General features: G+C 72.2%; 50 protein-coding genes and 1 riboswitch. Of the genes, 37 read left to right on the top strand and 13 right to left on the bottom strand.

All coding sequences use genetic code 11. The annotated features are described in order from the left end of the window. Positions 1-26 precede the first annotated feature (26 nt). Positions 27-530 carry a DUF485 domain-containing protein gene (locus tag ABT154_RS20365; RefSeq protein ID WP_502969547.1) on the top strand — a complete coding sequence of 168 codons (504 nt, stop codon included), beginning with the start codon at positions 27-29 and terminating at the stop codon, positions 528-530. Further along, positions 527-2,119, top strand: a complete 1,593-nt coding sequence (locus ABT154_RS20360) for a monocarboxylic acid transporter (protein ID WP_351858232.1) — start codon at positions 527-529, stop codon at positions 2,117-2,119. Before ABT154_RS20365 ends, ABT154_RS20360 begins: the two co-directional genes overlap by 4 nt. A gap of 38 nt (positions 2,120-2,157) precedes the next feature. On the opposite strand, the gene ABT154_RS20355 is transcribed toward ABT154_RS20360, so the two are convergent. Both ABT154_RS20355 and ABT154_RS20350 read right to left on the bottom strand, forming a co-directional pair. Beyond that, entirely contained in the window at positions 2,158-2,850 is a 693-nt protein-coding gene (locus ABT154_RS20355; RefSeq protein WP_351858231.1) for a DUF7342 family protein, read from the bottom strand. Continuing rightward, on the bottom strand, positions 2,847-4,562 hold the full coding sequence (locus ABT154_RS20350) for a sensor histidine kinase (RefSeq protein WP_351858230.1): 1,716 nt from the start codon (positions 4,560-4,562) through the stop codon (positions 2,847-2,849). The genes ABT154_RS20355 and ABT154_RS20350 overlap by 4 nt, the downstream gene beginning before the upstream one ends. A 277-nt stretch (positions 4,563-4,839) precedes the next feature. On the opposite strand from ABT154_RS20350, the gene ABT154_RS20345 reads away from it, so the two are divergent. Further along, on the top strand, positions 4,840-5,892 hold the full coding sequence (locus ABT154_RS20345) for a CobW family GTP-binding protein (RefSeq protein ID WP_351858229.1): 1,053 nt from the start codon (positions 4,840-4,842) through the stop codon (positions 5,890-5,892). 31 nt (positions 5,893-5,923) lie between these two features. On the opposite strand, the gene ABT154_RS20340 is transcribed toward ABT154_RS20345, so the two are convergent. Beyond that, the gene (locus tag ABT154_RS20340) at positions 5,924-8,383 is read right to left on the bottom strand and encodes a DNA gyrase/topoisomerase IV subunit A (protein ID WP_351858228.1); all 2,460 of its coding nucleotides are present in this window, start codon (positions 8,381-8,383) and stop codon (positions 5,924-5,926) included. Between the two features lie 182 nt (positions 8,384-8,565). On the opposite strand from ABT154_RS20340, the gene ABT154_RS20335 reads away from it, so the two are divergent. The 4 genes from ABT154_RS20335 (at position 8,566) to ABT154_RS20320 (ending at position 13,324) form a co-directional block, all read left to right on the top strand. Then, on the top strand, positions 8,566-9,918 hold the full coding sequence (locus ABT154_RS20335; protein ID WP_351858227.1) for a M16 family metallopeptidase: 1,353 nt from the start codon (positions 8,566-8,568) through the stop codon (positions 9,916-9,918). 26 nt (positions 9,919-9,944) lie between these two features. Continuing rightward, positions 9,945-11,312 carry a M16 family metallopeptidase gene (locus ABT154_RS20330; protein ID WP_351858324.1) on the top strand — a complete coding sequence of 456 codons (1,368 nt, stop codon included), beginning with the start codon at positions 9,945-9,947 and terminating at the stop codon, positions 11,310-11,312. 200 nt (positions 11,313-11,512) lie between these two features. Then, a riboswitch (cyclic di-AMP (ydaO/yuaA leader) is annotated at positions 11,513-11,678 on the top strand. Positions 11,679-11,690: 12 nt separating this feature from the next. Beyond that, a complete protein-coding gene (locus ABT154_RS20325; protein WP_351858226.1) occupies positions 11,691-12,461 on the top strand; it encodes a M23 family metallopeptidase in 771 nt (256 codons plus the stop codon). Positions 12,462-12,640: 179 nt separating this feature from the next. Continuing rightward, on the top strand, positions 12,641-13,324 hold the full coding sequence (locus ABT154_RS20320) for a GntR family transcriptional regulator (protein ID WP_351858225.1): 684 nt from the start codon (positions 12,641-12,643) through the stop codon (positions 13,322-13,324). A gap of 220 nt (positions 13,325-13,544) precedes the next feature. On the opposite strand, the gene ABT154_RS20315 is transcribed toward ABT154_RS20320, so the two are convergent. After that, on the bottom strand, positions 13,545-13,826 hold the full coding sequence (locus ABT154_RS20315) for an HPr family phosphocarrier protein (protein ID WP_024754966.1): 282 nt from the start codon (positions 13,824-13,826) through the stop codon (positions 13,545-13,547). 265 nt (positions 13,827-14,091) lie between these two features. On the opposite strand from ABT154_RS20315, the gene ABT154_RS20310 reads away from it, so the two are divergent. The 6 genes from ABT154_RS20310 (at position 14,092) to ABT154_RS20285 (ending at position 22,065) form a co-directional block, all read left to right on the top strand. Continuing rightward, complete coding sequence (locus ABT154_RS20310) at positions 14,092-17,190, top strand: bifunctional acetate--CoA ligase family protein/GNAT family N-acetyltransferase (RefSeq protein ID WP_351858224.1); 3,099 nt, start codon at positions 14,092-14,094, stop codon at positions 17,188-17,190. A gap of 238 nt (positions 17,191-17,428) precedes the next feature. Further along, complete coding sequence (locus ABT154_RS20305) at positions 17,429-18,025, top strand: DUF5998 family protein (protein ID WP_351858223.1); 597 nt, start codon at positions 17,429-17,431, stop codon at positions 18,023-18,025. Then, positions 18,025-19,230 (top strand): alkaline phosphatase family protein, encoded by a 1,206-nt coding sequence (locus ABT154_RS20300; protein WP_351858222.1) that lies wholly within the window; start codon positions 18,025-18,027, stop codon positions 19,228-19,230. Before ABT154_RS20305 ends, ABT154_RS20300 begins: the two co-directional genes overlap by 1 nt. Positions 19,231-19,286: 56 nt before the next feature. After that, positions 19,287-19,934, top strand: coding sequence for a thymidine kinase (locus ABT154_RS20295; RefSeq protein ID WP_351858221.1), 648 nt, complete (start codon positions 19,287-19,289; stop codon positions 19,932-19,934). A gap of 57 nt (positions 19,935-19,991) precedes the next feature. Then, positions 19,992-20,780 (top strand): MFS transporter, encoded by a 789-nt coding sequence (locus ABT154_RS20290; protein WP_351858220.1) that lies wholly within the window; start codon positions 19,992-19,994, stop codon positions 20,778-20,780. Positions 20,781-20,913: 133 nt separating this feature from the next. Beyond that, positions 20,914-22,065, top strand: a complete 1,152-nt coding sequence (locus ABT154_RS20285; RefSeq protein ID WP_351858219.1) for a hypothetical protein — start codon at positions 20,914-20,916, stop codon at positions 22,063-22,065. A 49-nt stretch (positions 22,066-22,114) separates the two neighbouring features. Here ABT154_RS20285 and ABT154_RS20280 read toward each other — a convergent pair whose 3' ends face one another. Beyond that, positions 22,115-22,804, bottom strand: a complete 690-nt coding sequence (locus tag ABT154_RS20280) for a TetR/AcrR family transcriptional regulator (RefSeq protein ID WP_351858218.1) — start codon at positions 22,802-22,804, stop codon at positions 22,115-22,117. A gap of 148 nt (positions 22,805-22,952) precedes the next feature. On the opposite strand from ABT154_RS20280, the gene ABT154_RS20275 reads away from it, so the two are divergent. The 4 genes from ABT154_RS20275 (at position 22,953) to ABT154_RS20260 (ending at position 28,982) form a co-directional block, all read left to right on the top strand. Then, on the top strand, positions 22,953-23,570 hold the full coding sequence (locus ABT154_RS20275) for an isochorismatase family protein (protein WP_351858217.1): 618 nt from the start codon (positions 22,953-22,955) through the stop codon (positions 23,568-23,570). A gap of 160 nt (positions 23,571-23,730) precedes the next feature. Continuing rightward, positions 23,731-26,364, top strand: coding sequence for a YfhO family protein (locus ABT154_RS20270; RefSeq protein WP_351858216.1), 2,634 nt, complete (start codon positions 23,731-23,733; stop codon positions 26,362-26,364). Between the two features lie 176 nt (positions 26,365-26,540). Beyond that, a complete protein-coding gene (locus ABT154_RS20265; protein WP_351858215.1) occupies positions 26,541-27,506 on the top strand; it encodes a glycosyltransferase family 2 protein in 966 nt (321 codons plus the stop codon). A gap of 3 nt (positions 27,507-27,509) precedes the next feature. Beyond that, on the top strand, positions 27,510-28,982 hold the full coding sequence (locus tag ABT154_RS20260; RefSeq protein WP_351858214.1) for a polysialyltransferase family glycosyltransferase: 1,473 nt from the start codon (positions 27,510-27,512) through the stop codon (positions 28,980-28,982). A 110-nt stretch (positions 28,983-29,092) separates the two neighbouring features. Here ABT154_RS20260 and ABT154_RS20255 read toward each other — a convergent pair whose 3' ends face one another. After that, positions 29,093-29,866, bottom strand: coding sequence for a VOC family protein (locus tag ABT154_RS20255; RefSeq protein ID WP_351858213.1), 774 nt, complete (start codon positions 29,864-29,866; stop codon positions 29,093-29,095). Between the two features lie 172 nt (positions 29,867-30,038). On the opposite strand from ABT154_RS20255, the gene ABT154_RS20250 reads away from it, so the two are divergent. After that, positions 30,039-30,866: a sulfurtransferase gene (locus ABT154_RS20250; RefSeq protein ID WP_351858212.1), complete on the top strand. Its 828-nt coding sequence runs from the start codon at positions 30,039-30,041 to the stop codon at positions 30,864-30,866. A gap of 83 nt (positions 30,867-30,949) precedes the next feature. Here ABT154_RS20250 and sepH read toward each other — a convergent pair whose 3' ends face one another. Further along, the gene (sepH, locus tag ABT154_RS20245) at positions 30,950-31,987 is read right to left on the bottom strand and encodes a septation protein SepH (protein ID WP_351858211.1); all 1,038 of its coding nucleotides are present in this window, start codon (positions 31,985-31,987) and stop codon (positions 30,950-30,952) included. A gap of 465 nt (positions 31,988-32,452) precedes the next feature. Between sepH and ABT154_RS20240 the strand changes: the two genes are divergently transcribed. After that, complete coding sequence (locus tag ABT154_RS20240) at positions 32,453-33,400, top strand: hypothetical protein (RefSeq protein ID WP_351858210.1); 948 nt, start codon at positions 32,453-32,455, stop codon at positions 33,398-33,400. Between the two features lie 13 nt (positions 33,401-33,413). Here the strand turns inward: ABT154_RS20240 and ABT154_RS20235 are convergent, their stop codons facing one another. Both ABT154_RS20235 and ABT154_RS20230 read right to left on the bottom strand, forming a co-directional pair. After that, on the bottom strand, positions 33,414-34,754 hold the full coding sequence (locus ABT154_RS20235; protein ID WP_351858209.1) for a D-arabinono-1,4-lactone oxidase: 1,341 nt from the start codon (positions 34,752-34,754) through the stop codon (positions 33,414-33,416). Beyond that, entirely contained in the window at positions 34,693-35,955 is a 1,263-nt protein-coding gene (locus tag ABT154_RS20230; protein WP_351858208.1) for an MFS transporter, read from the bottom strand. The genes ABT154_RS20235 and ABT154_RS20230 overlap by 62 nt, the downstream gene beginning before the upstream one ends. A gap of 186 nt (positions 35,956-36,141) precedes the next feature. On the opposite strand from ABT154_RS20230, the gene ABT154_RS20225 reads away from it, so the two are divergent. Beyond that, positions 36,142-37,269 carry a ferrochelatase gene (locus ABT154_RS20225; protein ID WP_351858207.1) on the top strand — a complete coding sequence of 376 codons (1,128 nt, stop codon included), beginning with the start codon at positions 36,142-36,144 and terminating at the stop codon, positions 37,267-37,269. 9 nt (positions 37,270-37,278) lie between these two features. Continuing rightward, positions 37,279-38,124: an inositol monophosphatase family protein gene (locus ABT154_RS20220; protein WP_351858206.1), complete on the top strand. Its 846-nt coding sequence runs from the start codon at positions 37,279-37,281 to the stop codon at positions 38,122-38,124. A gap of 97 nt (positions 38,125-38,221) precedes the next feature. Here ABT154_RS20220 and ABT154_RS20215 read toward each other — a convergent pair whose 3' ends face one another. After that, on the bottom strand, positions 38,222-38,395 hold the full coding sequence (locus tag ABT154_RS20215; RefSeq protein ID WP_317872773.1) for a hypothetical protein: 174 nt from the start codon (positions 38,393-38,395) through the stop codon (positions 38,222-38,224). A gap of 375 nt (positions 38,396-38,770) precedes the next feature. On the opposite strand from ABT154_RS20215, the gene ABT154_RS20210 reads away from it, so the two are divergent. The 4 genes from ABT154_RS20210 (at position 38,771) to ABT154_RS20195 (ending at position 42,433) form a co-directional block, all read left to right on the top strand. Beyond that, positions 38,771-39,424, top strand: a complete 654-nt coding sequence (locus ABT154_RS20210) for a response regulator transcription factor (protein WP_030146958.1) — start codon at positions 38,771-38,773, stop codon at positions 39,422-39,424. 4 nt (positions 39,425-39,428) lie between these two features. Beyond that, positions 39,429-40,667, top strand: coding sequence for a sensor histidine kinase (locus ABT154_RS20205; RefSeq protein WP_351858205.1), 1,239 nt, complete (start codon positions 39,429-39,431; stop codon positions 40,665-40,667). A 395-nt stretch (positions 40,668-41,062) separates the two neighbouring features. After that, positions 41,063-41,359: a DUF4193 domain-containing protein gene (locus tag ABT154_RS20200; protein WP_003955561.1), complete on the top strand. Its 297-nt coding sequence runs from the start codon at positions 41,063-41,065 to the stop codon at positions 41,357-41,359. A 12-nt stretch (positions 41,360-41,371) separates the two neighbouring features. Next, entirely contained in the window at positions 41,372-42,433 is a 1,062-nt protein-coding gene (locus ABT154_RS20195) for a hypothetical protein (RefSeq protein ID WP_351858204.1), read from the top strand. Positions 42,434-42,487: 54 nt separating this feature from the next. Here the strand turns inward: ABT154_RS20195 and ABT154_RS20190 are convergent, their stop codons facing one another. Next, the gene (locus ABT154_RS20190; protein WP_351858203.1) at positions 42,488-42,991 is read right to left on the bottom strand and encodes a DUF3093 domain-containing protein; all 504 of its coding nucleotides are present in this window, start codon (positions 42,989-42,991) and stop codon (positions 42,488-42,490) included. A 58-nt stretch (positions 42,992-43,049) separates the two neighbouring features. On the opposite strand from ABT154_RS20190, the gene ABT154_RS20185 reads away from it, so the two are divergent. The 8 genes from ABT154_RS20185 to ABT154_RS20150 all read left to right on the top strand — a co-directional run bounded on the left by ABT154_RS20185 (position 43,050) and on the right by ABT154_RS20150 (position 50,651). Further along, positions 43,050-43,634: a PaaI family thioesterase gene (locus tag ABT154_RS20185; protein WP_351858202.1), complete on the top strand. Its 585-nt coding sequence runs from the start codon at positions 43,050-43,052 to the stop codon at positions 43,632-43,634. Then, positions 43,634-44,146 carry a dUTP diphosphatase gene (gene dut, locus ABT154_RS20180; protein WP_351858201.1) on the top strand — a complete coding sequence of 171 codons (513 nt, stop codon included), beginning with the start codon at positions 43,634-43,636 and terminating at the stop codon, positions 44,144-44,146. Before ABT154_RS20185 ends, dut begins: the two co-directional genes overlap by 1 nt. Before the next feature lies 1 nt (position 44,147). After that, entirely contained in the window at positions 44,148-44,909 is a 762-nt protein-coding gene (locus ABT154_RS20175) for a DUF3710 domain-containing protein (protein WP_351858200.1), read from the top strand. 246 nt (positions 44,910-45,155) lie between these two features. After that, positions 45,156-45,824: an ABC transporter ATP-binding protein gene (locus ABT154_RS20170; RefSeq protein WP_502969551.1), complete on the top strand. Its 669-nt coding sequence runs from the start codon at positions 45,156-45,158 to the stop codon at positions 45,822-45,824. Positions 45,825-45,930: 106 nt separating this feature from the next. Further along, positions 45,931-48,477: a DUF4118 domain-containing protein gene (locus tag ABT154_RS20165; protein WP_351858198.1), complete on the top strand. Its 2,547-nt coding sequence runs from the start codon at positions 45,931-45,933 to the stop codon at positions 48,475-48,477. A 279-nt stretch (positions 48,478-48,756) separates the two neighbouring features. Continuing rightward, positions 48,757-49,443 carry a response regulator gene (locus tag ABT154_RS20160; protein WP_056557590.1) on the top strand — a complete coding sequence of 229 codons (687 nt, stop codon included), beginning with the start codon at positions 48,757-48,759 and terminating at the stop codon, positions 49,441-49,443. A 56-nt stretch (positions 49,444-49,499) separates the two neighbouring features. Continuing rightward, positions 49,500-49,898, top strand: coding sequence for an OB-fold nucleic acid binding domain-containing protein (locus tag ABT154_RS20155; protein ID WP_351858197.1), 399 nt, complete (start codon positions 49,500-49,502; stop codon positions 49,896-49,898). Between the two features lie 3 nt (positions 49,899-49,901). Continuing rightward, complete coding sequence (locus tag ABT154_RS20150; RefSeq protein ID WP_351858196.1) at positions 49,902-50,651, top strand: DUF3159 domain-containing protein; 750 nt, start codon at positions 49,902-49,904, stop codon at positions 50,649-50,651. 73 nt (positions 50,652-50,724) lie between these two features. Here ABT154_RS20150 and ABT154_RS20145 read toward each other — a convergent pair whose 3' ends face one another. Both ABT154_RS20145 and ABT154_RS20140 read right to left on the bottom strand, forming a co-directional pair. Further along, on the bottom strand, positions 50,725-51,402 hold the full coding sequence (locus ABT154_RS20145) for a potassium channel family protein (protein WP_317872764.1): 678 nt from the start codon (positions 51,400-51,402) through the stop codon (positions 50,725-50,727). After that, the gene (locus ABT154_RS20140) at positions 51,402-52,070 is read right to left on the bottom strand and encodes a potassium channel family protein (protein ID WP_030321520.1); all 669 of its coding nucleotides are present in this window, start codon (positions 52,068-52,070) and stop codon (positions 51,402-51,404) included. Before ABT154_RS20140 ends, ABT154_RS20145 begins: the two co-directional genes overlap by 1 nt. A 234-nt stretch (positions 52,071-52,304) precedes the next feature. Here ABT154_RS20140 and ABT154_RS20135 point away from each other — a divergent pair, with 234 nt between their 5' ends. The 4 genes from ABT154_RS20135 to ABT154_RS20120 all read left to right on the top strand — a co-directional run. Then, complete coding sequence (locus ABT154_RS20135; protein WP_351858195.1) at positions 52,305-54,356, top strand: APC family permease; 2,052 nt, start codon at positions 52,305-52,307, stop codon at positions 54,354-54,356. Positions 54,357-54,415: 59 nt separating this feature from the next. Next, a complete protein-coding gene (locus ABT154_RS20130; protein ID WP_351858194.1) occupies positions 54,416-55,744 on the top strand; it encodes a class I SAM-dependent RNA methyltransferase in 1,329 nt (442 codons plus the stop codon). 396 nt (positions 55,745-56,140) lie between these two features. Beyond that, positions 56,141-56,434 carry a hypothetical protein gene (locus ABT154_RS20125; RefSeq protein ID WP_351858193.1) on the top strand — a complete coding sequence of 98 codons (294 nt, stop codon included), beginning with the start codon at positions 56,141-56,143 and terminating at the stop codon, positions 56,432-56,434. Between the two features lie 176 nt (positions 56,435-56,610). After that, positions 56,611-57,004 (top strand): helix-turn-helix domain-containing protein (locus ABT154_RS20120; protein ID WP_502969546.1); only part of this gene is annotated, 394 nt, incomplete at its 3' end.

The raw sequence follows: 57,004 nt of genomic DNA, 5'->3' as shown, positions 1-57,004 counted from the left end.
GGTTCGCTGACAAGGAGAGTTGGTCGGTGGAGCAGGTGGACAAGCAGGAGGGGCTCGACGCCTCGGCGATGCGGGTCGACGACCCCTGGTACGACGCGACGGCCTCCGGCTGGGAGGACGGGCAGGATCCGGGGGTGCCCGGCGAGGTCGGTCCGGGCGGCCCGGGGCGGCCGGACGCGGTGCCGCGGCAGCGGGTCCACAGCGCGGCGGAGATCTATCTGGAGGTGCAGCGAAGCCCGGCCTTCCAGGAAGTGCGGGGCCGCTACCGCAGGTTCGTCTTCCCGGCCACCCTCGCGTTCCTGCTCTGGTACCTCGCCTATGTGGTGGCGGCGACCGCCGCGCCGGGCCTTATGGCCCGGCCGGTGGCCGGGGCGGTGAACCTGGCGATGATCGCCGGGCTGGGGCAGTTCCTCAGCACCTTCCTGCTGACCTGGGCCTATGCGCGGCACGCGCGGCTGCGCAGGGATCGGGCGGCGCTGGAGCTGCGCTGGGACACGCAGGAGATGACCCGAGGGGTGGTGCAGCCGTGACCCGGGACCATCAGACGCTGGCGCTCCTCCTGTTCAGCGTCTTCATCGCTGTCACGCTGGGGATCACCACCTGGGTGAGTCGCAGCAGGCATGGTTCGGCGGAGGAGTTCTATGCGGGGGGCAGGCTGTTCTCCCCCCTGGAGAACGGTTTCGCCATCGCCGGCGACTACATGTCCGCGGCCTCGTTCCTGGGGATCTCCGGGCTGATCGCGCTCTACGGCTACGACGGCATGCTGTACTCCGTCGGATTCCTGGTCGCGTGGCTGGTCGTGCTGTTGCTGGTGGCCGAACTGGTCCGCAACTGCGGGCGGTTCACCCTGGCGGACGTGGTGGCCGCGCGGATGGCCGAGCGCCCGGTGAGGATCGCCGCGGGGACGTCCTCGGTGGCCGTCTCCGTGCTGTACCTGGTGGCGCAGATGGTGGGCGCCGGAAGCCTGGTCGCGCTGCTGCTCGGCGGCACCAGCGAGGCGGCCCGCTCCTGGACGGTGGTCGGAGTCGGCGCGCTGATGGTGATCTACGTGTCGCTCGGCGGCATGCGGGCCACCACCTGGATCCAGATCGTCAAGGCGGTCCTGCTCATGGCGGGCACGATCGCGCTGACCGTCCTCGTCCTGCTCCGCTTCCACGGTGACGTGAACAACCTGCTGTCCACCGCGGCCGAACGCAGCGGTCATGGAAGGGGCTTCCTCGCGCCGGGACTCCGGTACGGCGGGGACTGGACGGCCCGGCTCGACTTCATCAGCCTGGGGCTCGCCCTGGTCCTGGGAACGGCCGGCCTTCCGCACATCCTGTCGCGCTTCTACACCGTGCCGACCGCGCGGGCCGCGCGTCGGTCGGTCGTCTGGTCCATCGGGCTCATCGGGAGCTTCTACCTGATGACCATCGTGCTCGGCTTCGGCGCGGCGGCCCTGATCGGCCCCGAGGAGGTCCGCGCGTCCAACGCGTCCGGGAACACGGCCGTTCCGCTGCTCGCCCTCGACCTTGGTGGCGGTGCGGGTTCCACCGGTGGCACGGTGCTCTTCGCGGTCGTGGCGGCCGTGGCGTTCGCCACGATCCTCGCCGTGGTCGCGGGGATCACGCTCGCCTCTTCGGCCTCCGTCGCCCATGACCTCTACACCTCGCTGCGCCGCCCGCACGCGAAGCAGTACAGCGAGGTGACCGTGGCACGGATCGCGGCGGCGGGGATCGGCGCGGCCGCCATCGGACTCGGGCTGCTCGCCCGCGACCTCAACGTGGCCTTCCTCGTCGGTCTGGCCTTCGCCGTGGCGGCCTCCGCCAATCTGCCGGTGCTGCTCTACTCGCTGTTCTGGCGGAAGTTCACGACCCGGGGCGCGGTCTGGGCGGTGTACGGCGGTCTGATCCCCGCGGTGCTGCTGGTGCTGGTCTCGCCGGTCGTCTCCGGCAGTCCCGAAGCCCTCTTCCCGGGCGTCGACTTCCACCTCTTCCCGCTCCAGAACCCGGGGGTGGTCTCCATTCCGCTCGGGTTCCTCGCGGGCTGGATCGGGACGGTCATGTCGACGGAGCCGCCGGACGAGGCACGGCATGCCGAGACCGAGGTGAGGGCGCTGACCGGGGCGGGAGCCGTCTGACGGACCCGGGCCCCCGTCCGGGTCCCGGGTGGAGTTCCTCAGCCGGTGGGGGGTGGGGAGGCCGCCCAGGCGTAGCGGTGTTCGGGGCGGCCGGTCTCGCCGTAGCGGAGGGAGAGGCGTACCCGGCCGGTGCGTTCGAGGAGTTTCAGATAGCGCTGGGCCGTCTGGCGGCTGACGCCCGCGCGTTCGGCGATCTCCTGCGCGGACAGCGGGCCGTCGGCGGCGAGGAGTACCTGCCGGACCAGTTCGGCCGTGGTGGGGGAGTGCCCCTTGGGGAGGTCGGGGGCGACGGAGCCGGCCGACAGGACGCCGAAGATCCGGTCCACTTCGGCCTGTTCCGCCTCGCCGCCGCTCTCCAGGGCGTGGCGGAGCTTCGCGTACGCCTCCAGCTTGGAGCGCAGTCCGGCGAAGTTGAACGGCTTGACCAGGTACTGGAGGGCGCCGTGCCGCATCGCGGCCTGCACGGTGGCCACGTCGCGGGCGGCGGTCACCATGATCACGTCGCACTGGTGACCGCGGGCGCGGAGTTCCCGTACGGCGGCGAGTCCGTTCTCGTCCGGCAGGTAGTGGTCGAGGAGGACCAGGTCCACCGGCCGCTCGGCGAGGACGGCGAGCGCCTCGGCGGTCGAGTGGGCGGTGGCGGCGACTTGGAAGCCGGGGACCTTGGCGACGTAGGCGGCGTTGATCCGGGCGACCAGTACGTCGTCGTCCACCACGAGCACGTCGATCATCGTGTCTCCTCGACGGGCCTCGGAGCCGCGAGCGGCTCGCCGAGGGGGGCCGTGACCCGCCCCGTACTCGGTTCGGTGGTCGGCTCCGGTTCGGTCAGGGCGTCCGGGAGCACCACGGTGAACTCGGCGCCGCCCTCGGGTCCGTCCGCCACCCCCGCGGCGCCGCCCCGGCGCTCGGCGAGCCGGCGCACCAGGGGGAGGCCGAGCCCCCGCTTCCCGTGTGCCGGAAGGGCCTTCGTCGACCAGCCCTCGGTGAAGATCAGTTCGCGGCGGTTCTCGGGGACACCCGGGCCGCTGTCCGTGACCCGCAGCACGACGGTACGGCCGTCGGTGCGGAAGGCGACGTCGATACGGGCACCGGGGGTGCCGGCGGCGGCATCCAGGGCGTTGTCGACGAGGTTGCCGACGACGGTGACCAGCTCGCGGGGGTCGACGAGCCGGTCCGGCAGGAGCGAGTCGGGGGTGAGCCGCAGCGAGACGCCGCGTTCGGCGGCGACGGTGGCCTTGCCGACCAGGAGTGCGGCGAGCAGCGGGTCGTGGACCTTCTCCGTCACCTGCTCGGCGGTGGCCCGGTGCACGCCGACCACCTCGGTGACGAACTCGACGGCCTCCTCGTGCATCTCCAGTTCGAGGAGACCGAGGAGGGTGTGCATCCGGTTGGCGTGTTCGTGGTCCTGGGCGCGGAGGGCGTCGATCAGGCCCCGGGTGGAGTCCAGCTCGCGCCCGAGACGTTCCAGCTCGGTGCGGTCGCGGAGGGTCGCGACGGCACCGCCGTCGTCCGTCGGCATGCGGTTGGCGATCAGCACCCGCTGCCCCTGGACGGTGAGCAGGTCCTCGCCGGTCACCCGGCCCGCCAGCACATCCGCGGTGCGACCCTGTCCGAGGAGCTCCTCGAGCGGGCGGCCCGCGGCCTCGGGGCCGAGGCCGAGCAGCCGCTGTGCCTCGTCGTTCATGAGCCGCACGGAGCCGTTGCGGTCCAGGGCCACGACCCCTTCGCGGATGCCGTGCAGCATCGCCTCGCGCTCGGTGAGCAGTGCGGAGATGTCGGAGAAGGCCAGGTCGTGGGTCTGGCGCTGGAGACGCCGGGAGATCAGGTACGCGGCCAGGGCGCCCGCGGCGAGCGCGCCGCCCGCGTAGGCGAGGAGACCGGGGATCGCGGCGAGGAGCCGGTCCCGGACGCTGTCGTACTCGATGCCGACCGAGACCGCGCCGACGATCCGCCCGTCGGCGTCGCGCAGCGGCACCTTGCCGCGCGCCGAGCGGCCCAGGGTGCCGCTGTCGATCTCCATCACCTCGTGGCCGGCGAGGACGTCGCTCGGGTCGGTGGAGACGATCCTGCCGATCTCGCGGGGATCGGTGTGTGACCAGCGGACTCCTCGGGTGTCCATGACCACGACGTACTCGGCGCCCGTGGAGGTACGGATCCGCTCGGCCTCCGTCTGCACCGGTCCGCGCGCGGACGGCGGCGTGCCGGTGAGGTCCGCGGCGAGCCGGGGCGACGCGGTGGTGCCGGCGATGGCCAGGGCCCGCCGCATGGCCTGGTCGTCGAGCTGAGCGCTCAGCGGGGCCAGGAAGAGGCCGGTCGCGAGTACGGTCACGCCGGTGGCGATGGCCAGCTGCATCAGCAGGACCTGCGAGAACACCCGCCGCGGCCAGCCGAACCGCCGACGGCGCGCGAGGGGGCGCGAGGGGCTGGTCTGTGCGGGGCTCATGCCGGAAACGGTAAGGGGCCGCGCCCCGTGACCGGAAATGGTGCGGGGCGGCCAGCGACGGAAGGGCGCCGCTCCGGCGGGTGGGGTGGAGGAGCGGCCGGTTGGGGCGGCGGCCGGGAGCGGGGCGACAAGCAGCCGCGAGCCGCGAGCCGCAAGCCCGCAAGCCGAGGAACCGGGAACCGTGAGCCGGCCGCCGTGGGCCCCGAGCCGTTCGCCCGCGTGCCTATTCTGGGGGTTTCCCACGGCCGTGGGCACGAAGGAACCGGAGGCACGTCCCTTGACCACGCAGCAGATCCCCGTCGTCGTCCTGGCCGGGTTCCTCGGGGCCGGGAAGACCACGCTCCTCAACCATCTGCTGCGCAGCGCCCGGGGCACCCGTATCGGCGTCATGGTCAACGACTTCGGCGACATCGGCATCGACGCGATGACCGTCGCCGGCCAGGTCGGCTCCACCGTCTCCCTCGGCAACGGCTGCCTGTGCTGCGCCGTCGACGCGAGCGAACTGGACGAGTACCTGGAGGTGCTCACCCGCCCGGAGTCCCGGCTCGACGTGATCGTGATCGAGGCGAGCGGGCTCGCGGAGCCGGAGGAGCTGGTCCGCATGGTGCTGGCCAGCGAGAACGAGCGGGTCGTGTACGGAGGGCTCGTCCAGGTCGTCGACGCGGCCGAATTCTCCGCCACCCGGCAGCGACATCCCGGGACCGACCGGCACCTCGCCCTCGCCGACCTCGTCGTCGTCAACAAGGCCGACCGGGTGGAAGCGGACGAGCTGCGGAGCGTACGGGAGACGGTCGCCGGGCTCGCCGGGCGGGCCGCCGTGGTCGAGGCCTCGCACGGGCGGGTCGATCCGGAGCTGCTCTTCGACCGGGTCGCACCGGAAGGGGAGATCGAGGGCCAGATGTCGATCGAGGACATCCTGTACGGCTCCGAGGACGACGGCGAGGCCCATCCGCACGCGGCCTACGAGAGCCTGTCGGTGACGGCCTCGACGCCGCTGCACCCGCGCCGTCTGATGACCTTCCTCGACTCGCGCCCCGAGGGCCTCTACCGGATCAAGGGCTTCCTCGACTTCGGCCCCGCCGACCCGGAGAACCGCTACACCGTGCACGTGGTCGGGCGTTTCCTGCGCTTCTACCCCGAGCCCTGGCCCGACGGCGAGGAACGCCTCACCCAGCTCGTCCTGATCGGCTCCGGCGTCGACGCGGCCGGACTGCGCAAGGAGCTCGCCGCCTGCGAGCTGAACGGCCCGCAGGACGACCCCGACGAACACGGCATGTGGGGCGTCCTGCGGTATGTGCGGCGGACGGAGGAGGAGCCGGAGGCGTCCTGACGCCCCGACTCCCCTCCGACTCCGGTCCGGGCTAGCTCGCCGGGCCCGCCACCACGTCGACCGGCTGCGACAGCGGCGTACCCGAACCGTCGCGGCGCGGGTCCACGTCCGGGAGGGACACCGGGGTGCCGGTCTTCTGGGCGGCGCGGGCCGGGGTGGTGCCCGCCCAGGCCATGATCAGCACGTCCTCGCCCTTCAGGAAGCGCTGGCAGCGGACACCGCCGGTGGCACGCCCCTTGCGCGGGTACTGGTCGAAGGGCGTCAGCTTCGCCGACGTGGCCGCCGAGGAGTCCAGGGTTCCCGTGGAGCCCGCGACGGTGAAGACGACGGCGTCCGCCGCCGGGTCGACCGCCGAGAACGAGAGCACATCGGCGCCGGCCGTCAGCTTGACGCCCGCCATGCCGCCCGCCGGCCGGCCCTGGGGCCGTACCTGCGAGGCCGGGTAGCGGAGCAGTTGGGCGTCGGAGGTGATGAAGACCAGGTCCTCCTCGCCCGTCCGCAGCTCGGTCGCGCCGACGATCCGGTCACCCTCCTTGAGGGTGATGACCTCCAGTTCGTCCTTGTTCGCCGGGTAGTCCGGGACCACCCGCTTCACCACGCCCTGGAGCGTGCCGAGGGCGAGCCCCGGCGACGACTCGTCGAGCGTCGTGAGACAGATCACCGTCTCGTCCGTCTCCAGCGACAGGAACTCGGAGAGCGGCGCGCCGCCCGCCAGGTTCGGGGCGCTCGCCGTGTCCGGTAGCTGTGGCAGGTCGATCACCGCGATCCGAAGCAGCCGGCCGGTCGAGGTCACCGCGCCGATGTCGCCGCGCTGGGTGGCGGCCACCGCCGAGAGGATCACGTCGTGCTTGACGCGGGGCGCCTCCGGGTCGACCGCGGGCAGTTCCGCCGTCGCCGTACGGGCCAGCAGTCCGGTGGAGGAGAGCAGCACCCGGCAGGGGTCGTCCGCGACCTCCAGGGAGACGGCCGCGACGGGCGCGCCCGCCGACTCCAGGAGGACCGTGCGACGGTCCGTGGCGAACTTCTTGGCGACCCCGGCCAGTTCCGCCGAGACCAGCTTGCGCAGCTCCGCGTCGGAGTCGAGGATGCCGGTCAGCTCGTCGATCTCGCCGTTGAGCCGGTCGCGCTCGCTCTCCAGTTCCATACGGTCGAACTTGGTGAGGCGGCGCAGCGGGGTGTCCAGGATGTACTGGGTCTGGATCTCGCTCAGCGAGAAGCGCTCGATCAGGCGCTCCTTGGCCTGTGCCGAGTTCTCGCTCTCCCGGATCAGCCGGATGACCTCGTCGATGTCCAGCAGCGCGACGAGCAGGCCCTCGACCAGGTGGAGCCGGTCGCTCTTCTTCGTGCGGCGGAACTCGGAGCGGCGCCTGACCACCTCGAAGCGGTGGTCGAGGTAGACCTCGAGGAGTTCCTTGAGACCGAGGGTGAGGGGCTGTCCGTCGACCAGCGCCACGTTGTTGATGCCGAAGGACTCCTCCATCGGCGTCAGCTTGTAGAGCTGTTCGAGGACCGCCTCGGGCACGAAGCCGTTCTTGATCTCGATGACCAGACGCAGGCCGTGGCTGCGGTCGGTCAGGTCCTTGACGTCCGCGATGCCCTGGAGCTTCTTGGAGCCGACCAGGTCCTTGATCTTGGAGATGACCTTCTCGGGGCCGACCGTGAAGGGCAGCTCGGTCACGACGATGCCCTTGCGGCGCGCCGTGACGGTCTCCACGCTCGTCGTGGCGCGGATCTTGAACGAGCCGCGGCCCGATTCGTAGGCGTCCTTGATGCCGGACAGGCCGACGATCCGGCCGCCGGTCGGCAGGTCGGGGCCGGGCACGAAACGCATCAGCGTCTCGAGGTCGGCGGCCGGGTGCCGGATCAGGTGGCGGGCGGCGGCGATGACCTCGCCGAGGTTGTGCGGGGGCATGTTGGTCGCCATGCCGACCGCGATCCCCGACGCGCCGTTGACCAGCAGGTTCGGGTACGCGGCGGGCAGCGCGACCGGCTCCCGCTCCTGGCCGTCGTAGTTCGGGGTGAAGTCGACCGTGTCCTCGTCGATGGACTCGGTCATGAGCAGGGCGGCCGGGGCCATCCGCGACTCGGTGTACCGCATGGCGGCCGGCGGGTCGTCGTTCCCGAGGGAACCGAAGTTCCCGTGGCCGTCGACCAGGGGCAGGCGCATGGAGAAGGGCTGCGCCATGCGGACCATCGCGTCGTAGATGGACGCGTCGCCGTGCGGGTGGAGCTTGCCCATCACCTCGCCGACGACACGGGCGCACTTGACGAAGCCGCGGTCGGGGCGCAGCCCCATCTCGCCCATCTGGTAGACGATACGGCGCTGGACGGGCTTCATGCCGTCCCGGGCGTCGGGCAGGGCACGCGAATAGATCACCGAGTACGCGTACTCGAGGAAGGAGCCCTGCATCTCGTCGACAACGTCGATGTCGAGGATTCGCTCCTCGAACGCGTCGTCCGGCGGCGGTGTCTTCGTGCTGCGGCGGGCCATCGCGGCTGCGGCTCCTTCACCAACAAGGGTTGATCTGACGCGGACCATTGTGGACCGTGCCACCGACAACGCCGACCGCGACCCGGAAGAGGGACATCTCGAACGGGCGGGAACTTCGCCAGGTGTCGGCGCGCTTGCATACAGTGGCAGGACTTTTTCACATCGCGATCGAAGGGACGTACATGCCCATGGGTCACACGGCCACGGCCGAGGCCGGCTCCGGCGGCCTGACAGCGACCGAGCACCGGTTGGCGAACGGCCTGCGCGTGGTGCTCTCGGAGGACCACCTGACCCCGGTCGCCGCGGTCTGCCTCTGGTACGACGTCGGCTCGCGCCACGAGGTCGAGGGTCGCACCGGCCTCGCCCACCTCTTCGAGCACCTGATGTTCCAGGGCTCGAAGCAGGTCCACGGGAACGGGCACTTCGAGCTGGTGCAGGGCGCCGGCGGCTCGCTCAACGGCACGACGAGCTTCGAGCGCACCAACTACTTCGAGACCATGCCCACGCACCAGCTGGAGCTCGCGCTCTGGCTGGAGGCCGACCGCATGGGCTCGCTGCTCGCCGCCCTGGACGACGAGTCCATGGAGAACCAGCGGGACGTCGTCAAGAACGAGCGCCGCCAGCGCTACGACAACGTGCCGTACGGCACGGCCTTCGAGAAGCTGACCGCCCTCGCCTACCCGGAGGGCCACCCGTACCACCACACCCCGATCGGCTCCATGGCCGACCTGGACGCGGCGACCCTGGAGGACGCGCGGAACTTCTTCCGCACGTACTACGCCCCGAACAACGCGGTGCTGTCGGTCGTCGGCGACATCGACCCGGAGCAGACCCTCGCCTGGGTCGAGAAGTACTTCGGCTCCATCCCCGGCCACGACGGCAAGCCCGCACCGCGCCCCGGCGACCTCCCCGAGGTCATCGGAGAGCAGCTGCGCGAGGTCGTCGAGGAGGAGGTCCCGGCCCGCGCGCTGATGGCCGCCTACCGGCTGCCGCACGACGGCACGCGCGAGTGCGACGCCGCCGACCTGGCCCTGACGGTCCTCGGCGGAGGCGAGTCCTCCCGTCTGCACAACCGGCTGGTCCGCCGTGACCGCACGGCCGTCGCCGCCGGCTTCGGCCTGCTGCGGCTCGCCGGGGCGCCGTCGCTCGGCTGGCTGGACGTCAAGACGTCCGGCGGCGTCGAGGTCCCGCAGATCGAGGCGGCCGTCGACGAGGAGCTGGCCCGCTTCGCCGCCGAGGGCCCCACGCCCGAGGAGATGGAGCGCGCCCAGGCGCAGTTGGAGCGCGAGTGGCTCGACCGCCTCGGCACCGTCGCGGGTCGCGCCGACGAACTGTGCCGCTTCGCCGTGCTGTTCGGTGACCCGCAGCTCGCCCTGACGGCCGTGGACCGCGTCCTGGACATCACCGCCGAGGAGGTGCAGGCCGCCGCCGCGGCCAAGCTGCGCCCCGACAACCGCGCGGTGCTGGTCTACGAGCCCCTGGCGACCGAACAGAGCGAGAGCGACAGCGACGAGGAAGAGGGGGCGGACCAGTGACCGACACTGCCGCGTCTTTGACGAGCATGGACTTCCACCCGCAGCCGGCGCCCGGTGTCGCTCGCCCCTGGGCCTTCCCGGCCCCGGACCGCGGCGCCCTGGACAACGGTCTGACGCTGCTCACCAGCCACCGTCCCGGCCAGCAGGTCGTGGCCGTGGAGATCTTCCTGCCGGCCCCGCTGGACGCCGAGCCCGCCGGGCTCGACGGCGTCGCGACCATCATGGCCCGCGCGCTCTCCGAGGGCACCGACAAGCACAGTGCCGAGGAGTTCGCGGCCGAGCTGGAGCGCTGCGGCGCCACGCTCGACGCGCACGCGGACCACCCGGGCGTACGGGTCTCCCTGGAGGTCCCGGTCTCCCGGCTGCACAAGGCGCTCGGGCTGCTCTCCGAGGCCCTGATCGCCCCGGCGTTCCTGGACACCGAGGTCGAGCGTCTGGTGCGCAACCGGCTGGACGAGATCCCGCACGAGACCGCCAACCCGGCCCGTCGCGCGGCCAAGCAGCTCTCCAAGGAGCTGTTCCCGGCCGAGTCCCGGATGTCCCGGCCGCGCCAGGGCACGGAGGAGACCGTCGAGGCGATCGACGCCGCCGCCGTCCGCGCCTTCTTCGAGGCGCACGTCCGGCCCGCGACGGCCACCGCCGTGGTCGTCGGCGACCTGACCGGCGTCGACCTGGACAAGGTCCTCGCGGAGACCCTGGGTGCCTGGACCGGCGAGCCGGCCGAGCCGCTCCCGATGCCGCCGATCACCGCGGACGACACCGGACGGGTCGTCATCGTGGACCGTCCGGGCGCCGTCCAGACCCAGTTGCTGATCGGCCGCATCGGCGCCGACCGGCACGCCCGCGTCTGGCCGGCCCAGGTGCTGGGCTCTTACTGCCTCGGTGGCACCCTCACCTCGCGACTCGACCGGGTCCTGCGCGAGGAGAAGGGCTACACCTACGGCGTGCGGGCCTTCGGGCAGGTGCTCCGCTCGGACGCCGAGGGGAACGGCGCCGCGATGCTCGCCATCAGCGGTTCCGTCGACACCCCCAACACGGGCCCGGCTCTCGACGACCTGTGGAGGGTGCTGCGCACCCTGGCAGCCGAGGGGCTCACGGACGCGGAGCGCGAGACGGCCGTGCAGAACCTGGTGGGCGTCGCGCCGCTCAAGTACGAGACGGCCGCCTCGGTCGCCGGGACGCTCGCCGACCAGGTCGAGCAGCACCTCCCGGACGACTACCAGGCGCAGTTGTACGCGCGCCTGGCCGAGACCGGCACGGTCGAGGCGACCGCGGCCGTGGTCAGCGCCTTCCCGGTGGACCGGCTCGTCACCGTCCTGGTGGGCGACGCGGCGCAGATCGCGGAGCCGGTGCGCGCGCTCGGCATCGGTGAAGTGACGGTCGTGACCGGCTGATTCCGGTCGCCGAACCGGCAACGGAGAACCCCGACGGGATAGTTCGTCGGGGTTCTCCGCTTTGTCCGTATTGACGGTAAGTCTCATCGTATGGCCTGTGGCATGTCTTACAAAAAGCGCGTCTGGTTGGTGATCGACAGGCGATCCGCATAGCGTCGGTGCGGCTGTTCGCCAGTTGCACGCGCCGCATCCGCGGCATCGGACAGTCATCGCCGAGTCCCCGTCAGGCGCGAGCCTGGGGAGCCGGGGACCCACGCGTAGTCCCTGGGGTGAATCGGGCGCCTTCGTCTCGTACGGAGGGGCTCGTAGGAGACCTTCCTGCTCCGAACCCGTCAGCTAACCCGGTAGGCGAGAAGGAAGGAAAGGACCAGCCCCTCCATGGCGTTCACCCGTGCCACCGGGAAGCATCGTGCTCCGAGCCGGACGGTGCGCCGCACGGCGGGCATCGCCGGCGTCGCGACGCTCGCCACCACCGGCGTCATCGGAACCCTCGCCTCCCCGGCGCTCGCCGCCGACACGGACAACCGCTCCGTCGAGGACACCGGCCTCACCCGGGTCATCACCGAGGACTCCCTCGCGGACCGGCTCAACGCCCAGGCCGACGCCCAGGACCGGGAGGCCTTCGAGGCCGCCGCCAAGGCGAAGGCCCAGGCCGAGGCGAAGCGCAAGGCCGAGGCCCGCGCCAAGGAGATCCGTCAGGCCAAGGAGCGCGCCGCCCGCGAGGCCGAGCGCCGTCGTCTGGCCTCCTTCCAGCTCCCCGTCGACGGCTCTTACGTGTCCACCGGCTACAAGACCGGCGGCTCGCTCTGGTCCTCCGGCAGCCACTCCGGCATCGACTTCCACGCCGCCTACGGCAGCAACGTCGTCTCCGTCGGCTCCGGCACCGTCGTCGAGGCCGGCTGGGGCGGCGCGTACGGCAACAACATCGTCATCCGGATGCACGACGGCACGTACACCCAGTACGGCCACCTGTCCTCCATCGACGTGTACGTCGGCCAGAGCGTCGAGCCCGGCCAGCACATAGGCGTCTCCGGCTCGACCGGCAACTCGACCGGCCCGCACCTCCACTTCGAGGCGCGCACGAGCCCCGACTACGGCTCGGACATCAACCCGCTGTCCTACCTGCGCGCCCGCGGCGTCAACGTCTGACACCGGCGGCACGCATCACAAAAGCCCCGGCTCGTGCTGAGCCGGGGCTTTTCGTCGGTCGAAAACCCTTCACATTCCGTGCGGCCATCGGAAATACCCACGGGCTGCAATAGAGTCGGAGGCCGGGCGCGGAAAGGCGCCGATCGAATTGTCTCGCGCGACCAAGGCGGAGGTCGGACATGCGCATTCCCGCGCACTCGGTGTGCACGGCGATCCGGGACGACATCGTCTCCGGCGTCTTCGAGCGGGGGAGCCGGCTGACCGAGGACCAGCTCGCCCGTCGGTACGGGGTCTCCCGCGTCCCGGTCCGTGAGGCGCTGCGCACCCTGGAGTCGGAGGGCTTCGTCGTCACCCGCCGCCACGCGGGCGCCCAGGTCGCCGAGCCCACCGAGCAGGAGGCGGCCGATCTGCTCGACATGCGGGCGCTGCTCGAACCGCTGGGGGCGGCGCGGGCGGCCCAGCGGCGTACGGAGGCGCATCTCAAGGTCCTCCGCGGCCTGGTCAGGCTGGGTCAGGAGCGGGCCAGGCGCGGCCAGGGCGAGGATCTGCGCTCACTCGGCGGCTGGTTCCACGAGACGCTCGCGCAGGCCTCCGGGAGCCCCGCCCTGACGGCGCTGCTGACCCAGCTGCGGCACAAGATCGCCTGGATGTACGTGGTCGAGCAGCCCGAACGGCCGGTGGAGGCCTGGGCCGAGCACGGCGCGATCGTGGACGCCGTGGCGCGCGGCGACGCCGAGCGGGCGAGGGCGCTGACGGCGCTGCACGCGGAACGCTCGCAGGCGCTGCACCGGCTCAAGAGGCCGGACCGGGGCCGTGTGAGGGTTTCGCAACATGTCGTCAACACGGCGAGTGCCCGGAATTAACGCGGGCGCCGTATACAAGGAATGGGAATTCGGCGGGGGTGTTTCGGGGTGCCCGTATTATCTCTTGCTGCCGTCCGTCCTTTTGTGCTGCCGGGGAATCGGGCGGCACGAGAGGGCGAAAGAGGGCGCGTGAAAGTCCGGCGGAAAGCGAAGGGCCGTACCTGCCGGGGTTCCGGCGGGCACGGCCCTTCGTCGTACGGGTGGGTCGGGTGGACCCGGATCAGACGGTCTCGGGGAGCTCGTCCAGGCCCTCCGCGACCAGCTTCGCCAGGCGGTCCAGCGCGACCTCGGCGCCGTCGGCCTCCGAAGCGAGGACGATCTCCTCGCCGCCCTGCGCGCCCAGACCGAGCACCGCGAGCATGGAGGCGGCGTTCACGGGCGTGCCGTCGGACTTGGCGATCGTCACCGGAACGCCGGAAGCCGTGGCGGCACGGACGAAGATGGACGCGGGGCGGGCGTGCAGGCCCTCGGCCCAGCCGACGTTGACGCGGCGCTCAGCCATGGTGTTGCCCTTCAAGTCTTAAGCGGTTGTCTAGACCAGTCTCTCACGGGATGCTCCGTGCTCACGCCGACCTCGGACCCGGATCGGACCGCCTTTCGGCCCTTGTGTGCCGCGCCCGGCGTGCTCCTACCTTGCACGGCGCACCCCCGCCGCGCGACCGATGTCGCCGCTGTGTCGCGACCGTGTCGTGACCGGTGCCGGGGCCGGTGCCGCGACCGGTGCGGTGGCCGGTGCCGTGGCCGTGTCGCGGCCTTAGGCTGACCCCATGCAGAGCGCGTCGGAGCAGTCGGAAGCGGCGGACCAGCCGGACCACAGCTACCCCGACCACTGGGAAGCGGACGTGGTGCTGCGCGACGGAGGCACCGCGCGCATCAGGCCCATCACGGCCGACGACGCCGAGCGGCTCGTCAGCTTCTACGAGCAGGTCTCGGACGAGTCGAAGTACTACCGCTTCTTCGCCCCCTACCCGCGGCTCTCCGCCAAGGACGTCCACCGCTTCACCCACCACGACTTCGTGGACCGGGTGGGCCTCGCGGCGACCGTCGGCGGCGAGTTCATCGCCACCGTGCGCTACGACCGCATCGACGACCGCGGACTGCCCGCCTCCGCCCCGGCGGACGAGGCCGAGGTCGCCTTCCTCGTCCAGGACGCCCACCAGGGGCGCGGAGTCGCCTCCGCCCTGCTCGAACACATCGCGGCCGTCGCGCGCGAGCGGGACATCCGCCGCTTCGCCGCCGAGGTGCTCCCCGCCAACACCAAGATGATCAAGGTCTTCACGGACGCGGGCTACACCCAGAAGCGCAGCTTCGAGGACGGGTCCGTACGGCTCCACCTCGACCTCGAACCCACCGACCGCTCCCTCGCCGTGCAGCGCGCCCGGGAACAGCGGGCCGAGGCGCGCTCCGTACAACGACTCCTCAACCCCGGGTCCGTGGCCGTCGTCGGCGCCGGGCGCACCCCGGGCGGCGTCGGCCGGACCGTACTCCGCAACCTCCTCGGCGCGGGATTCACCGGACGCGTGTACGCGGTCAACGCTGCGCTGGGGGAGGGCGGCGGGAGCGCAGCCGGTGCCGTGGAGTTCGACGGCGTCCCCGCGTACCCCTCCGTCGGCGCCATCGGGGAACCCGTCGACCTCGCGATCGTCGCCGTCCCCGCCGAACGGGTGCCGGAGGCCGTCGCGGACTGCGGCGAGCACGGGGTGCGCGGCCTCGTCGTCCTCTCCGCCGGATACGCCGAGAGCGGGGCCGCCGGACGCGAGCGTCAGCGTGAGCTCGTACGCCAGGCACGTTCGTACGGAATGCGGATCATCGGACCCAACGCCTTCGGGATCATCAACACCGCCGCCGACGTCCGCCTCAACGCCTCCCTCGCCCCGCAGATGCCGGCCGCCGGGCGGATCGGGCTCTTCACCCAGTCCGGCGCGATCGGCATCGCCCTCCTCGCCGGGCTCCACCGGCGGGGTGCGGGCCTCTCCTCCTTCATCTCGGCCGGCAACCGCGCGGACGTCTCCGGCAACGACTTCCTCCAGCACTGGTACGACGATCCCGGGACCGACGTCGTCCTCCTCTACCTGGAGTCCATCGGCAACCCGCGGAAGTTCACCCGCCTCGCCCGCCGTACCGCCGCCGTCAAGCCGGTCGTCGTCGTCAAGGGCGCCCGGCACAGCGGCAGCGCACCGCCCGGCCACCGCGTCCCGGTCACCCGTATCCCGCACGCCACGGTCTCCGCGCTGCTCCGCCAGGCGGGGGTCATCCGCGTCGACACCGTCACGGAGCTGGTCGACGCCGGGCTGCTCCTCGCCGCCCAGCCGCTGCCCGCCGGGCCCCGGGTCGCGATCCTCGGCAACTCCGAGTCCCTCGGCCTCCTCACGTACGACGCCTGCCTCACCGAAGGGCTGCGCCCGCTGAGGCCGCTCGACCTGACGACGGCGGCGGAGCCCGCGGACTTCCGGGACGCGCTCGCGGCGGCGCTGGCCGACGAGACCTCGGACGCGGTCGTCGTGAACGCGATCCCCTGGGTCGGGGAGAACGGCGCCACCGAGTTCGGCGACGGGGAGGTCCTCGCCGCCGCGCTCCGGGAGGCGGTCGCCTCCGCCCCGGCTCCGACGAAGCCGGTCGTCGTCGTCCACGTCGAGATGGGCGGCCTCGCGGAGGCCCTGGCGGTCGCGACGAGCACGCGGCCGGTGCAGCCGGGACGGGCTGTGGGGGCGGTGACGGGGCTGCGCTCCGCCACGCCGCCGTCGCATGGCGGGGCTATGGCTACGGCCGGGACCGGGGAGCCAGTGACTCCGCCGCCGACGACGACGCCGGTGCGGGCGGGGTCCGGTCCGGACAGGGCCTCCACCGGCCCCTACCAGTCGGGGCCGGGCCCCGACCAGGCGCGCTCCGGCCGGGGCCATGCACCTCCCAGCCCCGGCCGTACCCCCGCCGGCCCCGGCCCGGCGACGGCCGAGCCGTCGGGCGATGCCGTCCCGCACCCCACCCCGCCCCCCGCCACCATCCCCGCCTACCCCGCCGCCGAGCGGGCCGTGCGGGCGTTGGCCGAGGCCGTGCGGTACGGGCAGTGGCGGCGGCAGGCGGCCGAGCCGGGGCGGGTGCCCGAGTACGAGGACATCGACGAGGCCGGGGCCGCCGCCCTCATCGAGCGGGTGCTCGGCGGCGCGGAGGCCGACGCCCGGGGGGTGACCCTCGGCACCGAGCAGGCCGGGGAACTGCTCGCGCGGTACGGGATCGCCGTCCTGCCGACGCTGCCCGCGCCGACCCCCGACGCGGCGGTCGCCGCGGCCGGCCGGCTCGGCTACCCGGTGGCCCTCAAGACGACCGCCCCGCATCTCCGCCACCGCCCCGACCTCGGCGGCGTGCGGCTGGACCTGGCGACGGAGCAACAGCTCCGCACGGCGTACGCGGAGCTGACCGAGGTCCTCGGAAAGCCGGAGGAGCTCCAGCCGGTCGTCCAGGCGATGGTGCCCCGGGGCGTCGACACGGTCGTGCGCTCGGCGATCGACCCGGCCGTCGGCGCGGTCCTCTCCTTCGGACTCTCGGGCGCGGCGTCGGAACTGCTCGGTGACGTCGCCCACCGACTGGTTCCGGCCACGGACCGGGACGCCGCCGAACTGGTCCGTTCCCTCCGCACCGCACCGCTGCTCTTCGGCTGGCGCGGCTCCGCCCCGGTCGACACCCCGGCCCTGGAGGAGATCCTGCTCAGGGTCTCCCGGCTCGTCGACGACCACCCCGAGGTGATCGCCGTCTCGCTGGAACCGGTGGTCGTGGCTCCCCGCGGACTCTCCGTCCTCGGCGCCACCGTCCGCCTGGCCCCACCGTCACCCCGTACCGACCTCGGGCCCCGCAGCCTGCCGAACTACTGACGGGCCGCGGACGGGTGATGTCCGTGGGGCACGGCGACGAGGTGCACCGGCCTCGGCCACGGCTGCCGAGCAGGTCGACCGGAGCGCCCGCCGACCGGTTCGAGTGGTGCGACGAGCCCTGCGGGCGGTGCCGTCCCGCCCCGATGGAGTCAGATGTCACAGCCCCCGCGCTCCCGAACCGCCCGGTGCCCTTCGCAATCGGCCAAGCGGTCCTTGCATACGGATTAGGATGGAGTCCATGGCAAAGAGCGGTACGACGACCCAGGGGCTGCGCGCGGCGATCGAGCGCAGCGGCTACTACCCGGCCCTCGTGGCCGAGGCGGTGGAGGCCGCTGTCGGCGGTGAGGCCGTCGCGTCGTACGTGGTGCACCAGGAGACCACCTTCGACGCGAACGAGGTCCGGCGGCACGTCACCGTCCTCGTCCTGACACCGCACCGCTTCATCGTCAGTCACACCGACGAGCAGGCCGCCGACACCAGCTCTCCGACGCCGTACGCCACGACCTCCACCGAGTCCGTGAAGCTCGACCGGATCTCGTCGGTCGTCGTCAGCCGGGTGGTCGCCAATCCGGAGTCGTACACGCCGGGCACCCTGCCCCGCGAGGTCGTCCTCACCATCGGCTGGGGCGCCGTCTCCCGGATCGACCTGGAGCCCGCCGCCTGCGGCGACCCCAACTGTGACGCCGACCACGGCTACACCGGCAACTCCACCGCCGACGACCTCAGCCTGCGTGTGAGCGACGCAGGGGACGGTCCCGACACCGTCCGGCAGACCCTCGCCTTCGCCCAGGCCCTCTCCGAAGCCATCGCGGCCACCGCCGCCCCCACCCGCTGATGGCGCAGCCGACCGCCGTGACCCACGGCTGGCCCGACGACCCGGTCCCGCTCGCCCCGGAGACCGCGCCGGTCCCCGAGTACACCTTCGGCTCCCTCGGCGACGTGCTGCCGACGCTGGTCGCCGCGCAGGGGGTGCCCGGCTTCTCGCCGCGGATCGCCGAGCTGACGCCGGCCGACCGCAACTGCGTCTTCCTGATCGACGGCCTCGGCTGGGAGCAGATCCACGCCCACCCGGACGAGGCCCCGTATCTGACCTCGCTCCTCGGCTCCTCACGCGGCGGTACGGGCCGCCCGGTCACCGCCGGGTTCCCCGCCACCACCGCGACCTCGCTGGCGTCCGTCGGCACCGGCCGCTACCCCGGCACCCACGGGCTGCCCGGCTACACCGTGCGCAACCCGGCCACCGGCGAGCTGATGAACCAGCTGCGCTGGAAGCCGTGGACCTCGCCGCACGTCTGGCAGCCGTACCCCACCGTCTTCCGGCTCGCGCACGAGGCCGGGATCCACACCGCCCAGGTGTCGTCCCCGATCTTCGAGCAGACACCGCTCACCAAGGTCGCGCTCAGTGGCGGAAAGTTCCACGGGCGGCTCTCCGGCGAGGAGCGCATGGACTTCGCCGCCGAGCAGCTCGCCGCCGGCGACCGCTCGCTGGTCTACACGTACTACAGCGAACTCGACGGCGCCGGACACCGCTTCGGCATCGACTCCGACGCCTGGCGCGGTCAGCTGATGTTCGTCGACCGGCTCGTGCAGCGGCTCGCGGAGCAGCTGCCGCCCCGCGCCGCGCTGTACGTCACGGCGGACCACGGCATGGTCGACATCCCCTTCGACGAGCAGCACCGCATCGACTTCGACGAGGACTGGGAGCTGCGCGCCGGCGTCGCCCTCCTCGGTGGCGAGGGACGCGCCCGGCACGTCTACGCCGTACCCGGCGCCGAGGCGGACGTCCTCACCTGCTGGCGCGAGGTGATCGGCGAGCAGTTCTGGGTGGCGAGCCGCGACGAGGCCATCTCGCTCGGCTGGTTCGGCGACGAGGTCGACGAGCGGGTGTACGGGCGGATCGGCGACGTCGTCGCCGCGGCCCACGACGACGTGGCGATCACCGCCTCCGTCAACGAGCCCCACGAGTCCGCGATGGTCGGCATGCACGGGTCCATGACCCCCGCCGAGCAGCTCGTCCCGCTGCTCGAAGTCCGTTCCTGACCCGCCCGCGCCGGACACCCTCCCCTCCCACGACCCTGAAAGGTCCCCGACCCGTCATGCCCGAGCTGGTCTTCTTCTCCGGAACCATGGACTGCGGGAAGAGCACCCTGGCGCTCCAGATCGCCCACAACCGTGACGCGCGGGGGCTCCAGGGCGTGATCTTCACCCGTGACGACCGGGCGGGCGAGGGCAAGCTGTCCTCCCGGCTCGGCCTGGTGACGGAGGCGATCGAGGCCCCGCGGGACATGGACGTGTACGCGTACCTCGTCACGCAGCTCTCCCAGGGCGGCAAGGCCGACTACGTGATCGTGGACGAGGCGCAGTTCCTCGCCCCCGAGCAGATCGACCAGCTCGCGCGGATCGTCGACGACCTCGGGCTCGACGTCTTCGCCTTCGGCATCACGACGGACTTCCGGACCAAGCTCTTCCCCGGCTCGCAGCGGCTGATCGAGCTGGCGGACCGCATCGAGCAGCTCCAGGTCGAGGCCCTGTGCTGGTGCGGAGCCCGCGCCACCCACAACGCCCGTACGGTCGGCGGCGTGATGGTCGTCGAGGGCGAGCAGGTCGTCGTCGGCGACGTGAACCGCCCGGCGGAGGAGATCGGCTACGAGGTGCTCTGCCGCCGGCACCACCGCCGCCGCGTGACCTCGGCCTCCGCGCACGCGGGCGCCCTCTCCCCGGACGTCCTGCCGGTCAACGGCTGACGCCTGCCGACGGGGACGCCCGCGCATGGGGGCGCCTGCCGACGGGGACGCCCGCGCATGGGGGCGCCTGCCGACGGGGACGCCCGTGTTCTCGGCGCCCTGTCGTACGCGCTGATCGAGGGGGCAGGCAAGGGCTGGGGGACCGGTCCGGTCCTGCTCGCCCTGGTGCTGGCGGCGGTCTCGGCGGTCGTGTTCGTCACCGCCGAGAAGCGGGCCGGGGACGCGGCGATGGTGCCGCCGCGGCTGTTCCGCGGCCGTGGCCTCTCCGCCGCCCTCGGCTCCGGTCTGCTCGCCAACTTCGGCCTGTCCGGGCTGTTGTTCACGCTGTCGCTGTACTTCCAGGAGAGCCGCGGCTACTCGTCCCTCGCGGCCGGCCTGGCCTTCCTGCCGCTCACCCTGCCCACCGCCTTCAACCCCCTCTTCACCGGGCGCCTCGTCGGCCGGATCGGCCCGCGCGGCCCCGCCACCACCGGGTTCCTGCTCATGGGCTTCGGCGCCCTGCTCCAGGCACCGTTCACCGAGGACTCGGCGCTCGCGCCGGGGGCCACCGTGGTGGGCCTGCTCGCCTTCGGATGCGGTGTCTCCTTCGCGCTGCCCGCGCTGCCCGCGCTGGTCGCCGGCATGGCGGGTTCCGTACCGGCCGATCTGGCGGGCATCGGTGCGGGCGCGCTCAACTCCGCCCGTCAGGTGGGAGCTTCCCTCGGTGTCGCCGTCCTCGGCGTGATCCTCAACCTGTCCTCGACCAACCCCGACGGCACCCGGTGGGCGCTCGTCGTCGCCGGTCTGACGCTGCTGCTCGGCGCGCTGATCGCGGGTACGGGCCTCAAGGGGCGTACGGCGAGCTGACCCGACGTCGCCCCGCCCCGCCGTCCAGCGACCCGGACACGAGGTGGCTGTCAGGGAGGTGCCCACCCGCTTCGCGTCGAGGGGCGCCGTCGTTGTCACGTCTGCCAGGCGACTCCTCTACGGAAGGCAGAAGATGACGACACGCAGAAGGCTGCTCGGCGCAGCCGCAGCGACCGGCGCCATGGCCACCCTCGGCAGTGCCCCGGCAGTGGCGGCGGCAGCGGAAGCGGCGGGGGCCGAGGGTGGCGTCGACAGGGCGGCGGTGGGTCGGAACGGGGCCCGCGAAGCGATCGTCGCGGTCAACGACGGCACGCGCGCGCACTACGCCGCGCTCAAGTCCGACCTGATCAGCCGCTTGAGCCCCGTCCTCGTCGTGCAGAACGATGCCAAGGGAGGACGCTTCACCCTCATCCACGACGGTTCGCGGCAGTCGCTGCATCCCGTCGCGGAGGTGTTCGAGCTGGCGAAGTCCGTCAGCCATGTGCCGCTCGGGGTCTTCGCGATCGTCGCGCCCCATCTGGGCGGCCGGGTCCCCCACCTGCCCAACGGCTGCCGCATCGATCCGCACGACCTCGCCATGGTCGCCTCCGGGGGAGCCGCGCCCGATGGCTGGATCGACTCGCTCCGGGAGTACGCGGGCACGCTGACCGCCGCCCGTCGGCGGCTCGACGAGGCGGGCCTCCCACCGGAGATGGCCGGCGCGTCCGCACGCGTGCTGGACGGGGCGCTCCGGTTCATCGGGGAGTCCCTGGCGTCGGGCTCCGTCGACATCGCGGCCTTCGAGGACTTCTCCGGCAGTGTGTACGAGGGCATCCGCACCAACATGGCGTACGCGGCCGAGGCGCAGATCGCGGGAGTGGAGGGCGTCATGCGGAGGTGGCGGGCCGAGATCGGCGAGGAGGAGTGGCGGGACCTGTACACCGTCGTGCTGTCCCAGTGGGCCACGTCCGTACGGAACCAGAACTCGATCATCATCAGTCGATGTATGAATCCGGCCAGGGTAGCCACCCATCTGATCGACCTGCCGGCCGCCGAACCGCCCGCTGACCCGGTCTTCGTGGCCCTGGACAACCTCGCCCGGATCGTGCAGGACAACATCGCCGCCGAGCTGGTCTTCCCCTCGGACCCGGCGGCGGCGGACGCGCTCAAGGGCCCGCAGGATCTGCTCGCCGACGAGATCCTGCGCCGGCTCGGCGCGTCGACCGCCGACGGAACGGCGTACTCCGCCCCTGCGGGAGCCGGTGACGCCTGCTCCTTCGCCCGGCGGGACGGGTCGCGGGGCTGACCGTCGATGTCGCTTCCGCCCCGGGGTTGTGACGCCTCCGGATCCGGTCTTACGCCTCCGGGGCCGCGTCCCGCCGACTCGGCGCGCTCATCAGCCGGTCGAGGTCCGGGGCGCTCAGGGGCGCCGCCCCCGTGAGGGTGCCGACCAGCGCCTGGGCGAGGACGGTCGCCGTGCCGATCCGGTCGTCCTCCCGCTCGTCGCCGGTGACCTTGTCGATCACCGCGTCCCGTACGGCGGGGGAGATGCCGGAGCCGCCGAACAGGTCGGGGTACGACAGCGCCATCATGCACACGCCCACGTTGGCGGAGAGGATCGCCTGTCCGGCGAGCTCCGGGGCCATCCGCAGCCGCCCGGCGTCGCGGCAGCGCTCCAGGGCCTTGAGCAGGAGCGCCTGGGCCTCCTTGACGGCCTTCGGCTTGGCGTCGCTCGTCGGCGTGAACATCAGCCGGTAGAGGTGCGGGTTGCGGAGCGCGAACGCGACATGGCTGTTCCACGCCGTCCGCAGGTCCGCCACCGGGTCGTCGGTGAGGGGGTTTTGTCGCTTGTCGGCGAGGAAGCGCTCGAAGCCGATGTCGGCGACGGCGGTCAACAGCCCCTGCTTGTCGCCGAACTGGCGGTAGATCTCGGGCATGCCGACCTTCGCCCGGTCGCAGATGGCGCGGGTCGAGATCGCCGGCGCGTCCTTGGTGGCGAGAAGTTCCTCGGTGGCTTCCAGGATGCGCTCTCGTGCCGTCGACATGCCTTCACGGTATCAGCGCTAACAGCCCGGACCTGGGCGAATCCACCACGAGGGCGGGCGGGCAGGAGCGCCGCCCCTCGATGCTGTTATCGACGATAACGGGCTGTGTTAGCGTTGCAAACAGCTGCCCGCCACGAAAGGACCAGCCATGACCGCCTCCACCACCCTCCGCGATGTGATCGGCCTGCCCCAGGAACTGCCGCGCCTCGCCGACGCGACCCTGATCCTGATCGACTTCCAGAACACCTACCGCTCCGGCGTCCTGCGGCTCGACGGCGCCGAGCAGGCACTCGCCGCCGGAGCGCGGCTGCTCGCCGCCGCCCGCGCCGCCGGCACACCGGTCGTCCATGTCGTCAACGACGGCGGTGAGGGCACCCCGTACGACATCCGGGCCGAGATCGGCGCGATCAGCGACGAGGTCGCCCCGATCGAGGGCGAGAAGGTCGTCGTCAAGCAGTTCCCCAACGCCTTCCACGCCACCGACCTCGAAGAGACCCTCAAGGACCTCGGTGCGGGCGGCGACCTCGTCATCGCCGGATTCATGACGCACATGTGCGTCCTCTTCACCGCCCAGGGCGCCTTCAACCTCGGCTACCGCCCGACCGTGGTCGCCGAGGCCACCGCGACCCGCTCCCTGGAGGCCCCGGACGGCACCGTCGTCGGCTCGGGCGCGCTCCGGACGGCCGGACTGACGACCGTCGCCGACCTGTTCGGCACGGTGGCCCGTACGGTCGACGAACTGGTGGCCGTCACACCGGCCGGCTGATCACCCGCCACGGGCCGGTACGCCCCGGGAGTTCACCCGAGGTGTACCGGAAGACCGCCTGCTGATCGGTTGCGGGTCGCCCGACTCGGCGGTAATGGCGGTCGGCCCGTGTCGGTTCCACCCTCGGGCGTTCCCGTTCCGTGCGCCCCCTGGAGGACGTGTGCCCCCCGCCGCCGAGACCCTGCTCGACGAGGTCGACGGCGAGGAGGACACCGGCGGCCCACCGGCCCGCGCCGGAGGCCCCCGGCGCGGGCCGCGCTCCCCGGCCGTCGCCGGGCCGCTCGCCGCCGCCCTGCTCACCGCCGTCCTGCTCTGCCTCGCCACCCGGCTCTCCCGTACGTACCCCTTCGGGCCGGTGACCAGGAACATCGTCGACCTCGGCCAGCAGTACCTGCCGTTCCACGCGTACTGGCGCTCCTTCCTCCTCGGCGAGACCCACGGCGACGCCTTCCTCAACTGGAACTCCGGCTTCGGCTCCAACTTCCTCGGGGACATCGGCACCTATCTGAGCAGCCCCTTCGATCTGCTCGTCGTGCTCTTCCCGGCGGACCGGATCGAACTCGCCCTGTACGTCGTCACCGCCGCCAAGATCACCGCCGCCGGGGCCGCGATGGCGCTGCTGCTCCTGCGGCTCCGCCCCGGTCCCTGGCCGGTCGCCGCCGTGCTCGGCACCGCGTACGCGCTCTCCGGCTGGACCTTCAACTACGGCGCCACCGTCCCGATGTGGCTCGACGGTCTCGTCGCCTTCCCGCTGCTCTGCCTGGTCGGGGAGTGGGCCCGCACCGGGCGCCGCCCGGTCCTCGGTCCGCTGGTCGTCGCCCTCGCCTGGATCGCCAACTTCTACACCGCGTACATGGCGACGCTCGGCGCCGCCGTCTTCCTCGTCGTACGACTCCTCACGGCCGAGGAGACCGCCACGGCCCGGCAGCGCCTCGCGGGCGCGCTGCGCGCCGCGCGCGGAGTGCTCATCGGCATCGGGCTCGCCGCGCCGCTCGTCGTGGTGATCTTCCTCGCGACGAAGGTCGCCGACCCCACCCCCGAGACCACCTTCGCGCCGGCCGCCTGGACGGACGTCCTCGCCCGGTTCCTGCCGGCCACCGCGAGCGTGGCCAGCCCCGCCCTCTTCATCGGCACCCCCGCGCTCGCGCTCGCCCTCACCCTGCCCTTCAACCGGTCCGTCGCCCCGCGCGTCCGGGCCGGCTGGACGGCGGCGGTCGTCCTGGTGACGCTCTCCCTCCAGTGGGAGCCGACGCACCTCGTCTGGCACGCCGGAGCCTCACCCAACGGCATTCCGTACCGTCAGACCTTCGTGCTGTGCGGGCTGCTGCTCATCGCCGCCTGGTTCTCGGGCGCCGGGGGCGTGCCGCGACCGGTCGCGCTCCTCGGGGGCGGCGCGCTGCTCGGGAGCCTGGCGTGGGCGGCCCGGGGGAGCATCGACATCGACCGGTGGACCTTCCCCGCCTTCGGCACGTCCGCCGCCCTGGCCCTCGCCGCCGTGCTGCTCGCCCTGCTGAGCGCCCGCCGGAACGCGGCTCGCCCGACGGGCCCCGACCGCCCCACCGAGCACGGGCATACGCCGGACCCCGCGCGCGTACCGCCCGTCGGGAGCACCCCCGTACGGTGGCGCACCGCGCGCGTACTGCCCGTTCTCGCCGTCGCGTTGCTGGTCGCCGCCCAGGCAGGCGAGGCCGTCGTCACCGGCAAGCGGATCGAGGAGCAGCAGCGCGACAAGGTCTCCTGGTCCCCCAGGATCGGACCCTGGCACACGGCCGTCGCCGACGAGGTGGCACGCGCGGACGCCTGGCCCCGCTACCGGACCGACCCCGGCGAGGTCCCCGGCGGCAACGACGTCCTGCTCGTCGGCGGACAGGGCCCCGACTACTACAGCAGCCTCACCGCCGACGTGACCTCCCGCACCCTGGCCTCCCTGGGCTTCGGCTACTACGCCAAGGGCCGGCACCCGGTCACCCTCGACAACCCGGTGACGGACGTGCTCTTCTCGATCGGCACCCGGGTCCGCTCGGCACGGACGGGCCCGCTCCGCCAGGACCGGGCGCCGCGCGCCACGGTGTCCGCCGCCACCACCCCCGTACCGCCGCTCGTCACCGTACGTCCCTCGATGCGCCCGCCCGCCGCTTCGGGCGACTCGGCCTTCGCCGTCCAGGAACGCCTGCTCGGTGCCTCCGTGTACGAGCTGCCGCCCGTCGCCCGCACCGGACGGACCCTCACCGCCCGGTGCCCGGCGGGCTCCCAGGCCTGGTTCTGGGCGCCCGAGTACAAGGGCTCGGCGGCCCTCGCGGCGGAGCCGCCGGTGGACTTCGAGGGCAAGCCGCCCTCCGTCCGCGCCCCGATGCGGGCCCTCGGCGCCGTCCCGGCGTCCGGAGAGGTGCGGATCGCCCTGGGACCCGAGGGCAGGCTGCGGCTGCCGCGCCAGTCGGTCGGCTGTCTGGTTCCGGACCGGCTCGAAACCGCCGTACGGCAGCTGACCGACGCCGGCGCCGCCCGGGTGCGGGCCACCGGACACACCGTCACCGCCGAACTACCCCCGGGCAGCACCGGCACCGCGGTGCTCGCCGTGCCCCGCATCTCCGGCTGGAGCTGCGCGGCCGGTGACGCGGAACCCCGCCCCGCGCGCGCGTACGGCGGTCTCGTCGCCGTCCCTCTCGACGGGCGCGCGAGCACGGTCACCTGCTCCTTCCGCCCCCCGGGCCTCCGCCTCGGCGGCGCCGTCGGCGCGGCAGCCCTGCTCGCCCTGCTGGCGACCGGGATCCTGCACCGGCGGGCCCGCCGGTGAGGCGACTTCCGGAGGGCTGCCGGACGGGCGTTCGCGCGTACGTCCGCACGGACTTTCCGCAGGGGACGACAAGAGTTCACCCGGAGTGCACGCACGGATCGTTCGCCCGGAAAAGTGGAGCGTTACTGTGCCCGCCGTAGCGGCGTTTAATTGTTCGATTCAGTTGGGGATTTCGAGTGCCGAAACTGTCCGTCGTCGTACCGTTCCACAATGTCGGGGCATACGCTCCCGACACCCTGCGCAGTCTCGCGAACAACGCGGATCCGGAATTCGAGTTCCTGCTGATCGACGACTGCTCGACGGACGACACCCCGGAAATCCTCGACCGCTGGCGCGACCGTCTGCCGAATTCCACCGTCATCCGGCACGAGACGAACAGCGGCGTCGCCCAGGCGCGTAACACCGGAATCGACGCCGCACGCGGGGACTACATCACCTTCCTCGACGGCGACGACTGGTACGCGCCCGGCCACCTGAGCGCCACCGTCGCCGGAATCGACCGTCTGGGCTGCGATTTCGCCCGGACCGACCACGTCCTCTCGGAGGGCCGGAAGCGGCAGATCCGCTACGCCCCCGCCAAGCGCCGCGACACCGTCATGGACCCCAGGGACGGAATCTCGCCCGCCAGCATGGTGACGATGGTGGACTATCCGTTCGTCCCCTTCGGCATGTACAGCGCCCGGCTCTTCGAGGACGGCGCCTCGCGTTTCGAGACCTCCCTCAGAACGGCCGAGGACCGCCTCTGGATCTGGCGGCTCCACCTCAAGGCCCGTACCTTCGCGGCACTTTCCCTGCACGGTGTCTTCTACCGGCGCGGGGTCACGACCTCGCTCACCCAGATCACCGACAACCGGCAGCTCGACTTCATTCCGTCCTACGACCTCCTGCTCGACGAGGTCTCCCGCGACGCGGAGGCGGACCGGTTCCTCCCGAAGGCGGTCCGCACGTACTGCGCGATGATCGCCTTCCACATGGGCAAGGTCGAGAAGTACGAGCCCGCCGTCGCCAAGCGGCTCCGCGCCGATGTCGGCGACGCGCTGCACCGGATGCCGCAGCAGGTCCTCGACGAGACCCTGGCCACCATGGACACCCCCCGCAGCACCCTCCTCCGGAGCCTGCGCGACACCGGAAGGACCGCCTGACCCATGGCCTCCGCCCCCGCCGCCTCCGCCGGCCCCGCGTCCTCCTCCGCCTCCGTCGGCCCCGAGTCCGCCTCCGACGAGGCCCCGGCGCCCGTCCCCGCCTCCGACAAGGCCCCGGCGCCCGTCGCCGTCCCCGACCAGCGGCCGGTCCAGATCTTCCAGGTCTCCACCCTGTACGGCGCCGCCACCCTCGCGGCGGCCCTCGACGCCGGACAGTTCGGCCCCCGCGAGGACGCCCGCCGGCTCCTGCTGATCTCGCACAACGCCGAGATCCCGGAGACCGCGCTGCGTCTGGAGACCATGACCGGCTACGAGCGGATCGCCGCCCGCTTCGACGGCACCCTCGACTGGAACGAGACGATCCACCCGTACCACCCCGGCGCCTGGGCCCCCCGCCCCGAGGAGGCGCCGCTCTGGCAGCGCGTCCTGCGCACCGCCTGGGACCTGGGCAGCGCCCCGGTGGAGCTGGTCGTCGAATCCATCCAGGTGAACCCCGCCAAGGCCCTGGCGGGCACCTTCCCCGAGAGCGCCCTCCACGTCTACGCGGACGGCCTCATGAGCTACGGCCCGACCCGCAACGACCTCGCGCAGTCGATCGCCTGCCGTGTCCGGCGCGTCCTCCACCTCGACCTGGTGCCGGGGCTGCGGCCCCTCCTCCTGAGCGAGTACGGGGTGGAGCCCGAGCTCGTCCCCGACGACGCCTTCCGCGCGGTCCTCACCGAGATCGCCGAGGCGGCGGCCGACGACCCGGACATCGCGCGCGTGGCCGCCGCCGGACCCACCGCCCTCCTGCTCGGCCAGTACCTCGCCGCCCTCGGCCTCCTCAGCGCCGAGGAGGAGGAGGACCTGCACGTGCGGATGCTGCGCGGGGCAGCCGCCGACGGACACCGCTCGGTGGTCTTCAAGCCCCACCCGACCGCACCCCCCAGCTACTCACAGGCCCTCCAGGAGGAGGCGGAGCGGTCCGGCGTACGGCTCACCGTCCTCGACGGGCCGCTGCTCGCCGAGACCTTCTACGAGCGGTGCGCGCCCCGGCTCGTCGTCGGCTGCTTCTCCACGGCGATGCTCACCGCCGCCGTGTACTACGGCATCCCCGTCGCGCGCGTGGGCACGGCCGAGGTCCTCGAACGGCTCACCCCCTTCGAGAACAGCAACCGCATCCCGCTCACCGTCGTCGACCACCTCCTCCCCGACCTTGAGCGGGGCGAGGCGCCGAGAGTCCCCGGACCGGCACCGGACTCGCTGACGCCCCTGGTCCGCGCCGTCGGCTACTGCATGCGGCACAAGATCCACCCGGGCCTTCGTGAGGAGGCCACCCGCTTCCTCGCCGCGCACCACGCGGAGCCCGGCACGGCGCACCACTTCACCGCCGAACGGCTCGCCGAGCTGGATCTGCCGGGCGGCTCGCCGGTCCCGGCCCAGGGCGGCACGGCGGCCCGCCTCCGCAGGACGCTCGTCCGGTCACGCCGGGGCTGAGCGGACCGGGACGGAGTACGGGCCGGCGCAACCGGCCGCGCCGGCCCGTACTCCGCATCACGGCTGGGCGACACGGCCTCGCATCAGGCCCACCCGTCACGGCCTGCGCATCACGGCGCGGCCGACCGGACCAGGCTGAAGACCGCGCCCTCCGGGTCGGTCACCAGGGCCAGCCGTCCCGCCCTGGCGTCGTGCGGCGGGCGCAGCACCTGGCCGCCGAGTTCCGCGGTGAGCCCCGCTGCCGCGTCCACGTCCGCGACCTCGAAGTACGTCATCCAGTGCGGGCCCCGGTCGCGCGGCAGCTCGTTGCCGAGGCCGTGCAGCGAGGCCACCGGCTCCCCGCCCACCCGCAGCGTCGCGTAGTCGTCGTCGGCGGAGTCGACCGGCTCCACCTCGTAGCCGAAGACCGTCCGGTAGAACTTGCCGACCGAGGCCGTGTCGTACGTCAGCAGCTCGTTCCACACCGGGGTTCCGGGCGGTCCGGCCGCCGCCGTGCCGTGGTGGGCCTCCGCCTCCCAGATGCCGAAGACCGCGCCGACGGGGTCGGAGCAGATCGCCATCCGGCCGGCCTCGCCCGCGTCGAGCGGGCCCACCGCCACGGTGCCGCCGCAGCAGCGGATGCTCTCGGCGGTCTCGTCGGCGTCGGCGGTGGCCAGGTACGGCGTCCAGGCGATCCGCAGGTGCCTGTCGGGCGGCAGCTGGCCGATGCCCGCCACCTCCCGGCCGTCGAGCAGCGCGCGCACATACGGGCCCAGGTGCTGTGGACCGGGAACGAACTCCCAGTCGAAGAGCGCGTTGTAGAACTCCTGGGTGGCGTCAAGCCCGTGCACCATCAGGCTCACCCAACAGGGTGTGCCGGGTGTGCGCCGAGTCGCCTCGGTCATCGTGACTCTCTCCTCGGACCATCGTCGTGGCCGTCTCCGTCCGCATGGTGTCACCGACGGGCCCGCGGCGCGCCCAGGTCGCACCAAAGAGTGGCGCGATCGCGTCGTGCTGACGCGGGGCGGACGCCGGGTTCCTCGTCCGCGGCCGTGCGGCTGCGCGAGGATGGCACCCATGAAGCCCATCATCTCCGCAAGCGAACTGCTGAGCGAGTCGGCCGGGGCCCGGCCGCCGGTCCTCCTGGACGTCCGCTGGACGCTGGGCGGCCCGCCCGGACGACCGGCGTACGAGGCCGGGCACCTGCCCGGAGCGGTCTACGTCGACCTGGACACGGACCTCGCGGGCCCGCCCGGCGGCGGTGGGCGCCACCCGCTGCCCGACCCGACGGCCTTCGGTGCCGTGATGCGCCGTGCGGGGGTGTCGGCGGACACCCCGGTCGTCGTCTACGACGGCGGCCTCGGCTGGGCCGCGGCCCGTGCCTGGTGGCTGCTGCGCTGGGCGGGCCACCGGGACGTCCGGGTGCTCGACGGGGGCCTCGCCGCCTGGACCGGGGAGCTCACGGAGAAGGTCCCGGCGCCGGAGCCCGGGGACTTCCGGCCGGAGCCCGGCGCCCTGGGCCTGCTGGACGCGGACGGCGCGGCGGCGTTCGCCCGTTCGGGGCTGCTGCTCGACGCGCGGGCGGCCGAGCGCTACCGGGGGGACGTGGAGCCGATCGACCGGGTCGGCGGGCACATCCCGGGCGCGATCTCGGCGCCGACGACCGAGAACGTCGACGCGGAGGGGCGTCTCCTGGGCGCCGGCACCCTGCGGGAGCGTTTCAGGGCCCTCGGCGCGGCCGAGGGGACCCCGGTCGCGGTCTACTGCGGCTCGGGAGTCTCCGGCGCTCATGAGGTCCTGGCCCTGGAGGTGGCCGGCATCCCGGCCGCCCTCTACGCCGGATCCTGGTCGGAGTGGTCGGCCGACCCCGCCCGCCCGGTGGCCACGGGCCCGGACCCGCAGTAGCGGCCGTACGGGAAAGGGGCCCGCACCGATTCGGCGCGGGCCCCTTTCCCGTACGGCCGTGGCCGTAGCCGTGCTCCGTTCGGTCAGTCCTGCTTCTTCCTGCGTGTGCCGAAGACGATCTCGTCCCAGCTGGGGACCGCCGCCCGGCGGCCGGGACGGACGCCGTCCGCCTCGGCCTGGCGGTCGGTGGTGCCGGTGAGCCGGTCCCGGTGTCCCGAGACGGCGCGCGGCATCAGGACGTCGGCGTACGCGGATCCGGCACCCGCCGAAGCGGCCGTCGCCGGCGGTTCCTCCGCCTCGGCCTCCTCGCCCGGCTCCGTGTCGGTGGGTTCGGGCACGATCATGTCGCCGCGGAAGCTCGGTACGGCCTCCAGCAGGCTGGTGAGCGAGTCCCGCTCGTCCTCGGGCTCGACCGAGGCGGAGGCGGACCGCTCCAGCTGCCGGTGGTCGAGCTGGCGGTCCAGGGCGCGGTCGAGCGGCCTGTCCCTGGGCAGCCGGGCGATGCGCGGCACGAACGGGAAGCTCGGCTCCGGCGGGGCGGCGATCGTGTCGTCGGTCTCGCCGATCAGCGCACGGGCCTCGTCGTCCACGGCCTGGACCAGTCGCCGGGGCGGGTCGTACGTCCAGCTGGCGGTGTGGATCTCGCCCGCGACGCGGTAGACGAGCAGCACCTCCCAGGTGCCGTCGTCCCGCCGCCAGGAGTCCCACTGGACGGTGTCCTTCTCGGCGCCGCGCAGGAGCAGGCGCTCCTGAACCGCCTCGCCGAGCTGGGGGCCGCTGTTCTCGCCGGGCCTGCGGACCGGGGTCTTGCGGGCCCGCTCGGCCATGAAGGCGCGCTCGGCGAGCACGGGGCCCTCGAAGCGGCGTACGCGGTCGACGGGGATGCCGGCGAGCTGGGCGACCTCCTCGGCGGAGGCACCGGCTCGTATCCGCGCCTGGATGTCACGGGGGCGGAGGTGGCTCTCCACCTCGATCTCGATCTGGCCGAGGCGCGCGCGGTCGTTGCGCACGGCGGCGCGCAGCCGCTCGTCGATCGGAAGTGTGTACTCCGTGCTGTCAGCAGCCTTCAGCACCAGTCGTGTGCCGTCGTTGGAGACGGCCACGACACGCAGTTCGGGCATGGGGACCTCCCGGGTGGTGCCTGCCGACGTCACGTGCGTCGCTGCTTCCGCTAGTCGAGTGTGGCCTGCCCGGGTGCAGCCTGCCACTACCTTGCCGAGTTGCCCGGCGTGTCGGGCGTGGACCCTGGAACGCCGTTATGGCACGGTTACCGGACGGCTACGCGGAGTGACAGGCGGTCACTCTGTGCGTCCGGTTTCCGTGCGGTGCCTCGGCGCCGCCGGTTCGAGTGCCGTCTCCGGCTCCCGCCCCTCGATCCGGGGCACCCGTGAAGGCGTCCGGACCCAGGGTTCGTCAATGTACTCCATTCGGGCCACCGGGGTGGACCGGCGCGCCGCCCAACTTCACGGGCGGTACGGGAGTTGAGTGTCCGCGATCTTCCCCCGTACGTGTCGCTCTTCACAGAAACAGCAGAAACGGAACTATTCGCTTCGCCCATTTGTCCCTTCTGGGTGCAAGGCGAACGGATGAACCGTCAGGGGCTGGAGATGCGGCACAGGCCGAATACCGACACGGACGAGCCGGAGAGGCAAGGGGCATGGCAGCCACGAGACGCGCCTGAGGCGCGCGAGGAGAAGGAGGGCGGCAGGCGGCGGATCGACCTGAGCGTCGCCCAGGTCTCCGGCAGCGCCCTGGCCGCCGTCATCGCCGCCAAGCTGGCCTCCACCCTCGGTGTGTACGGCACGATCCTGGGCGCCGGTGTGATCAGTGTCATCGCCACCTGCGGCGGCCCGCTCTTCCAGCACCTCTTCCGCCGCACCGGCGAGCAGATGCGCGACGCGACCGCCGCCGCCAAGCCGAAGGCCCGACAGGTGCCGCTCGCCCCGGGTCCGCCCGCCGACCGCACCCTGATGCTCGGCACGGTCCCGGCGCCGCTCCCGGTGGACGAGGAGTTCGGCTCGGCGACCACCCACGGCACCCGGGTCCGGGGCTGGAAGCGCCCGGCGATCGCCGCCGCGCTCGTCTTCGGCGTCACCATGGGCGGCATCACCGCGTACGAGCTGGTCTCCGGTCAGGACTTCAGCGGAAGCCAGGGGACGACCACCTTCGGGTCCGTCGTCCGGGGCGGCGGGAGCACCGGGCAGCACGCGCCCGGTGGGGACAAGGACCCCACGCCCGCGCCGACCGGTTCGGCCGACGGCTCCGGCACCGACGCGCCGCGGACCGGGAGCACCCGGACCCCGGGCGACCCGGGTACCGGCCGGGACGGCACCGCCACGCCCCCGCCGGAGCCGACCCCCTCCGGCTCTGCCGACGGCGGGTCGACGACCGCGCCGGCACCGACGCCGACCGGCCCGACGACCGGCCCCACGACGGAGCCGACCGCCCCGACCGGGGGGTCGGCCACCGGTGCGCCGCAGGCCCCGGCGGACCAGGCCCCGGCGGGAACCGGAGCCGACCCGGTGGCCGAGTGACCGCGCGCGGCCGTCAGTCGCCGAGGACGCGCCGCAGGTAGTCGTTGGCGAAGAGCCGGTCCGGGTCGAGCCGGTCGCGCAGCGCCGTGAACTCGGCGAAGCGCGGGTAGACCTCGGAGAAGTAGGCGGCGTCGCGGGTGTGCAGCTTGCCCCAGTGGGGGCGGCCCCCGTGCGCCGTCATGATGCGCTCCACCGCGGTGAAGTACGCGTGGTGGGGCGTTCCCTTGTAGAGGTGGACGGCGATGTACGCGGTCTCCCGGCCCGAGGCCGTGGACAGCGCGATGTCGTCCGCCGGGGCGGTCCGTACCTCGACCGGGAAGCTCACCTTGAGGGGCGAGCCGTCGACCATCGCCTTGAGCTCGCGCAGCGCGGCGACCGCCGCCTCACGCGGAAGCGCGTACTCCATCTCCAGGAAGCGGACGCGGCGCGGCGAGGTGAAGACCTTGTAAGGGATGTCGGTGTACGTACGGGCCGACAGGGCCCGGCTGGAGACCTTGGCGATCGAGGGGATGACCGGCGGCACGACCCGGCCGAGCGAGCAGGCCACCTGGAAGAGGCCGTTGGAGAGGAGTTCGTCCTCGATCCAGCCGCCGATCCGGCCGGGGGGAGCGGCGGGGCCGGCGCTGCGGTTGTTGCGCTTGGTGTTGCAGTTGTCCGTGTGGGGGAACCAGTAGAACTCGAAGTGCTCGTTCTCCGCGTGCAGCGCGTCGAACTCCGAGGTGACCCGGTCGAAGGTCATCGGCTCCTCGCGCGCGGTGAGCAGGAAGACCGGCTCCACCGCGAAGGTGATCGCGGTGACCACGCCGAGGGCGCCGAGCCCGATCCGGGCGGCCGCGAAGACCTCCGGATTCTCCTTCTCCGAACAGGTCATCAGCTCGCCCGAGGCCGTCACCAGCTCCAGTTCGCGGATCTGGGCGGCTATGGAGGCCGACTCGCGGCCCGTGCCGTGGGTGCCCGTGGAGGTGGCCCCGGCGACGGTCTGCTCCATGATGTCGCCCATGTTCGTGAGCGACAGGCCCTCCCGGGCCAGTGCCACGTTGAGCCGCTTGAGCGGGGTGCCCGACTCGACCGTGACGGTCATCGCCTCGCGGTCGATGCGCCGGATGCCGGTCAGCAGGCCCGGCCGGATCAGGACGCCGTCGGTGGCCGCGATCGAGGTGAAGGAGTGGCCGGTGCCGACCGTCTTCACCCGCAGCCCGTCCCGGGCCGCCCGGCGCACCGCCTCGGCGAGCTCCTCGGCCGAGGCCGGACTCACCTCCCGCACGGGGCGGGAGGTGACGTTCCCCGCCCAGTTACGCCACGTGCTGTCCGCCGTCCTGGTGCTGCCCGACCCCGCTGTTGTCGTCCCGCTCACGCTGCCCCTCCCGGTTCGGTGCCGGCCTGCGCAGCCGGCGGTGTCCGAGAAGCCCCACCGCGACCGCGAGCGCACCCGAGACGACGGGCACCACGTACCCCGCCTCGGCCCCCGACGCGTCGACCACCATGCCGGCGGCCGAGGAGCCGAGCGCCACGCCGACCGCGAGCCCGGTACCCGTCCAGGTCATGCCCTCGGTCAGCTTGGTGCGCGGTACATGCGCTTCGACGAGGGCCATGGTGGTCACCATCGTCGGTGCGATGGACAGGCCCGCGACAAAGAGCGCCACGGCCAGCAACGGCAAGTTCCCGGCCAGTAGGAGGGGGATCATACTCACGGCCATCGCGCAGATGCCCAGGAGCCACCTGCGCGACGGCTCGCCCTTGAGGTGGAGCAGTCCGAACACGGCGCCGGCCAGGCCGGAACCCAGCGCGTAGACGGCCAGGACGAGACTGGCGGCGGCCTTCGTTCCCTGCTCCTCGGCGAACGCCACGGTCACCACGTCGATGGAGCCGAAGATGGCTCCGGTGGCGACGAAGGCCAGGGCCAGCACCTGGAGTCCGGGGGAGCGGAGTGCGGAAGTGCGCCGGCCGCCGTCCCGGGGATGGGGGGCCGGTTCGGTGGCGCGCTGCGAGGTCAGCCAGAAGACGCCGACGGCCAGGAACATCCCGGCGAACAGCGGGCCGGCCTCCGGGAACCAGGTCGTGGACAGCCCGATCGAGAGGATCGGGCCGAAGACGAAGCAGACCTCGTCGACGATCGACTCCCAGGAGTACGCGGTGTGCAGCCGCCGCCCGTCGCCCCGGTAGATCGCGGCCCAGCGGGAGCGGGTCATCGCCCCGACGCTCGGGACACAGCCGATGAGGGCTGTGAAGACGAAGAACGTCCAGTCGGGGGCGTCCTGCTGTACGCAGAGCAGGAGTCCGGCCGCCGCCGCGAGCGAGACCAGGGTGAACGGGCGCAGGACCTTGCGCTGCCCGTACTGGTCGACCAGCCGGGAGACCATCGGGCCGAGCACCGCCGCGGACGCCGCGAGCGTCGCGGAGAGGGCGCCGGCCAGCCCGTACCGGCCGGTGACCTGGGAGATCATCGTCACGATGCCGATGCCCATCATGGACAGGGGCATCCGGCCGAGGAGTCCGGCGACGGAGAACAGGGTGGTGCCGGGCGCCTCGAAGATCGCGCGGTAGGGACTGGGCAAGGGGGTCTCCGGATCTCCGCGTGGGGGCGCGGCTTCCGTGCGGGCGCCCGGAGCGGGCGCCCGCACGTGTAATTAAGAGCTAAAGCCTACGGGGTTGAACTGGATGGGTCATCCCCATTTTTCGGACGCGCGCGGACGGACGGGCCGCGCCGTTCGCCGTCAGCGGCGGGTGGGAGGATCGGTGTCATGTCCGATCAGCACGATCCCGCCCCGTACGACGCCCTGCTGCTGCTCTCTTTCGGCGGCCCCGAGGGCCCGGACGACGTGGTCCCGTTCCTGGAGAACGTGACCCGCGGCCGCGGCATCCCGAAGGAACGGCTCAAGGAAGTGGGGCAGCACTACTTCCTCTTCGGCGGCGTCTCCCCGATCAACGACCAGAACCGCGCGCTCCTCGACGCGCTCCGCACGGACTTCGCGGAGTCCGGCCTCGGTCTGCCGGTCTACTGGGGGAACCGGAACTGGGCCCCGTACCTCACCGACACCCTCCGCGAGATGATCACCGACGGCCGACGCCACATCGCCGTCCTCGCCACCAGCGCGTACGCCTCCTACTCCGGCTGCCGCCAGTACCGCGAGAACCTCGCCGACGCGCTCGCCACCCTGGAGGCGGAGGGCCTCCCGCTGCCCCGGGTCGACAAGCTCCGGCACTACTTCAACCACCCAGGCTTCGTCGAGCCCATGATCGAGGGCGTCCTCGCCGCCCTCGACGAGCTCGACCCGTCCGTCCGCGACGGGGCCCACCTCGCCTTCACCACCCACTCCATCCCCGACTCCGCAGCCGACACCTCAGGACCCGTCACCGAGCACGGCGAGGGCGGGGCCTACGTCCGCCAGCACCTCGACGTGGCACGGGTGATCGCCCGGGCGGTCACCGAGGCCACCGGGACCGACCACCCCTGGAAGCTCGTCTACCAGTCCCGCAGCGGCGCCCCCCACATCCCGTGGCTGGAGCCCGACATCTGCGAGCACCTGGAGGAACTGCACGGCGCCGGCGTCCCCGCGGCCGTCATGGTCCCGATCGGCTTCGTCTCCGACCACATGGAGGTCCTCTACGACCTCGACACCGAGGCCACGGCCAAGGCCGCCGAACTGGGGCTGCCCGTGCGCCGCTCCGCGACCGTCGGCGCCGACCCGCGCTTCGCCGCCGCCGTCCGCGAACTCGTCCTGGAGCGGGCCTCGGCCGAGCGCGGGACCCGGGCCGAGCGGTGCGCGCTCGGCGCCCTCGGTCCCTCCCACGACCTGTGCCCGATCGGCTGCTGCCCGGCCAGGGCGGAGCGCCCCGCCGCGGCCGGCGCCGACAGCCCGTACGCCTGAGGAGGCCCTGTGACCGACCCGCTCCCGACGGACCCGCGTCCCACTGACCCGAGTTCCGCCGATCCGCTGCTCGCCGAACTGCTCGGCCTCGCCCTGGAGGCCGCGCGCCGCGCCGGAGCACTGCTGCGCGACGGCAGGCCCGAGGACCTCGCCGTGGCCAGGACCAAGTCGAGCGCCGTCGACGTGGTCACCGAGATGGACATCGCCGCCGAGAAGCTGATCACCGGCTTCCTCGCCGAGCACCGCCCGGCGGACGGCTTCCTCGGCGAGGAGGGCGCTTCGAGCCCCGGCACCAGCGGTGTCCGCTGGGTCATCGACCCGCTCGACGGCACCGTGAACTACCTGTACGGCCTGCCCACCTGGGCCGTCTCGATCGCCGCCGAACGCGACGGCGAGACCGTCGTCGGCGTCGTGGCGGCCCCGATGCGCGGCGAGACGTACCGGGCGGTCCTCGGCGGCGGCGCGTACGCGGGGGACCGGCGCCTGGCCGTCCGCCCCTCGCCCGTCCTCGACGAGGCCCTCCTCGGCACGGGCTTCGGATACCTCCAGGCCCGGCGCGTCCACCAGGCGGACATCGTCCAGCGGATCATCCCGCGCGTCCGCGACATCCGCCGGGGCGGCTCGGCGGCCATCGACCTCTGCGATGTCGCGGCGGGGCGGCTCGACGCCTACTACGAGCGCGGCCTCAACCCCTGGGACCTCGCCGCAGGCGCCCTGATCGCCCGCGAGGCCGGCGCCCTGACCGGAGGCCGCCCGGGGCAGCGGGAGTCCGGAGAACTGACCCTGGCGGCCTCGCCGGGCCTCTTCGCACCCCTCCAGGGCCTCCTGGAGGACCTGGGCGCCTGGCACGACTAGCGGCGCGGTGACGGACGCGCGAGGGCCCCGGAGCCGGGAGACGGCGCCGGGGCCCTCGCACGCGTGCGGGATCGGGTTCGGGAAACGGGGTTCGGGGTCAGAGACCCGGCGCGGCTACCTCCACGCCGTGCTCGGCGGCCAGCCGGTGCAGGTCCTCCAGCTCGGCCTGCTCGACCTCCGCCAAGTAGTCGTCGCCCGTCTCACGAGCCCGCGTGAGGTCCGTCTGCGTGGTCCTGATGCGGTGCAGCAGTCCTGCGGTGAAAGCGTCCATCGTGCGCCCCCTCGTCATGGGTCCGGTGGCACGGTGGTGTGCCGAAGGGTGGGTGGATCACACGCTGCGGTCTCTGGGGGACAGAGAGCGGTAGGTGGCGTGCCACATACAGGGCGTGATCACGGGGTGTGCAGTCGTCCTCCCCAACCCCTTCCTCAGAGAAACCTCAACTGGCCCGGAAATCCGGTGAATTCTTCGGGACCGGCCACGCGCCCCCGTGCGTGCCCCCGCCGTCCACCGCCCGCCCCGGGGGCCCCGCACCGCCGCCTTACAGCCGGTTTACGCGCGTACGGGGCAGGATGGACACGCACAGTCAGTGCTCAGGTTTCAGCCGGTCCCCCTCGGGACGGCAGCTCAATGGGAAGGATGTACGACGTGCGCGTACTCGTCGTCGAGGACGAGCAGCTGCTCGCCGATGCGGTGGCCACCGGACTGCGCCGGGAGGCCATGGCCGTCGACGTCGTGTACGACGGCGCCGCGGCCCTGGAGCGGGTCGGGGTGAACGACTACGACGTGGTCGTCCTCGACCGCGACCTCCCCCTCGTCCACGGTGACGACGTCTGCCGCAAGATCGTGGAGCTGGGCATGCCCACCCGCGTCCTGATGCTCACCGCGTCCGGCGACGTCAGCGACCGGGTCGAGGGCCTGGAGCTCGGCGCGGACGACTACCTCCCCAAGCCCTTCGCCTTCACCGAGCTCACCGCGCGCGTGCGGGCCCTCGGCCGCCGTACGAGCGTGCCGCTGCCCCCCGTCCTGGAGCGCGCCGGCATCAAGCTCGACCCGAACCGCCGCGAGGTCTTCCGCGAGGGCAAGGAGGTCCAGCTCGCGCCGAAGGAGTTCGCCGTGCTTGAGGTCCTCATGCGCAGCGAGGGCGCCGTCGTCTCCGCCGAGCAGCTCCTGGAGAAGGCCTGGGACGAGAACACCGACCCGTTCACCAACGTCGTACGGGTCACCGTCATGACCCTGCGCCGCAAGCTGGGCGAGCCGCCGGTCATCGTCACGGTCCCCGGCTCCGGGTACCGGATCTGACCCGATGGCCACCACCCCCGCGCCTCATCCCCAGGCGCCCCCGAAACCGACCTGGGACCCCAGGGACCCGGTCCGCCCGCTGCTGCGCCCGACCATCCGGATACGGCTCACGCTGCTGTACGGCGGGATGTTCCTGATCGCGGGCATCCTGCTGCTCTCGATCATCTACCTGTTCACCGCGCAGGCCCTCACGGACAGCGTCTCCGAGCTGCCCTTCAAGGTCGTCCAGGGCAAGGTCCAGCCGACCACCTCCTGGTGCGAGCTGCCCGTCCAGGGCACCGGGGAGCAGCTCAACGACGCCGTGTCCGTCTGCCTCCGGCACCAGAGCGACCGCGCCCTGGACGACCTCCTGCGCCGCTCCCTCTTCGCCCTGCTCGGCATGAGCATCATCGCCTTCGCCTTCGGCTACGCCATGGCGGGACGGGTGCTCTCCCCGCTGGGCCGGATCACCCGGACCGCCCGCCAGGTGGCCGGCTCCGACCTGTCCCGGCGGATCGAGCTGGACGGCCCCGACGACGAGCTGAAGGAGCTCGCCGACACCTTCGACGAGATGCTGGAGCGCCTGGAGAGGGCCTTCACCGCCCAGCAGCGGTTCGTCGCGAACGCCTCGCACGAGCTGCGGACCCCGCTCGCGATCAACCGCACCCTCCTGGAGGTCCACCTCTCGGACCCGGCGGCGCCGGTGGAGCTCCAGCAGCTGGGCAAGACCCTGCTCGCCACCAACGAGCGCAGCGAGCAGCTCGTCGAGGGCCTGCTGCTGCTCGCCCGGAGCGACAACCAGATCGTCGAGCGCAAGCCCGTCGACCTCGCCGAGGTCGCCTCGCGGGGCGTGGACCAGGTCCATGCCGAGGCGGAGGCGAAGGGGGTCGAGATCCGGGGCGAGCGCGAGCCCGCGGTCGTCCAGGGCAACGGCGTCCTGCTGGAGCGGATCGCGCTGAACCTGCTCCAGAACGCCGTCCGGTACAACGTGCCGGAGGGAGGCTGGGTGGAGGTCACCACCGGGACCGAGCACGGCCAGGCGGTCCTGGTCGTCTCGAACACGGGTCCAGTGATCCCGGCGTACGAGATCGACAACCTCTTCGAGCCCTTCCGGCGGCTCCGGCAGGAGCGGACCGGCAGTGACAAGGGCGTGGGTCTCGGCCTGTCGATCGTCAGATCCGTGGCCCGCGCCCATGGCGGCCGTATCATCGCGGAGCCCCGCGAGGGGGGCGGTCTCGTGATGCGCGTCACTCTGCCGATCTGACAGACTGCATGAGCCGACCGGTTCCGTTCGCTTTGCGCGGAATTCCGGGGCCCCGATCCTGAGACGCTCATGTGTGATCGATCACAGGAGAGGGTGTCCGGATCTCCACTCTCCGTGACCGAGAAATCCCTCGGAAAACCAGGAAAAGTCCGGGTTTCCCGGGCCTGGATTGACGGGAAGTACACGGGGTGGCGCCTGTGAGCGGCGCCCGCAGGACCGTGTACGGTCCGGTTCGCCACCCGAAGCCGGTCACTCGCGAGAGGACGGGACGGGTGTCGATTGAGTAACAGACCTTGATGTGAGGCAAAATCTCCGCCTCAGGTCGGGCACAAGTCCGACCTCTCACGCGTTACGTGCGCTGAGACACCCGCAACCACCCAGAGGGGGAGAGCGACATGGCAACGGATTACGACACCCCACGCAAGACCGACGACGACGTCGACTCGGACAGCCTTGAAGAACTGAAGGCCCGCCGGAACGACAAGTCGACCTCGACCGTCGACGTCGACGAGTTCGAGGCCGCCGAAGGCCTGGAGCTTCCCGGCGCCGACCTCTCGAACGAGGAGCTGGCCGTCCGGGTCCTGCCCAAGCAGGCCGACGAGTTCACCTGCATGAGCTGCTTCCTCGTGCACCACCGCAGCCAGCTGGCCAGGGAGAAGAACGGCCAGCCGATCTGCCGCGACTGCGACTGAGGTCGCACGGCCGTGGCAGGCGACACACCGTCCCGGAAGCGGCGTCCACGGCTCCCCGGGAGCCGGAAGACGTACAAGGGCGGCTCAGGCCCGGTAGAGGGTGCCCAGGAGGCCCCCGAAGCCGAGCACACCGCCGCCCCGCACTCCCTCGGCGTACGTGACGACGAGCGAGGCCTCCCGGCCTCGCTCGAGGCACCCGTCGGACCGGACCCGGTCCGGCTGCCGGCGGAGCGCGGAGCGGGGCGGAGCGACGTGCCGGACGAGGCGCGGCGCGACGAGGCGCGGCAGGGCGGACGCTTCGGCGCCGTCGGTCGCCTCGCCAATCCCGCGCGGGCCCAGCTCGACAGGATCAAGATCGACTCCGACCGGATCGACGCCGTCCGGCGCGGCGTCGCGCAGGGCGTCCGGCAGGGCGCGAAGCGCGGCGGCGACAGCGCCAAGGCCGGCCTCGGGCATCTCGCCGACCGGCTGATCGATCTCGCCCCGCGGATTCCGGTCCGCGATCTGGCGACCCTTCGCAAGCAGTTTCCCGGGCTCGGCCCGGAGGAACTCGCCGACAAACTCGTCACCGGCGCGGCGAACGCGAGTTCGACCGTGGGCGCGAGTGTCGGCGCCGCCGCCATGCTCCCCGTACCCCCGGCCATGCCGGCGGAGCTCGCGGCCGAGATCACCGGCGTCGCCGCCGTGGAACTCAAACTCATCGCCGAACTGCACGAGGTCTACGGACTGAGGCCGCCCGGCCGGCTCCACCAGCGTTCCGCGGCCTATCTGACCTCCTGGGCCGAGGAGCGGGGCATCGACCCCACCCGGCCCACCACCGTCAACGCGGCGCTGGGCGGACAGCTCAAGCGCGAACTGCGCCAGCAGATCACGAAGCGCACGGTGCGCAACCTGCCGAACCTCATGCCGTTCATGGTGGGCGCGGCCGTCGGCGCGGTCATGAACCGCCGCGACACCAAGAAGCTCGCCGGGCACATCCGCAAGGACCTGCGCCGCCGCCAGGTCCCCTGGGACGCACTCCGGGAGCTGCCCCCCCTGGAGCAGCCGGAGAACCCCAAGGAAATCGACTTCTAGGCGCTCGCGAGGCGTGCGTCCGGGGCCGGTGGGCCCCGGACGGATCCGCTCGCCTCAGCCGCCGGAACCCGCGCGTACGGCGTCCAGCGCCGCCACCAGGGCCTCCGGCTCACGGCTGGACAGGTACACGTACGGAGTCGGGTCCGTCGGGTCCGTCACCTCGACCCGCACCGCCCGCGGCACATAGCTGCGCATCACCATGAACGCGCGCGGGTCGGCCTTGTGGGTGCGCCAGGCGCGCGCCTCCTCCGGGTCCAGCACCTCGGCCGTCCCCAGCGCCGAGACCGGGATCCGCGCGTCGCCCGCCACGAGCGAACCGGCCACCACGCGCACGCGTGCGGAGCCGTACGAGGAGACCGCCGCCCCCGCGAGCACCGCCGCCACGATCAGACCGCCCAGCATCGGGACCGTGCCCAGCGGGAACATGATCAGACCGCCGGACAGACCGAGCAGGCCGGCGATGAACCACCACGAGCGGGGCGCCGTCAGCCGCTCGTCGAACCGCGGCGCGGCGGACGGCACGGGGGAGGGGGCCGGGGACGGTGCGGAAGGCTGCATGCGTCCAAGCTTGGCACGGCGCGACCAGCGCCCATCCGCGCGGGTAAGGTCTGCGCCTGTGACTGCACAATCAGCCCCCCTCACCCCGCCGGCCGACGCCATACCGCCGGTACGCCACCCCGACGCGCCGGCCCCCGGCGAGCTGCTCGGAGCGCACTACGAGTACTGCTTCGGGTGCGGCGGCGGGCAATCGCACGGCCTCCACCTGGAAGCGCGCGCGGGCGAGGGCGTGACCGTCACCGCCGAGTTCACGGTGACCCCCGACCACCAGGGTGCCCCCGGCCTCGCGCACGGCGGCGTGCTCGCCACCGCGCTCGACGAGACCCTGGGCTCCCTGAACTGGCTGCTGCGGGTCATCGCCGTGACCGGCCGCCTGGAGACCGACTTCGTGCGGCCCGTCCCGGTGGGCACCCTCCTCCACCTGGCGGCCGAGGTCACCGCCGTGGACGGCCGCAAGATCTTCTCGACCGCCGTCGGCCGGATCGGCGGGCCCGAGGGGCCCGTCGCCGTCCGCGCGGACGCCCTCTTCATCGAGGTCAAGGTCGACCACTTCATCGACAACGGCCGCCCGGAGGAGATCCAGGCCGCCATGTCCGACCCCGACCAGGTCCGGCGCGCCCGCGCCTTCGAGGTGAACCCCTGATGCGCAACCCTGTCGACGTACTGATCCGGCGGGTGGACCCGGAGGTGCCGATCCCGGCCTACGGGCACCCCGGTGACGCCGGGGCGGACCTGGTGACCACCGAGGCCGTCGAGCTGGCCCCCGGAGAGCGCGCCGTGCTGCCCACCGGGGTCTCCATCGCGCTGCCCGACGGGTACGCGGCCTTCGTGCACCCCAGGTCGGGACTCGCGGCCCGCTGCGGAGTGGCGCTCGTGAATGCCCCGGGGACGGTGGATGCCGGGTACCGTGGAGAGATCAAGGTGATCGTGGTCAATCTCGACCCGCGCGAGACCGTGCGGTTCGAAAGATTCGACCGGATTGCCCAACTTGTCGTCCAACAGGTCGAGAAGGTGCGCTTCCACGAGGTGGCGGAGCTTCCCGGCTCGGCGCGGGCCGAGGGGGGCTTCGGGTCCACCGGCGGTCATGCCGCCGTGGACGGCACAACGGGTGGGAATCGATACGCTTCGGTCGTATCCGACCGGGAAGGACAGTGACGTGTTCGGACGTCGCAAGAAGAGCGGTGCCGCCGAGGACGCGGCGAGCGAGGCCGAGCAGGTCGTCGACGCGGTGGACGGCGAGGACGCGGACGCGGCTCCGCGCCGGGTGAACCTTCCGCCGGCGCCCCGGCCCGACGGACCCTGGGACATCACCGAGGTCGCCAAGCCCGACGAGGGCCGTGTGGACCTCGGCGGGGTCTTCGTGCCCGGTGTCGAGGGCATGGAACTCCGGGTGGAGGTGGCGGGCGACGCGATCGTCGCGGCCACCGTCGTCCTGCGGGACAGCGCCGTGCAGCTGCAGGCCTTCGCGGCCCCCAAGAACGAGGGCATCTGGGGCGAGGTCCGCGACGAGATCGCCACCGGCATCGTCCAGCAGGGCGGTGTCATCGACGAGGTCGAGGGCCCGCTCGGCTGGGAGCTGCGGGCCCAGGTCCCCGTCCAGCTGCCGGACGGCAACCGCGGCGTCCAGCTGGTCCGCTTCGTGGGCGTCGACGGACCCCGCTGGTTCCTGCGCGGAGTGATCTCCGGGCAGGGTGCGGTCCAGCCCGAGGCGGCCGGTCTGCTGGAGCAGATCGTCCGGGACACCGTGGTCGTCCGCGGCGAGGGCCCGATGGCCCCGCGCGACCCGATCGTCCTCAAGCTGCCCGACGACGCGCAGATGGTGCCGGACGGTGTGCAGCAGGAGGAGCAGGAGAACTCCCGCTTCTCCGGCGGTATGGGCCAGCTCCAGCGCGGTCCGGAGATCTCCGAGATCCGCTGAGCGCACGCTTCGGCCGGTGGGCCGTTTCCCGTACGTGTCGTACGGGAAGCGGCCCACCGCCGTTCTTCCACAGGTCGGAAAGCGGCCCACCGGCCCTTTTCCACAGGTTCCGCCCTCCGGCTCTGGCCCTCGGGCCCGGCCGCGGACCATACTGGCGGGCACATGTTCGAGGAGGGGGAACACAGCGTGAGTGAGAGCAGCACGAGGTCCGCGACGGCCGTCATCGAGGACCCGGCGGGACCGCCGATGGTCCGCGTGGAGAACCTGCGCCGTTCGTACGGCACGGGCGAAGCCGCCGTCCACGCCCTGCGGGGGGTCTCCTTCGACATCCCGCGCGGTGAGCTCGTCGCCCTCAAGGGCCGCTCGGGTTCCGGCAAGACGACGCTGCTGAACCTCGTCGGCGGCCTCGACAGCGCCGACGGCGGTTCGATCGTGATCGACGGCATCGACCTCTCCACGCTCGGCGAGAGCGGACTCCTGGAGCTGCGCCGCGACCGGATCGGCTTCATCTTCCAGTCCTTCGGACTGCTTCCCATCCTCTCCGCCGCGGAGAACGTGGGCGTGCCCATGCGCCTGCGGAAGGCGGACCCGAAGGAGCGCGAGGAGCGGGTGGCCCTGCTGCTCGGTCTGGTCGGACTCGCCGACCACGCGGCCCAGCGGCCCGGCGAGCTCTCCGGCGGCCAGCAGCAGCGGGTGGCCATCGCCCGCGCCCTCGCCAACAAGCCGGCGCTGCTGATAGCCGACGAGCCGACGGGGCAGCTGGACCAGGAGACCGGCCTCGCCGTCATGCAGCTGCTGCGCGCGGTGGTGCGCAGCGAGGGCTGCACGGCCCTGGTCGCCACCCACGACCCCCAGCTGCTGGGCCTGGCCGACCGCGTCCTGGAACTCAGCGACGGCGAGATCATCGAGCACTGAACCGCACGCGGAGGGGCCGCGGGGCGACATCAGGATCACGTCAATACCGCCCCGGGCCCGCTCCCCGCGTACGGAATGTCCGATTGGCTGGACGTATGGTCGTCCCATGGGACGCGGCAAGCTTCGGATCTACCTCGGCGCTGCGCCGGGCGTCGGCAAGACCTACGCGATGCTCTCCGAGGGGCACCGGCGGGTGGAGCGCGGCACCGACTGCGTGGTCGCCTTCGTCGAGCACCACGGGCGCCCGCGCACCGAGGTGATGCTGCACGGCCTGGAGCAGGTGTCGCGCCGCACCCTGGAGTACCGGGGCGCCGTCTTCACCGAGATGGACATCGACGCCGTCCTGGCCCGCCGCCCCGCCGTCGCCCTCGTCGACGAGCTCGCCCACACCAACGTGCCGGGTTCCCGCAACCCCAAGCGCTGGCAGGACGTCGCCGAACTGCTCGCGGCCGGCATCGACGTCGTATCGACGGTCAACATCCAGCACCTGGAGTCCCTCGGCGACGTGGTCGAGGCGATCACGGGCGTACGGCAGCGGGAGACCGTCCCCGACGAGGTGGTCCGCCGGGCCGACCAGATCGAGCTGGTCGACATGTCCCCGGAGGCCCTGCGGCGCCGGATGGCCCACGGGAACATCTACCAGCCGGACCGGATCGACGCCTCCCTGTCGAACTACTTCCGCCCCGGCAACCTCACGGCCCTGCGCGAGCTGGCCCTGCTCTGGACCGCCGACCGGGTCGACGAGTACCTCCAGCAGTACCGGGGCGAGCACAACATCCGCTCCACCTGGCAGGCCAGGGAGCGCATCGTCGTCGGTCTGACCGGCGGTCCCGAGGGCCGCACCCTCATACGGCGCGCCACCCGGCTCGCCGAGAAGGGCGCGGGAGGCGAGGTCCTCGCCGTCTACATCGCCCGCAGCGACGGGCTCACCGCGGCCTCCCCGAAGGAGCTGGCCGTCCAGCGGACCCTGGTCGAGGACCTCGGCGGAACGTTCCACCACGTCATCGGCGACGACATCCCGTCCGCCCTGCTGGAATTCGCCCGGGGGGTCAACGCCACGCAGATCGTCCTCGGCTCCAGCCGCCGCCGCACCTGGCAGTACATCCTCGGCCCCGGCGTCGGCCAGACCGTGGCCCGGGACTCGGGCCCCGACCTCGACGTCCACATCGTCACGCACGGCGAGGTCGCCAAGGGGCGCGGCCTGCCCGGCGCCCGCGGCGCCCGGCTCGGCCGCTCGCGCATCCTGGCGGGCTGGCTAGTCGGTGTGGCGGGACCGGTCGCCCTGTCCCTGCTCCTCACCAATGTCGACGCCGACCTCGGCCTCGCCAACGACATGCTGCTCTTCCTGGCCCTGACGGTCGCCGCGGCGCTGCTCGGCGGCTTCCTGCCGGCGCTCGGCTCGGCCGCCGTCGGTTCCTTTCTCCTCAACTGGTTCTTCACCCCGCCCGTCCACCGGATCACCATCGCCGACCCCGCGAACATCGTCGCCATCGCCGTGTTCTTCGGCGTCGCGATGTCCGTCGCCTCGGTGGTGGACCTGGCCGCCCGGCGCACCCAGCAGGCGGCCCGGCTGCGGGCCGAGTCCGAGGTGCTCTCCTACCTCGCGGGCAGCGTGCTGCGCGGCGAGACCAGCCTCGACGCCCTCCTCGAGCGGGTCAGGGAGACCTTCTCCATGGAGTCCGTCGCCCTGCTGGAAAGGGTGGACGAGGTCGAGCCGTGGACGCCGGCCGGGAGCGTCGGCCCGCACCCGGCGGCCCGGCCCGAGGAGGCGGAGGTGGACATGCCCGTCGGCGACCATCTGGCGCTCGCCCTCTCCGGCCGGGTGCTGCCCGCCGAGGACCGGCGGGTGCTGGGCGCCTTCGCCGCCCAGGCGGCGGTCGTCCTCGACCGGCAGCGGCTCGTCGGCGAGGCGGAGGAGGCCCGCAAGCTGGCCGAGGGGAACAAGATCCGCACCTCGCTGCTCGCCGCCGTCAGCCACGACCTGCGGACCCCGCTGGCGAGCATCAAGGCCTCCGTCTCCTCCCTGCGCTCCGACGACGTCGAGTGGTCCGAACAGGACCGCGCCGAATTCCTGGAGGGCATCGAGGCGGGCGCCGACCGCCTCGACCACCTCGTGGGCAACCTCCTCGACATGTCCCGCCTCCAGACCGGCACCGTCACCCCCCTGATCCGTACGGTGGACCTCGACGAGGTCGTCCCCATGGCCCTCGGGGGAGTGCCGGACGGCAGCGCCGAGCTGGACGTCCCCGAGACGCTGCCGATGGTCGAGGTCGACAAGGGCCTCCTGGAACGGGCCGTCGCCAACATCGTGGAGAACGCCGTCAAGTACAGCCCCGAGGGTGTGCCCGTCGCCGTCGCCGCCAGTACTCTGGGCAACCGCGTCGAGCTCCGGGTGGTGGACCGCGGGCCCGGGGTGCCCGATGAGGCCAAGGACGGCATCTTCGAGCCCTTCCAGCGCTTCGGCGACGCCCCCAGGGGGTCCGGGGTCGGCCTGGGACTCGCCGTCGCCCGTGGCTTCGTGGAGGCCATGGGCGGGACGCTCGGCGCCGAGGACACCCCGGGCGGCGGTCTGACGATGGTGCTCACGCTCCGGGCCGCGCCGGGCGGCCCCCCGGCCCCGGCCGCCGACCTCCCGGCCCATGCGGTGACCTGACCGCGGGGCGCCGGCATACGGCGCGAGCCACTGCCCGGCCGCGCGAACCGAGCCCGCCGCCCCGTGGACCTACCACCAGCGCCCGCCGCCCCCTCGTACGACCGGGCCCACCGCCCCCGTACGACCGGGCCCACCGCCCCGTACGACCGGGCCCACCGCCCCCGCTACGACCGAGCCCACCGCCCCCGCTACGACCGGGCCCCCGCCCGGCCCCCGCCCCCTCCCGTACTCTCTTGCTCCCCGCCCGAACGGGCGACCGAAGAAGGAAGGCCCCCCTCCATGACCCGGGTTCTCGTGGTCGACGACGAGCCGCAGATCGTCCGCGCCCTGGTGATCAACCTCAAGGCGCGGAAGTACGAGGTCGACGCCGCGCCCGACGGTGCCACCGCCCTCCGGCTCGCCGCCGAGCGCCACCCCGACGTCGTCGTGCTCGACCTCGGACTGCCCGACATGGACGGCGTCGAGGTCATCAGGGGCCTGCGCGGCTGGACCCGCGTGCCGATCCTGGTGCTCTCCGCCCGGCAGACCTCCGACGAGAAGGTCGAGGCCCTCGACGCCGGAGCCGACGACTACGTCACCAAGCCCTTCGGCATGGACGAACTGCTCGCCCGGCTGCGCGCGGCGGTCCGCCGTGCCGAACCGGTCGGCGGCGCCGAGGACGGGGTGGTGGTCGTCGAGACGGCGGGCTTCACCGTCGACCTCGCGGCGAAGAAGGTCCACCGCGACGGCCGGGACGTCCGGCTCACCCCCACCGAGTGGCACCTCCTCGAAGTCCTGGTCCGCAACAGCGGGCGCCTGGTCAGTCAGAAGCAGCTGCTCCAGGAGGTCTGGGGACCCTCGTACGGCACGGAGACCAACTACCTCCGGGTGTACATGGCGCAGCTGCGGCGCAAGCTGGAGACCGACCCCTCGCACCCCCGCCACTTCGTCACCGAACCGGGCATGGGTTACCGCTTCGAACGCTGAACGGACGGACGCCCTGGGCCGCCCTCGGTGACGGTGGCGGCCGGTACGCTTTCTGTATGAGTGCTGCACCGCGTACAGAGAAGCCGGCCGGTAGGTTCCGCCGGATGCTCGACCGGCTCTCCTCCTCGCCTGAGGACCTGGAGTCGGAGGAGCTCCAGGAGGACGCCGAGGCGTCGGGGTGCACCCGTATCCGCGACTGCTCCGACCGCCAGATAGTCAAGGTGACTGGTACCTTGCGCACGGTCACGCTGCGTCCTCGGGCCGGTGTACCCGCGCTGGAGGCCGAACTGTTCGACGGCACGGCACCGCTCGACGTCGTGTGGCTCGGACGTCGCTCCATCGTGGGCATCGAGCCGGGCCGCAAGCTGATCGCCTCCGGCCGGATCTCCATGAGCCACGGCCGGCGGGTCCTCTTCAACCCCAAATACGAGCTCCGACCGCTCGGACAGGAGTAGCCGGTGACGTCCCTCGACAAGCCGACCACCGCCCCGCCGACCCCGGACCAGGACGCCCAGGCCGACAGGGCGGTGACCGAGGCGGCGCTCTTCGAGGCCTTCGGCGGCCTGCGCGGCATGATCGAGACCGTCCTGCCCGGCCTGCTGTTCGTCACGATCTTCACGATCAACAAGAACCTGCACGTCTCGGCGATCGCCGCGCTCGCGGTCTCACTGGTGCTGGTCGCCGTCCGGCTGATCCGCCGGGACACCGTCAAGCACGCGTTCAGCGGGGTCTTCGGCGTCGCCTTCGGCGTGGTCTTCGCGATGATGACGGGCAACGCCAAGGACTTCTACCTGCCGGGCATGCTGTACACCCTGGGCCTCGCCCTCGCGTACATCATCACGACGCTCGCCGGGGTCCCGCTGATCGGCCTGATCCTCGGCCCGGTCTTCAAGGAGAACCTCTCCTGGCGGACCCGCAACCCCGGCCGCAAGAAGGCGTACGCGAAGGCCAGCTGGGCCTGGGGCCTGATCCTGCTCGGCAAGTGCGCGGTCCTCTTCCCGCTGTACTGGTGGGCCGACCCGACCAAGTTCGGCTGGGTGTCGGTCGCCCTCAAGATCCCGCCGTTCCTGCTCGCCGTCTACCTCACCTGGGTCTTCCTCGCGAAGGCTCCGCCGCCGATCGACGTCTTCGCCGAGATGGAGGCCGAGGAGCTCGCCGAGAAGGAGCGCAAGGAGGCCGCCGCCGCGCAGACGCCCCCGGAGGCCTGAGTCGCGCCACGCGAAAGGGCCCGGACCTGACGAACAGGTCCGGGCCCTTCCACGTACATCTGCTTCCTGAGCCTCAGGACTCCGTCGGCTCGCGGCGGACCTGGAGCAGGTCCTCCAGCTGCTCCTCGCGGGCCTGCGCGGCCACGAACAGCAGCTCGTCGCCGGCCTCCAAGGTCTCCTCGGTGCTCGGCGTCAGCACCCGCGAACCGCGGATGATCGTCACCAGCGAGGTGTCCTGCGGCCAGTCCACGTCCCCGACCGAGGTGCCGGCGAGCGCCGACTCCGGCGGCAGCGTCAGCTCGACCAGGTTCGCGTCGCCGTGGCTGAAGCGGAGCAGCCGGACGAGGTCGCCGACGCTCACCGCCTCCTCCACGAGCGCCGACATGAGACGCGGCGTCGAGACGGCCACGTCCACGCCCCAGGCCTCGTTGAACAGCCACTCGTTCTTCGGGTTGTTCACCCGGGCGACGACCCGCGGCACGCCGTACTCGGTCTTGGCGAGCAGCGAGACGACCAGGTTGACCTTGTCGTCACCGGTCGCCGCGATCACCACGTTGCAGCGCTGGAGCGCCGCCTCGTCGAGCGAGGTGATCTCACAGGCGTCGGCCAGCAGCCACTCCGCCTGCGGCACCCGCTCCACCGAGATGGCGGTCGGCGCCTTGTCGATGAGCAGGACCTCGTGCCCGTTCTCCAGCAGCTCGCCCGCGATGGAACGGCCCACCGCGCCCGCGCCCGCAATAGCGACACGCATCAGTGACCACCCTCCTCGGGACCCTCGGCGAAGGCCTCCTCGACCTTCGCGATCTCGTCCGTACGCATCATCACGTGCACCAGATCGCCTTCCTGGAGCACCGTCTGCGAGGTCGGCAGGATCGCTTCGCCCAGCCGGGTGAGGAAGGCGACGCGGACGCCGGTCTCCTCCTGGAGCCGGCTCACCTTGTGGCCGATCCACGCGGGGGAGGTGTGCACCTCGGCGAGCTGCACGCCACCGCTCGGGTCACGCCACAGCGGCTCGGCGCCGGAGGGCAGCAGTCGGCGCAGCATCTGGTCGGCGGTCCAGCGGACCGTCGCGACCGTCGGGATGCCGAGGCGCTGGTACACCTCGGCGCGCCGCGGGTCGTAGATCCGCGCCGCCACGTTCTCGATGCCGAACATCTCGCGCGCGACCCGCGCCGCGATGATGTTCGAGTTGTCGCCGCTGCTCACCGCGGCGAAGGCACCGGCATCCTCGATGCCGGCCTCGCGCAGCGTGTCCTGGTCGAAGCCCACGCCGGTGACGCGACGACCGCCGAAACCCGACCCCAGACGGCGGAAAGCCGTCGGGTCCTGGTCGACGACCGCGACGGTGTGCCCCTGCTGCTCCAGGGTCTGCGCGAGAGCGGCTCCCACTCGCCCGCAGCCCATGATGACGATGTGCACGTCCCCTTACCCCGCACTCCTGATCGCCCTGCTGACCTGCGAAAACACCCTGCTCACAACTTTCCTCACCCGATGCGCCCGGGTCGCGGCGGGCAACGCCCTGCCGGGTCACCCGGTCCGAGCTTATGCGGCAACGCTGGCCGGGACAGCATCCGAGGTGGTACTCAGGGAGATTCCGTGCCGATCTGGGGTGCTGGTACACGTGGCTCTTTTCGAACGCTTACGATCCTCTCCGTGTCCAAACTGACCGACGTGCCCAAACGGATCCTGATCGGGCGGGCCCTGCGCAGCGACAAGCTCGGAGAGACCCTTCTCTCCAAGCGCATCGCCCTCCCCGTCTTCGCCTCCGACCCGCTGTCCTCGGTGGCGTACGCACCCGGCGAGGTGCTGCTCGTCCTCTCCGTCGCCGGTCTTTCGGCCTACCACTTCAGCCCGTGGATCGCCCTCGCGGTCGTCGTCCTGATGTTCACGGTGGTCGCGTCCTACCGGCAGAACGTCCACGCGTACCCGAGCGGTGGTGGCGACTACGAGGTCGCCACCACCAACCTCGGGCCGAAGGCCGGACTCACCGTCGCGAGCGCCCTGCTCGTCGACTACGTCCTGACCGTCGCGGTGTCGATCTCCTCGGGCATCGAGAACCTCGGCTCGGCGATCCCCTTCGTCGTCGAGCACAAGGTGGCCTGCGCGGTCGGTGTGATCGTGCTGCTCACCGTGATGAACCTGCGCGGAGTGAAGGAGTCGGGCTCGCTCTTCGCGATCCCGACGTACGTCTTCGTCGTCGGCGTCTTCATCATGATCATCTGGGGCGCGTACCGGGGGATCGTCCTCGACGAGACCATGAAGGCGCCCACCGCGGACTTCGAGATCAAGGCCGAGCACGAGGGCCTGGCCGGCTTCGCGCTGGTCTTCCTGCTGCTGCGCGCCTTCTCCTCCGGCTGCGCCGCCCTCACCGGCGTCGAGGCCATCTCCAACGGCGTCCCCGCCTTCCGCAAGCCGAAGTCGAAGAACGCCGCCACCACGCTCGCCCTCATGGGCGGCCTGGCCGTCACCATGTTCTGCGGCATCATCTTCCTGGCCATGGCCACCGACGTCCGGATGGCCGAGAAGCCCGCCGAGGACCTGCTGCACAACGGCGTCCCGCTCGGCGAGAGCTACGTCCAGGACCCGGTCATCTCCCAGGTGGCGGCCGCCGTCTTCGGCGACGGAACGTTCTTCTTCGTCATCCTCGCCGCCGCCACCGCGCTCGTCCTCTTCCTGGCCGCCAACACCGCGTACAACGGCTTCCCGCTCCTCGGCTCGATCCTCGCCCAGGACCGCTACCTGCCGCGCCAGCTGCACACCCGCGGCGACCGCCTCACCTTCTCCAACGGCATCGTGCTCCTGGCCGGCGCCGCCGCCCTCCTCGTCTGGATCTACGGAGCCGACTCGACCCGGCTGATCCAGCTGTACATCGTCGGCGTCTTCGTCTCCTTCACGCTCAGCCAGATCGGCATGGTCCGGCACTGGAACCGGCACCTGAGGGCCGAGCGGGACCCGGCCAAGCGCCGCCACATGATCCGCTCCCGCGCGATCAACGCCTTCGGCGCCTTCTTCACCGGCCTGGTCCTCGTCGTCGTCCTCGCCACCAAGTTCACCCACGGCGCCTGGGTCGCCCTGCTCGGCATGGTGATCTTCTACGGCACGATGACCGCGATCCGCCGGCACTACGACTCGGTGGCCGCCGAGATCGCCGCCGCCGAGGAACGCCCCGACGAGTACGTACGCCCCTCCCGGGTCCGCTCCATCGTCCTCGTCTCCAAGCTCCACAAGCCCACCCTCCGCGCCCTGGCCTACGCCAAGCTCATGCACGCGAACGAGCTGGAGGCGCTCACCGTCAACGTCGACCCGGTCGAGACGAAGGCGCTCAAGGAGGAGTGGGAGCGGCGCGGCATCAACGTGCCCCTCAAGATCCTCGACTCGCCGTACCGCGAGATCACCCGCCCGGTGATCGAGTACGTGAAGAGCATCCGCCGCGAGAGCCCGCGCGATGCCGTCTCCGTCTACATCCCGGAGTACGTCGTCGGCCACTGGTACGAGCACCTGCTCCACAACCAGAGCGCCCTGCGGCTCAAGGGCCGCCTCCTCTTCACACCGGGCGTCATGGTGACCTCGGTGCCATACCAGCTCCAGTCCTCCGAGGTAGCCAAGAAGCGGGCCAGGAAGCGCCAGGAGTGGAACGCGCCGGGCTCGGTCCGCCGCGGCCCGGTCGAGAAGGGCCAGAAGGAACCGGCCGGAAAGAGCAACTAGACTGGTGGGCTGCCGTGCAAACGGCAGCCCACTCTCTTCTTCCTCTGGAGTCCCCGGTCATGCAGAACACCCCTGTTACGTCGCTGGTCGGGGCGGAGTACGAAGTCGAGGTCGGTCCGGTCGCCCACGGTGGCCACTGCATCGCCCGTACGGAGGCGGGGCGGGTGCTCTTCGTCCGGCACGCGCTGCCCGGCGAGCGGGTCCGGGTGCGGGTCACCGAGGGTGAGGAGACCTCGCGCTTCCTGCGCGCCGACGCGATCGAGATCCTGGACGCCTCCAAGGACCGGGTCGAGGCCCCCTGCCCCTTCGCCGGCCCCGGCAAGTGCGGCGGCTGCGACTGGCAGCACGCCAAGCCCGGCGCCCAGCGCCGCCTCAAGGGCGAGGTCATCGCGGAACAGCTCCAGCGGCTGGCCGGACTCACTCCGGAGGAGGCCGGCTGGGACGGCACCGTCATGCCGGCCGAGGGCGACAAGCTCCCCCCGGGCGAGGTCCCGCAGTGGCGCACCCGCGTCCAGTACACGATCGACGCCGAGGGCCACGCGGGCCTGCGCAAGCACCGCTCGCACGAGGTCGAGGTCATCGACCACTGCATGATCGCCGCCGCGGGCGTCTCGGAGCTGGGCATCGAGAAGCGCACCTGGGAGGGCATGGCCTCGGTCGAGGCCATCGCCGCCTCCGGCTCGAACGACCGCCAGGTCATCCTGACCCCGCGCCCCGGCGCCCGCCTCCCGCTGGTGGAGCTGGACAAGCCGGTCTCGGTCATGCGCGTCGACGAGAAGGACGGCGGGGTCCACCGCGTCCACGGCCGCGCCTTCGTCCGCGAGCGCGCCGACGAGCGCACCTACCGCGTCGGCAGTGGCGGCTTCTGGCAGGTCCACCCGAAGGCCGCGCAGACCCTGATGCTCGCCGTGATGCAGGGCCTGACCCCCCGCAAGGGCGAGACGGCCCTCGACCTCTACTGCGGCGTCGGCCTCTTCGCGGGCGCCCTCGCCGACCGCGTCGGCGAGCAGGGCGCGGTCCTCGGCATCGAGTCGGGCAAGCGCGCGGTGGAGGACGCCCGCCACAACCTGGCCGACTTCCCGCGCGTCCGCATCGAACAGGGCAAGGTCGAATCGGTCCTCCCGCGCACGGGCATCACGGACGTCGACCTCATCGTCCTGGACCCCCCGCGCGCGGGCGCGGGCAAGCAGACGGTCACCCACCTGGCAGGCCTGGGCGCCCGCCGAATCGCCTACGTGGCCTGCGACCCGGCAGCCCTGGCCCGAGACATCGCGTACTTCGCGGAGGGCGGCTACAAGGTCCGGACGCTGAGGGCGTTCGACCTGTTCCCGATGACCCACCATGTCGAGTGCGTCGCGATCCTTGAGCCCGCCTCAAAGGGCTCCTGACCTGCCGTTTCTCCGAGTGTGCGTTATGGGTGTTACGTGCGTTAGGTGCGATATCTTGACGCATATTCGACGCACGTGACGCACGTTTGACGCACGGACAGGGCGTGTCCTGATGGGCCGTCATATGGGTTTGGCGACCACCAAGTGGAGCTCTCCGCTGTCTGCTCTTGGGCGTGCCGAGGTTGCCGGGGCGCTGGCTGCTGAGCTGTTGGCCGCCCCTGCCCCATCCCTTCTCGGTAGTGACGTTCCGTGACGCTAGATAAGGTGTCCGGTCCGTGTTGTGTCAGGAGCCATACGGGCTCCAGTGCCCGAGTAAAGGCCTGAGATCGTCGGCTCGTGGTTCGGGGATGTCGGGCAGTCGGGGCGGTGTGTTCAGAGGATCGAGGCGCCCCACGCGTGCTGCTGCCCAGTCGATCCACGTTTCGGCTTCGGTCCTGGTCTGGCCTGGGGCATGGCGTCGACGCGGGTACGTATGGCGCTGACGTACTCCGCAAGTCCGGTCACGAGACGCCATGCCGCTTCCTGCGCCTCGAAGTGCAGGAAGCGGTACGCCTCGGCGTACTGGACGGGCGCTTTTCCCATGGCAGCTTCCCAGCGGATGCGCTTCTGGCGGGCTGCTTCGATCTCGTCGAGCCGTCTGCGTTCGGCGGCGTCGCCGCGGAGGGTGATCTCCTGCGCGATCTCGGCTAGCTGGTCTTCGAGGGAGCGTGCGGGGGTGTCGGCCCATTCGCTCGCCCGATGCGGCTGGCCTCCGCTGAGGACGAAGCGGAGGCGTTCGGAGGGGGTGTAGTCGAAGCGGGGGATCCTGATCCATGAGTTCTTCTTATTGATCCGAAACGCTTTGAGTTCAGGCTCGTTGACAGTGTGTGAGTGATCTGGTGGGGGATGCGCGGGCCTGGTCGCCGGACGCGCAGGAGGCCGTGCGGTTGCTGGCGGTGTCCGCGCTGGTGGAGGGCCGGGACCGGGGAGAGGTCGCCGCCCTGTTCAAGGTGTCGGCCAGGGCCGTGGACAACTGGTGGGCGAAGTGGCAGGCCGGCGGCCGGGACGCACTGCTGTCGCGCCCGCGAGGCCGTCGTGTGGGCGAGCATCAGGTCCTGTCCGAGGCCGAGCAGGCCGCCGTCCGGCAGGCCGTCCTCGCTCACATCCCCTCTGACCTGGGCCTTTCGGGTCAGCTGTGGACACGGGGGCAGATAGGCGAGCTGATCTTCAAGCTGTACCGGGTCCGCTTCACCGAGCCCGGGGTGGGCAAGTATCTCAAGC

The organism is Streptomyces sp. NPDC001728 (assembly GCF_040297565.1).
Taxonomy (GTDB): Bacteria; Actinomycetota; Actinomycetes; order Streptomycetales; family Streptomycetaceae; genus Streptomyces.
The sequence above is the reverse complement of the archived record's forward strand: the minus strand, read 5'-3'. Positions and strand labels throughout refer to the sequence as shown.

Excerpts from the sequence above, each read along its gene's own strand:
- ABT154_RS20170 (WP_502969551.1), top strand. The coding sequence starts at position 45,156 with ATGGTCCGCGTGGAGAACCTGCGCCGTTCGTACGGCACGGGCGAAGCC.
- ABT154_RS20205 (WP_351858205.1), top strand. The coding sequence starts at position 39,429 with ATGGCCACCACCCCCGCGCCTCATCCCCAGGCGCCCCCGAAACCGACC.
- ABT154_RS20160 (WP_056557590.1), top strand. The coding sequence starts at position 48,757 with ATGACCCGGGTTCTCGTGGTCGACGACGAGCCGCAGATCGTCCGCGCC.
- ABT154_RS20275 (WP_351858217.1), top strand. The coding sequence starts at position 22,953 with ATGACCGCCTCCACCACCCTCCGCGATGTGATCGGCCTGCCCCAGGAA.
- ABT154_RS20240 (WP_351858210.1), top strand. The coding sequence starts at position 32,453 with ATGAACCGTCAGGGGCTGGAGATGCGGCACAGGCCGAATACCGACACG.
- ABT154_RS20340 (WP_351858228.1), bottom strand. The coding sequence starts at position 8,383 with ATGGCCCGCCGCAGCACGAAGACACCGCCGCCGGACGACGCGTTCGAG.
- ABT154_RS20290 (WP_351858220.1), top strand. The coding sequence starts at position 19,992 with ATGGGGGCGCCTGCCGACGGGGACGCCCGTGTTCTCGGCGCCCTGTCG.
- ABT154_RS20325 (WP_351858226.1), top strand. The coding sequence starts at position 11,691 with ATGGCGTTCACCCGTGCCACCGGGAAGCATCGTGCTCCGAGCCGGACG.
- ABT154_RS20200 (WP_003955561.1), top strand. The coding sequence starts at position 41,063 with ATGGCAACGGATTACGACACCCCACGCAAGACCGACGACGACGTCGAC.
- ABT154_RS20255 (WP_351858213.1), bottom strand. The coding sequence starts at position 29,866 with ATGACCGAGGCGACTCGGCGCACACCCGGCACACCCTGTTGGGTGAGC.
- ABT154_RS20305 (WP_351858223.1), top strand. The coding sequence starts at position 17,429 with ATGGCAAAGAGCGGTACGACGACCCAGGGGCTGCGCGCGGCGATCGAG.
- dut (WP_351858201.1), top strand. The coding sequence starts at position 43,634 with ATGCGCAACCCTGTCGACGTACTGATCCGGCGGGTGGACCCGGAGGTG.
- ABT154_RS20300 (WP_351858222.1), top strand. The coding sequence starts at position 18,025 with ATGGCGCAGCCGACCGCCGTGACCCACGGCTGGCCCGACGACCCGGTC.
- ABT154_RS20295 (WP_351858221.1), top strand. The coding sequence starts at position 19,287 with ATGCCCGAGCTGGTCTTCTTCTCCGGAACCATGGACTGCGGGAAGAGC.
- ABT154_RS20145 (WP_317872764.1), bottom strand. The coding sequence starts at position 51,402 with ATGCGTGTCGCTATTGCGGGCGCGGGCGCGGTGGGCCGTTCCATCGCG.
- ABT154_RS20250 (WP_351858212.1), top strand. The coding sequence starts at position 30,039 with ATGAAGCCCATCATCTCCGCAAGCGAACTGCTGAGCGAGTCGGCCGGG.
- ABT154_RS20165 (WP_351858198.1), top strand. The coding sequence starts at position 45,931 with ATGGGACGCGGCAAGCTTCGGATCTACCTCGGCGCTGCGCCGGGCGTC.
- ABT154_RS20285 (WP_351858219.1), top strand. The coding sequence starts at position 20,914 with ATGACGACACGCAGAAGGCTGCTCGGCGCAGCCGCAGCGACCGGCGCC.
- ABT154_RS20315 (WP_024754966.1), bottom strand. The coding sequence starts at position 13,826 with ATGGCTGAGCGCCGCGTCAACGTCGGCTGGGCCGAGGGCCTGCACGCC.
- ABT154_RS20310 (WP_351858224.1), top strand. The coding sequence starts at position 14,092 with ATGCAGAGCGCGTCGGAGCAGTCGGAAGCGGCGGACCAGCCGGACCAC.
- ABT154_RS20280 (WP_351858218.1), bottom strand. The coding sequence starts at position 22,804 with ATGTCGACGGCACGAGAGCGCATCCTGGAAGCCACCGAGGAACTTCTC.
- ABT154_RS20320 (WP_351858225.1), top strand. The coding sequence starts at position 12,641 with ATGCGCATTCCCGCGCACTCGGTGTGCACGGCGATCCGGGACGACATC.
- ABT154_RS20225 (WP_351858207.1), top strand. The coding sequence starts at position 36,142 with ATGTCCGATCAGCACGATCCCGCCCCGTACGACGCCCTGCTGCTGCTC.
- sepH (WP_351858211.1), bottom strand. The coding sequence starts at position 31,987 with ATGCCCGAACTGCGTGTCGTGGCCGTCTCCAACGACGGCACACGACTG.
- ABT154_RS20215 (WP_317872773.1), bottom strand. The coding sequence starts at position 38,395 with ATGGACGCTTTCACCGCAGGACTGCTGCACCGCATCAGGACCACGCAG.
- ABT154_RS20335 (WP_351858227.1), top strand. The coding sequence starts at position 8,566 with ATGCCCATGGGTCACACGGCCACGGCCGAGGCCGGCTCCGGCGGCCTG.
- ABT154_RS20330 (WP_351858324.1), top strand. The coding sequence starts at position 9,945 with ATGGACTTCCACCCGCAGCCGGCGCCCGGTGTCGCTCGCCCCTGGGCC.
- ABT154_RS20130 (WP_351858194.1), top strand. The coding sequence starts at position 54,416 with ATGCAGAACACCCCTGTTACGTCGCTGGTCGGGGCGGAGTACGAAGTC.
- ABT154_RS20190 (WP_351858203.1), bottom strand. The coding sequence starts at position 42,991 with ATGCAGCCTTCCGCACCGTCCCCGGCCCCCTCCCCCGTGCCGTCCGCC.
- ABT154_RS20350 (WP_351858230.1), bottom strand. The coding sequence starts at position 4,562 with ATGAGCCCCGCACAGACCAGCCCCTCGCGCCCCCTCGCGCGCCGTCGG.
- ABT154_RS20155 (WP_351858197.1), top strand. The coding sequence starts at position 49,500 with ATGAGTGCTGCACCGCGTACAGAGAAGCCGGCCGGTAGGTTCCGCCGG.
- ABT154_RS20355 (WP_351858231.1), bottom strand. The coding sequence starts at position 2,850 with ATGATCGACGTGCTCGTGGTGGACGACGACGTACTGGTCGCCCGGATC.
- ABT154_RS20260 (WP_351858214.1), top strand. The coding sequence starts at position 27,510 with ATGGCCTCCGCCCCCGCCGCCTCCGCCGGCCCCGCGTCCTCCTCCGCC.